Consider the following 55,476-nt stretch of genomic DNA (forward strand, 5'->3'; position numbering starts at 1 on the left):
TGGGTTCGCCGAAATGATTTTTGTGTGCGCCGAAATGATTTTTGTGTGCGCTGAAATGATTTTTGTGTGCGCCGAAATGATTTTTGGGTACGCCGAAATAGACAGTTGCATTACACTTCATTAACTTACCCAACTTTTTGCTTGACAAAACCGTCCTCAAACCCCAACACTCATAACTCAAATCTGATTTTTCAGACGCGTCGCGGTGCGTCTTTCCCAAACCTATGACTGTTGTAAAAACTCAACTGCCAAGATTTTTAAATTTTGCTAAAAATCCTAACCTGTCCCAAAAATTAATGATTGTAGGGTTAGTGATTAGCATTTTATTTATATTTCTAGCGTTATTTGCTCCTGTATTTCAGGCTTGGGGATGGCTACAAGATCCCACAGATTTCTTGAGTAACCCTATTCATAGTCCACCTTCAGCCAAGCATTGGTTTGGTACTAGTCGTCTTGGTTACGATGTTTTCTCACGCACCATATTTGGTATTCAAGCAGCGTTGCAAGTAGTTTTGCTCGCAACAGCACTGAGTATGGTTGTGGGTGTACCTTTGGGGATGGTGAGTGGCTATGTTGGCGGTAGATTGGACAAAACTTTGCTGTTCTTAATGGATAGCATCTACACTCTACCAGGGTTGTTGCTTTCAGTAACACTAGCGTTTGTAGTAGGACGGGGAATATTAAATGCTGCGATCGCCATTAGTATAGCTTACATCCCCCAATATTACCGTGTTGTTCGTAATCATACCGTCAGTGTCAAAACAGAAGTATATATAGAAGCAGCCCAAGCGATCGGTGCTAATACTTGGCAAGTACTTTCTCGCTATCTGTTTTTTAATGTTATTCAAAGCGTACCCGTACTCTTTACCCTCAACGCCGCCGATGCAATTCTAGTTTTGGGTGGTTTAGGCTTTTTAGGTTTAGGATTACCCGAAGAAGTACCAGAATGGGGACGTGACTTAAAACAAGCTTTAGAAGCATTACCTACAGGTATTTGGTGGACTACTCTCTTCCCCGGCTTAGGTTTAACATTCATGGTTGTAGGGTTATCACTACTAGGTGAGGGGTTAAACGAATTTGTCAATCCTCGTTTGAGGAAAGAAAATAGAATCCGGAAATAGTTATGGGATCGGGGAAAGGGGACAAGGGGGACAAGAAATTTTAGATTTTGGATTTTGGATTTTGGATTGAAATCCAAAATTCTTTCCGATCGCCGATCCCCAATCCCCGATCCCTGCTCCCCGCTCCCCAATCCCCGATCGCCGATCGCCGATCCCTTATATTTAGTGAGGAATTTGTATGAATGATAAACTTTCTTTAGTTGCTGCTACTGCTGGCGGTTTTATGCTTTCTGTTGCTTTGGCTGGTATTTTACGAGGTGCGCCAGTTACATCTTGGCAGGTACAAGCAAATTTGGGTTCAACTCCAGTGATGTATGTAACTCGAACTACACCATACGCGAGTGAAATAATTCAGAAAAATAGTAATTATAAATAGTTGGTTGTTGATTGTTGTTTGGACAACTAACCACTAACAACTAACTAATAACTACTAACAATAATTTATGAGATCAGTGTGGTGGGAGCAGAAGTAATTGGTATTGACTTGGGGGGAACAGCAATTAAACTGGGACGGTTTACAGTTGATGGTACTTGCCTAAAATCCTTGACTGTAGCAACTCCCCAACCAGCAACTCCAGAAGCGGTGATAGTAAAAATGGTAGATGCGATCGCCCAATTAGATCCACTCAACCAAGCTATTGCTATCGGTGTTGGTACTCCCGGCCCTGCGGATGCAACTAGGCGTATTGCCAAATTAGCTATTAACCTGCCAGGATGGGTTGATGTGCCTTTGGCGGAGGCTTTAGAAGCGAAAACAGGCAAACCAACTATCCTTGATAATGACGCCAATTGTGCAGGTTTAGGAGAAGCTTGGTTAGGAACTGGTCGCCATTTTCAAAATTTTATCTTGTTGACTTTGGGGACTGGTGTTGGTGGGGCAATTTTTATTGATGGTAAATTATTTACCGGTCATTATGGTGCTGCTGGGGAATTGGGTTTAATCACATTTAACCCAGATGGACACGTATGTAAAAGTGGTAACAAAGGTTCGTTAGAACAGCAGGTTTCAATTACAGCAATTCGTCGCCGCACCGGGAAAGAACCTTCCGAGTTAGGCGTTTTGGCACAAGCTGGAGACAACGACGCCTTAAATTTTTGGCAAGAATACGGTAGAAATTTAGGTATTGGTTTAACAAGTTTAATTTACGTACTGACACCACAAGCGATCGTCATTGGTGGTGGTGTCAGTGCTAGCGCTAACTTTTTTTTACCAGCAGCCAAAGCAGAAATCGAGAAACGAGTTTTATCTACATCTCGCCTAGATTTACAAATCTTACCAGCCGAATTAGGTAATGCTGCGGGAATGCTGGGTGCTGCGAAATTGGCGTGGGAGTGTGGGAAGTAATGTAGAGACGCGATTCATCGCGTCTGGGAGTGTGGGAATAAACCTAACCATGTTACGAAAAGTAAACATGACTAAAATCCTTACTAATAGCCAATGACAAGTGACAAATAACGACCCCAACGAGTAGAGACGAGCCATGGCACGTCTCTACATTTGTGCTGACTTACTTACTAACCAACTTATTCAAGTTTTTTCAAGTCTAGGAGAACTTCAGTTGCAGAGTGATAGCGATCGCTAAAATGATACCGCACCATTTTATCCAAAATTTCTGCTAACTTCTCACTAATTTTTACCCCATGGCGCCATTCTACAGTCCCAGTTTCAGGATGAGGGTGAAGTTCGTGTGGTGGGATTCCGGTAATTGCTTGAATCGCAATCATCCCCAAAGCATAAATATCACTGGATAATCGAGGATGACCAGCAAATTGTTCTGGTGGTGCATAACCGCGTGTACCAATGGCTACTGTAGCTAATTCGGTTTGTTCACTAGATTTTGGTTGCATCATTTTTACTGCACCAAAATCAATTAGCACTAAGCGATTATCTGTATCAGACCTAATAATATTACTCGGTTTAATATCCCGATGAATCACACGGTGTTCGTGAACAAATACCAAAACTTCTAATATCCCTTTTAACATCTCGATGAGATCAGATTCAGTTTTGATATTGTGATGTGGTGGTAATTCATCACTCAACGCATGTCCAGAAATATATTCTTGTACTAAATAAAATTCGTTGTTCTCTTCAAAATATGCTAATAATTCTGGAATTTGATGATGCTTCCCTAAGACTTCTAAAATATCTGCTTCTGCATCAAATAATCTTCTCGCAACTTGCATAAATCTAGTATCTCGTCGAGCCGGCATTAATTGTTTGACAACACAAATTGGATTTCCCGGACGCTGGGTATCTTTTGCTAAATAAGTACAACCAAATCCACCCGAACCAAGTACTTTATGAATCTGATAACGTCCACCTAAAAGAAAATCACCAGTGACTTTTTCTGGGTTATTACTTGTGCTGTCAGAATGAACGTGTTTGTCATAAATGCGTGTCGTTTCTTTTAAAAGTGTATTTAATTGTTCTATTGCTTCTTTTTGTTTTTCAACTTGTAAAATAATTACTTTAGTTTGTTGTTGAGTTTGGTAAGTACTGTAAGCCATAACACTTACACCACTCAACACTAAAGCTACAGCAGGTGGTATTATTGGCAACCATGCCCCTTGCAAAAATAGCAAATAGCAAACACCCACTAAACCACCTAAAGACACACTACCAGCTAAACCCAAACGTACAGGATATCGCAGTCGCCATGCTAAAACACCGCCTACCATCGACCATCCCCACACCCAAACAGCTTCAGCCCAGTTTGGTAAGTACCAAATTAGATGGCGATCGCTCAATACTGTACTGATAATCTGACTTGCAACCTGTGCATGAATAAACACAGGAGCTATCCTCGGCGGATACTTAGCTGAACTACTGTAAGGTGTATAAAAACCTGGGTGAACACTACGGGCAGTAGTACCAATAATCACGAGACGGTCTTTAATCCAATTGGGGTCTACCTGGTTCTGTAAAATTTGTGTGACAGTAACTTGTTTAGCAAATTGAGATGGATCACGGTAATTTAATAGAATCTGATAACCTGCTGCGTCTATATTTTCATAGCCACCTGCATCTTTTGATAAACGCGGAAATAGAGTTTTACCTAAATAAAAATGGTTCTGATCAGGGAAACTATATTTAATGCCTTGTTTTTCTAGGTAATTAATAGCTAATAGGGCTGCAAAAGAAAATCGTGTTTGACATTTTTTGTCATTGGAACCAGCGAATAACAAACTGCGACGCACAATCACATCTTCAGTGTCAGAAATTACATCACTAAAGCCGACTTGGTCTTTGGGAAAATTTGGTGGTGGAGGAATTTCTGGACTGCCCATACTGCTGAATGTGCAGTAAGTGATAACATTATCTAGATTGGCAAGACCAGCCCCTAAATTTTTCTGTTTGGAACGATCAATACTTAACCCAATCACACGTGGTCGATAAGACTGGATTTTAACTAATAGCTGATTGATAATTTGATCTGGCAGAGAAAAATCTTGTGATCCCAAATCCTCTTCAGTGACACTAACTATTAACAGGTGAGGATCTGGTGCTTCAGCAGGGCGTAGCCGTATTATTTGGTCATAAGCACTTAATTCCCAAGTTTGCAACCATTTTAGATGGCGAACTCCCAGCACCAAAACAGTAACTCCCACACTAGTGATAAAAATAGTTTGCAGCCAACTTCTAGTAGTGGTGTCCTGAGAACCCCTATCTTTTATCGTTAAAGCAGTGCGGAGTTTCCTGAATAGTGTAATCACGGTTTGATGGCTATAGCCAGAATATGGTAGATGGTGCAGACGGGTAATTTTAAATTATCCCAAGTATTTATCAATGTAGCAATTGGTTGCTCTTTGGCGTGACATCCCTAACGAGGTGATAATTAACGCTGTTGGTTTTGGTAAACGAGAGTAAGAAATTTATGGAGTATGATCTCAAAGCCTTAGCAGAACTTTACAAAAACACACTGTTTAACGATGTACTTCCTTTTTGGGAAAAACATTCCTTGGACTGGGAGTACGGCGGCTATTTTACCTGCCTAGATCGCCAAGGTAAAGTTTACGATACAGATAAATTTATCTGGTTGCAAAATCGCCAAGTGTGGACTTTTTCGATGCTTTGCAATCAGCTAGAAAAACGCGAAAATTGGTTAAATATTGCTCGCAACGGTGCTAATTTTCTCGCCCATCACGGTAGAGATGTTGATGGTAACTGGTACTTTGCCCTAACTCGTGCAGGTGAACCACTAGTACAACCTTACAATATTTTTTCTGATTGTTTTGCAGCAATGGCATTTAGTCAATATGCGCTTGCTTCTGGGGAAGATTGGGCAAAAGATGTAGCAATGCAAGCTTATAATAACGTTTTGCGGCGTCAAGATAACCCGAAGGGTAAATATACCAAAACCTATCCCGGCACACGTCCGATGAAATCTTTAGCTGTGCCAATGATTTTAGCTAATCTAACTTTAGAAATGGAATGGTTGCTATCTAGTGAAATTTTGGAAAATGTTCTAGCTGCAACTGTTCAGGAAGTGATGACTGATTTTTTAGATCAACAAAAGGGTCTAATGTATGAAAGTGTTGGTTCCGATGGTTCCCATATTGATTGTTTTGAAGGAAGATTAATTAACCCTGGTCATGGTATTGAAGCAATGTGGTTTATTATGGACATTGCCCGTCGTAAAAACGATACCAAAACTATTAATCAAGCCGTTGATGTGATGCTAAATATTCTCAATTTTGCTTGGGATAATAAATATGGCGGCTTATATTATTTTATGGATGCAGATGGTCATCCACCACAACAATTAGAATGGGATCAAAAGCTGTGGTGGGTGCATTTAGAATCCTTAGTTGCCCTAGCGATGGGTTATCGTTTGACGGGACGGGAAATATGTTGGCAATGGTATCAAAAAGTACATGATTACGCTTGGTCACACTTTGCCGATCCAGAATACGGTGAGTGGTTTGGTTATCTCAATCGTCGTGGCGAAGTGCTTTTGGATCTTAAAGGCGGGAAATGGAAAGGTTGTTTTCATGTACCGCGTGCCATGTATCTTTGTTGGCAGCAATTTGAGCTTTTGTTGAGAAGCTAGATTGAACTAGGATTTTTAAAAGAGCGATCGCGTTGGTGAAAAATAATGTAGAGACGTTGCATTGCAACGTCTCTATAAGGATTTTGAGCGTTGCTGAATTTGGTCATGAATTATGTTTGTGTACATATTTGTCTTCGATACGAAATCCTTGTAGAGACGCGAAATTTCGCGTCTCTACATTCTGAAATTTCGCGTCTCTACATTCTGAAATTTCGCGTCTCTACATTCTGAAATTTCGCGTCTCTACATTCTGAAATTTCGCGTTTCTAATTCTGAAATTTCGCGTCTCTACTTACTTCAAACCATAAGCAAGTGCAACCCACTCATCTAATCTTTCACAATCGATTACCTCGAATCCTTCTTCTTTTAAAGATGTTGTGACTGCATCTTCGTAATCGTTGGTGAAACCGGATGTAATCAATATACCTGTCTGCTGATCAGTGTGACGCAGCGCCCGCCGAAAGTCAGGGGCGAGGGCAATATGTATCCGCGCTAAAATATTCGCAATTATCAGATCAAAGCTGGCTGTTGGTTCAATGGTTGCCACGTTATTGATTGTATCTCTGCCTAGCCAATGTCCTAAACTGCTTCCCTGTCCCAAACTCCCTTCCATGACTGTTACCTGCTGCTCGACCCCATTGCGATGTACAGCGTCATGAGTTGATTGTACAGCAATTGGATCGTTGTCTAGGGCTAATACTTGCGCTCCTAGCTTCGCGATCGCCACACTCAGAATACCTGAACCCGATCCTAAATCAAGAACATTCATTTGGGGAACAACATGACGTTCAAGTAGCTGGAGGCTGAGGATAGTTGCTGGATGTAAACCACTGCCAAAAGCAAGACTTGTCTTCAGTCTCAACGTAACTTCATCTACTGCTTGAGAATGATAGGGCGTATCAGAAGAAAGCACAACAAACCGTTCGCCGATACGACGAATAATGGGGTTAAGTTCTTCAGAATTTGCTGGTTTTTCATCAAATAGATTTGTGTGAATAGTAGTAGCGAGTTCTACCCGTTCCAAGGGTGAAAGCAAATCAACAATTTCTGATCTACGTACATTTGTATGAACGTCACACGGTAGATAGAAACAGACAGTAAATGCCCAGCAGGATTGTGTAATATCTTGATCTGTGGGTTTGTTTAAGTTAGATTCATTATATTTTGCAATCCGAATATCACTGGTATAGTTGGTTGAGGCAAGTAAGCTACAGACCCAATCGACAGCTTCTTCTGTTGTGTTGAGACTTAACTGCATCCATGACATAATTTTCTTCCTTTGAATTTAGCCGTATTGGTACAAAGAAATCTCACCGAACGGCTTTGCTGATCGGCGGAAGATATCTGTTTTATCTTATATTATGTCTGCTTCAATAATTGCTGATATTGGTGATCTGAAAGCAACAGCGATCGCTGTTGTTATATTCAACATGACATTTTTGACGAAGCTGGCTGATTTGGTTTATAATTTACTATAAGCCGATAGATTTATAGTATTTTTATTATTAAGCAATAAAAATGACATTAGTCCAAACTATTCATCAAACTAAAAAAGTTAATGATCATGACTTGTGGAAGTTACCAAAACAAGGTGCAGCATTGCTCACGCGGCTATGGTGGCACACTAAAGCATATACGACGGTTTTTGGAATTATACTCCTGGCTTTTGCTAGCTTGGGCTTTTTATACATTCATTGGTCAGGGCGAAAGTTAATACAAATTCTTAAACACAGTACTGTTGTAGAACCAGAATGACTATCTTACCAAAGCTGCGTGCTGTATCCTATTTAGCTCCTAATCAGTTCGGATTATACCAGGAAATAACAGCTTATTTAGGGCGGGTTTTAGGATTGGAAATACAGCTGTATCAAGGAGAATGCGATCCCTTGGAAGATCCACTACTTTTGCAAGACCAAATAGACCTGGTATTTATTTGTGGACTACCACTGATTCGCTTCTGTCAAGTGGTATCAGACCAATTGCAGACATTGGTTGCTCCTGTGATGCAGTTATCTCGATATTACAACCGTCCCATTTATTTTGCAGATGTAATTGTCAATGCTGATAGTGATATCAAAGTATTTGCAGATTTGGCAGGAGGAATCTTTTGCTACAATGATCCTGGTTCTAACAGTGGTTACAATCTGCTCCGCAATCAATTAGCTCAACAAAGATATCCCTTAAATTTTTTTGGCAAAACGATACAATCAGGTTCTCATCATTGTTCAATTCGTTGGGTAGTTGAGGGAATAGCAGACTGTGCAGCGATTGACAGTGTAGTTTTGGAACAAGAATTACGCGACTTTCCTGAGTTGTCACAACATTTGCGTGTGGTAGAAGTACTTGGACCATCTCCCATGCCACCATTGGTAGTAGCACAGCGTTTGGGTGTATCTTTGATTCGGAAGATGCAATCAGCACTACTTCAACCAGATGTAGAATTGCAAAGGGCAATGGAACAAGTAGGAGTTAAGCGTTTTGCCACAGTTGAATTAGAAGATTATACGGTACTAGGACACATATACAACTTGGGATTAAAAGTGACGATCTGAAATATCGCGATCGCGAAAAAACCTATCTAGTAGTCTATCGCATTAATTATGAGGTTTATAGATCCCCGATGACTCTTGCGAAGTCGGGGAGCTGAATACCCGATCGCATGATCGTCAGAAAATTGACACATTTGTGTCATAGCGATCGCACAAAATAAAATTATAGGAATATTAATAATTTTTGAGTTTCCTTTCTAGGAGATGTTTCACACTTTTTCTGTTCACAAATCTGTAGATGTTTTGAAAGTTTTAGGGACTGGGATTGTATCCAGTCTTTTAATATTTCAGTTCGCACCCACAATTACACAGCGAATTGAACAACCATTGACACAGCTTGCAGATTCTAGTTCCACAACTCCCACACTCGTGACACCACAAGATAACCAATCTAAACTTTGGTTAGTAGCAGCAGTTGTAGGTGGCGTGGCTATTGGTGTAGGTTTAAAAAACAGAGGAAATCGCCAAGCAAGTACTACGGATAGTGCCTCATTTGCAGGTTCAAAGACTGGTATCATTAGCTTTGAGCAAGCTAGCGGTAAACTTAGAAACAGACTGATGACTTTGTTGCATGATGATAGGGAAGCAGCAAAGCGCCTTTTCACCCAAGCACAACTAAAATTTCCCAACAAAACCGCTGATTGGTATATTGATAAGGTTATTTACGACCTAGAACGCGATCGCGGTGGATTATAAGTCATTAGATTTGGGATTTTGGAATTATGCCAAAAAGATCAATGTCCTTTTCCTGCTCCTAAATATAATTCTCCGACTTTAGGGTCATTTAATAATTCTTGACCGGGGCCTGTGATTGCATCGCGTCCAGATTCGAGTACACAACCGCGATGAGCCATTTCTAAGGCTTTGCGAGCGTTTTGTTCGACTAAGACAATAGCTGTACCTCCCCGGTTAATTTCTTGGATTTGTTCAAATACTTGTGTTACCAAAATCGGAGATAAGGCAGCAGAAGGTTCATCTAAAAGCAGTAGACTGGGTTCTAACATTAATGCTTTACCCATGGCTAACATCTGACGTTCACCACCGGAAAGTGTACCAGCACGTTGACGACGGCGATCGCGCAGTCGAGGAAACATGGCAAATATTTTATCTTTGAGTGGTTGAAGAGGAACATCGCGGACAAAAGCACCCATTTCCAAATTTTCTTCTACAGATAGGGAGGGAAAAACATTGGCAATTTGCGGTACATAACACATCCCTCGCTGCACAATTTGGTTCGATTTTAAGCCAGTGATATTTTCTCCTTTAAAAGTGATTGTCCCTGTATGAGGTGTCAACAACCCAAAAATGGCTTTTGCTAAAGTTGACTTTCCTGCACCATTCGGGCCAATCACGGTGACTAATTCTCCAGGAGAAACACGGAAATTTACACCTTGCAGAATATCAACATCTTTAATGTATCCAGCGTGGACATTATTAACTTCTAGTAAGTAGTCATTGGTCATTGGTCATTGGTTATTGGTTATTGGTTATTAGAGACGCGATGAATCGCGTCTGTACAATAGTTATTGGTTAATAGTCATTAATTATGAATCATTCGTCAAGAATCATGTAAGCTTACGGAGATTCAAGGTGATTTACAAATGACTAATGACTAATCACCAATGACCAATGACAAAGGACAAATAACTATAATGGCGTTTTTTGCAGTTCGGATCTTTCTTCTGGGACGATCGCACCTTCTACTGGGCAAACTTGAAGACATATACCGCAGTCAATACATGTAGCGAAGTCAATCCAATACCAATCAGTTCCTTTGACATTTTTGCCCGGTCCATCATGAATGCAAGCAACTGGACAAGCATCTACGCAATCCGCGACGCCTTCACAGACATCTGTAACAATTGTATGTGGCATGGTTCCCCTCTTTCGGATCAAAATTACTGTAATTTAATACAGGTTTTTCTAGACTAACAACAATCAGTTGGTCATTCTATTTTAGATTTTGGATTTTGGATCATTTCAAAACCTGGCTGCGATTGAAATCGCAGTCTCATAGCGAAAGTCTGCTTAAAGCAGACTACTTGATTTGTTTGAGCCGTCTTCAGGCGACTTGTGCTGTTAGCTAAGGATTTAAATCCTTAGCGGTATATTGAAAAAATTGGGATGCTCCCCAAACGTCAACCTTCGACCTTCCAACCTCAACGTTCAAGCTTTAAGGCTTAATGTTCAAGCTTTAAGGCTTAATGTTCAAGCTGTAAGTCTTAATGTTCAAGCTTTAAGACTTAATGTTCCAGCTGTAAGACTTAATGTTCCAACTGTAAGTCTTAATGTTCCAACTGTAAGTCTTAATGTTCCAACTGTAAGTCTTAATGTTCCAACTGTAAGTCTTAATGTTCCAACTTCAAGGCTTAATGTTCTCGATATGTCTTAGGTGTAACTCCCGTTATTTTACGAAATTGCTGTGTAAAGTGACTCTGACTGTTGAAACCGCACTGTAATGCTATCTCTGAAATTGATTGATTACGCTGTTTTAACAACTTCTTTGCCCGTTCAACTCGCTGCTGCACTACATACTGCCAAGGAGCTATCCCCATTGATTGCTTAAAGAGACTAGCAAAGTAGCATTGGCTAAAGTCTGCGACTTCAGCGAGATTGGCTAACTCAATATCTTGTTCAAGATGGGCATTGATATATTCTAATACCCTTTTTAGTCTAAATTCACCTAACCCTACCTGGTATTCTCGCAGTTTAAGAGGGCTGGAAGTATAGTTTCTCAGTAGATGAATTGTTAACAAATTTGCTAAAGAATCTAAATACAATCTGCTTCCCCATCTGTTTTGCTGGATTTCATTGTGAATAGACTGCACAATAGATTCAATTTGCAAATCACGTCTGCTTATAACACTGAGAAGTTCAACTTGCTCAGAATGGGGACAATTTGCTTCCAAGGACATTTGATGTAGAAAAGTTGGATCGATGAACAATGCTAAAATTTCATCCGTCGTTTCACAAGCTCCAAAAAAAGGAGCTTTAGCCGGAATCAGAAGTAGTTCGCCTTGCAGTAGAGATCCGTCATACTCTTGCTTCTCGATACGGAAAATTTGGCGTGTCACATTCCCCAGTTCAAAAACCAAAAAATGATGAGTTAGCCCGGACGATACTTCACACTCCCCGGATGGCTGAAGCTGATGTTCCACAATTAGCCCACCCGCTTGAAGGATGTGTCTGGACAGTACCCATTCCTCTTTGATGACGTCTGCTGGACACATAGCGGTTGCTTGAGAAGACATCAATTTGACCTCACTGGCGAAATAACAAAGCGTAAAATCAAAAGATTTTTATAAATTGCACAGAAATTTGAAAGACAAGCCCTAGACAACTTATTAATAATAGATTTCTCAGATTGAACGGTTTAGGTAAGTTTTTCAAAGCAGTTTATGCCAAAAACTAAACACTTAACAAGGTTCTTATTGATCATTACACTTGTGAGCGTGACAAGCTGCCAATTGTCCAATAAACCCCAACTTGATCATCAATCGAATCAAGGAAGTATCAGCAAGGTTACTCAAGCTCAGAAACAAGATGTTTCGCTAGATTGGTTCACATCCTCCACTTTGAAAGGTACAGATACTATCTCTTCAGAAGAAGCGAAGCTATTTATCCGTGACGTTTATCAAACACTTGAGAGTAACATTTTTGACCCTAAATTCAAAAAAGATGAACGAGAACAGCATTTAAGAGAAATTTTAGCCAAAGTTGAGACAAAACCTAATTGGTCAAGATCAGAATTAACAACACATATCAGCAATCAATTGAAGAAACTCTCAGTTTCTCACTTGCGACTGTTAGACCCTGTTGAGGGTCAAAAATTATTTCGCATGATTGAACAGAAACCTTTACCAAATGCTACCCCTGACCCAGCCGTTTCAGCGGAAATGAGAGGTAAAATTGGGATTCTCCGAGTCAAAAGCTTCATCATTCCTCTGATTACCAAAGCAGAACTTGATCAGAAAAAAGCTCAACTCTCTCAAGCCAAGGTAATTCTGATTGATTTGCGTGGAAATGGGGGAGGGTATGGATCAAGCATTAGCTATCTGGTTGAAGACATCGTCGGTTCTAATAAAGTGCTTTGGAGAGACAGAACTCGTGAAGGGTTGCAAAAACAAGAACCATATATCTTTCGAGGGTATTTTGATGATGCAATTAATATAAAAGCAAAACCAGAAATAGAGCTTGGAAAGGAACATTCTTATATTGAGTGGCGCACGCGGTTAGAAGCTCAAAAAGATTCAAGACCCCATTTTATTCTGGTTGATGGTCAGTGCGGCTCATCGTGTGACCTATTCACAGGAATCATCAAAGACTACCGTGCTGCCAAAATACTGGGAACCCGCACGATGGGCGCACTGTTTGGGGGCGATGCTTTTAGACTGAGATGGCAAGGCTTTGCTCTAATTGTCCCGACTGTTCAAGTAGTTTCACCCAAAGGTAATACCATTGAAGGTGTAGGAGTTCAACCAGATATTGAAATTCCCGAATGTGCAAACAGTAGTACTCAGTGTATTGAAAAAGCAATGAAAGTTGTTGTAAACGCTGACCCATAAATACTTCCCCAACAGTGTATAGATTTTTTCTCCCTTCTCCTCCTTGTCTGTTTTGTCCTTTTTGTCCTCCTTGTCCCCGCTCCCCGATCCCTCTAGGCTCGCAAACCAAAGTAGGTGAGAACTAATTCCGTTGTACCATTATTGACAATTTCGTGTGTTTCTGATTTTTCTACAGCTACACAAGTTCCTGGTAATAAAGGATATTCCTGATCATTAATACGAATAATCCCCGAACCAGCTTCGACAAAAAATACTTCACACATATCCTCATGTGCGTGTGTTGAAGCTATTTGTCCGGGAGCAAAACGTGCTTGAGAAAAGTTGGTCAAACCAGGTAATTCACCAAGCCGCAACATTACTTGTTTCTTGATTTCAGGATTATGAGAAACAGGCTCTTGTGGTATTTCGCTTAGGGATATCAGTTTCATTCTGGTCTTATATCATTGGATATTTCCACAATACCCCTAGTACCATCTATCCGTACTTGCTGACCATCCTGGAAAATCCAGGTAGCATTATGCACATCCATAATTGCTGGAATGCCATACTCGCGAGCTAGGATTGCTCCATGAGATAGTCTACCACCAGCTTCAGAAATTAATCCTCCGGCTCTCACTAGTAAGGGCGCCCAACCAGAGTCTGTATAAGGAACTACTAAAATTATTTCCTTGTCAATCTCCGTAATTGATTGTAAATTTCGCAACACCTTCACCCGTCCGACTGCTTGTCCGGGACTAGCGGGGATACCTTGTAATACCTGATCAGGAGACAGAGGTGCAATTTGCAAAGGTAGAGCCGGGGGAGTATTGCCGTAAACTAACAAGGAGACTGGATTAATTTGCCCATGTTCTACAAGTTGCGATCGCCTCAATTTCACGATCTCAGATAATTGCTTAACTAAATCTGTGTCATTCCCCTCAATCAAACGCTTGATTTCTGCAAATTCCAGAAAAAAGATATCTCCAGGTTCACCCAACAAACTTGAATTTAACCAAATTTGTTCAAGTGCAACAAACGACCAACGCAAATGGGCTAATAACTGAGAATATATTTCTGTGACTCGTCCTTTCAAATCCACACGTCGTTGGACAACACCTTTATTTCTTTTCCCTTGGCGTTCTTGGCCCCTACCCTTCGGGAAGTCGCTATCGCGTCTATGGCTTTTATTTCCCTGCATAAACTGCACAAATAACTGCTTTACCGCTTGAGGTTCTTCCTTCCAAGTGGGAACCGCAATATCAGTTCCGACTTCGCTCAAATAACCATAGCGTTGTAGCAATTCGTCAAACTCAGCTAGAATCTCTTGTCCTGACTCAGACTGAGCCATGTTGTCAAACACAGTATCAGGTTTGAACTGAGAAAATTCCTGCTTGGCTTTAGCGGCTAAATTTTGGAGCGATCGCAATGCTGCTACTTCTGGTGTCAGACTATTATCAAGCTTGCTATCTTTAACTTTAAATATGGCTTGACGTATGGCTGCACTCAAGGGAGCCATAATACTGTAGAAAGTGGCACGGTTTAGCAAATCTAAAATATAGTTAATTCTAGCTAATAACTCTGACGAGTCTAGTTTTTCGAGTGGTTCTGAAGATAACCGCAATAAACCAGGTGCAAAATGCTGACGATAATCCCGCCGAAATTCGCTTCCTAACCATAACTCCCGCATTAACAACCGCAGCAGTCCAGGCAAATTTTCTAATGTAGAATTTAACGGCGGTTTGCTTAACTTTTCTCCCCTCGTTAAAAACTCCAAACTTTCCGGGGGTAATCCCATGCGTCGGAATATCTGTCCTAAGAGAGTAGCATTAAAATAAGCATGAGAATAGTGCAGTGTTGCTGTTTCATTGAAATCCAATCCCGCAGCTTTTTTGCCTAAGACAAGAGCAAAAATTTTTCCCCATACACCACACGTCAAAGGACGATTAATTGACCAAGTTAAGGGGCGAATTAACCCAGGAATAACTTCCGCAGCGATTTTGCGTGTCCAGATTGGTAACAAAGTACTAATTGGACGGGTTTGCAGTACCCAAAGAGTTTGACCGTCATAACTCCATTCAATATCTTGGGGAACGCCATGATAACGATCTTCCAGACGGCGGGCTAAATATGCTACTTGTTTAATTAACGCTGCTGGTACTCGTCCTTGTCCTTCTAATTGAATCAGCGCTAAATTTTCTGTATCCACAACAAAAGCCCGATATTGTTCTGGTGTCACCCGTCCGGATACGATTTGAACTGCACTTCCGGGTAAAGCTTCAATTACGACTGCATCTTGTTCTTGGGTCATCGGGTCGCGGCTAAACGCCACACCGGAAAATACTGATTGAACTTGTAGCTGAACTAATACTGCGATCGCTGTATCTGTGACGTTGCGATCGCGCCGATATTGGACTGCTAGAGGTTCGTTGTAGGATGCTTGGACTTTGGCGATCGCATTTTCTAACCCTTCTCTAGTAGTAACATTTAAAACAGTTTCATACTGTCCTGCACCAGAGGCTTGTTCTGAGTCTTCGCCAATCGCGGAAGAACGCACTACCAAAGGAGATAATTCTGATGGTTGTAAAAAGTCAATCAATCGTTGCGGATCTTCATAGGGCATTAGTACCCATCCTTTAGGTACAGGATAACCCCAGCGTTTCATCTGAGATAACTTTGCGGCTTTATTTCCCACAATCGCCGGATCTAATTCGTCATCTAGAGACAGAATACCTTGATCTCCGCGCAAAAATTGTAACACTGCTTGGGAATCGGGTTTGGCATTCTGCACTGGCAGATCCAAGTCATCAGGTATTTGTTTGTAAATCCAGCTTAGTAAAGCAGCAAGCCCAATCGCAGCGAAGATTCTCAATGGATCTTCCATATGCAATATTGCCACAATGATTGGAACTGTGACCAGAACCACGTATTTTGCTGACTGGCGATCGCGTAAAATTGTAAAACTAGCACCTGTGACTAATAATATAAATCCTGCTGCCAATGGGTCATGTACTATAAATCCCCAAACTACGTTTGTAGTTCCAGCACCTCTACCTATTAAGTATCTGCCCATCACTAGAGCAATTAAAGCTACCAATTCCCAAGCCGAACCATCGGGAAAATAAGCACGAGCAATCAAAACGGCGACAATTCCTTTGGCTGCTTCTGACAAGACTGCCAAAATTCCCACCAATGTACCACCGTGATAAAAAGCCGCCGATACTCCTACATTACCAGTACCGACTTCCGCTAATTGTCGCCCCGTCAGAGCTTGCGTGATCCAAGCAATTAACGGTAATGCCCCTAATAATGGGCAGATTATTACAATAACTAAGACACCCCAGAGTTCAAGCATGTTGGATGTTGGATTTTAGATTCCTATTTAAATCTAAAATCTCAAATACCTAATTGTTAGTATATGTCAGGACTTTTTCTTAATACTTCACGAATGGGGATCGGGGATCGGGGATTGGGGATCGGGGATTGGGGATCGGGGAAAGGGGATCGGGGAAAGGGGATTTGGGGACAAAGGAGGACAAGGAGGAATCATTTAACAACTCTCTTAACCACGCCCCCTGATCCCTACTCCCTGATCCCTACTCCCTGATCCCCAATCCCCGATCCCCGTACTCTATGAGAAGCCGCTGACGCGTCTACGCGTAGCGTCTCCTCTGGAGAATCCCCGATCCCTATTAAAAATAAGTTGATTTATCTTAGATAGACTTTGTTGTTGCTATGGAAATTAATTTACTGCATAGGCTGCTTGCAGCGACCAAATTATGAGAGCTGCGATCGCTCCTAAAATTACCACGGTGGAAATAGTGACTATTTTAGGGGAGTCTGCTCCCTGAAATTTCATGATTCCTCGATTTAAATCAGACATAGCTTTGTAATCTTCCTTTGTGAGAGTGACGGCTTAACACGTCTCGATTGTAATCTTCAGTTCGCAACTGGTAGGTAATTCTTAACTAATATTTTGTTTAAGCTTTGTTAATGAAACATCCTCAATTTTACTTATACCAAAATGTATACTATCTATTTTTATACAATTTATTACTTAGCTAATTTATAAATTTGTATAAGTTATTACAATACTTTAAGGTCTTGCTAGTTGGTAATTGATGGTTAATGGTGGCAAAAACCAAGTAGAGATAAAGTATGAGGTATTTATCAGTGAAAGAAATATTAGTTTTAATTTTTACATTTACCTTTTGTTTAATTTTGGTAATAGAAATAGGAATGCGATCGCTTTTTGGTTTTGGTAATCCTTTGATTTATATTGCGGATGAGAAAATAGGCTATTTACTGGCTCCCAATCAGCGTACCCGTCGTTACGGTAATCGAATTGAAATTAATCAATACTCTATGCGAAGTGAAGCTATAGAACAAATACCTTCGTCTTCTACGTTGCGTGTGTTGCTGTTAGGAGATTCAATTACCAATGGTGGTTGGTGGACAGACCAGGATAATACTATTTCCAGCCTGATTCAACGCTCTTTGATATCAGACAATTTTAGTAATTACCCGCATATTCAAGTATTAAATGCTTCGGCGAATTCTTGGGGACCCAGAAATGAACTAGCATATTTAGAAAAATTTGGTAGTTTTCAGGCTCAAATAGTGGTGTTATTAATTAACACAGATGACTTATTTGCTACTGCTCCGACATCTTTACCTGTAGGACGCGATCGCAATTATCCAGATCGCAAACCAGCTTTCGCGCTGGTGGAAGTATTTCGCAATTATATTTTTAAACCTAAGCCGATAGCAGAACTAAAAACAATATATAAAGAAGATGGCGATCGCGTGGCGATAAATCTGGAAGCTATTGGTAAAATTCAAGCACTGACGCGTCAAAATAATAGTCAATTTTTACTGGTTATGACTCCCTTACTCCGCGAAATTGGTTCGCCAGGTTCCCGCGATTATGAAATTAAAGCACGTCAACGCCTGAATGAATTTGCTAAAACCCAGAAAATCGCTTATATAGATTTTTTGACTGAATTTAATACTACTAAAAATCCAAAAGCTCTATATCACGACCACATTCATCTCAACTTACAAGGAAATCAATTAGTGAGTGAGGTAATTACACAAAAGCTAGCTGAAATTTTAAGAATTATGAATTAGGATTTTATTCCTAACATAACCCGCCCAGAAAAAACGCCTGCGATTGAAATCGCAGTCTTATAGCAAAAGTCTGCTTTAAGCAGACTATTTGATTTTATGAAGTCGTATAAAGACGACTTGTGCCAATACTGCAAGTTATTCAAAGATAATTGCTTACTGTTAACTGTTCAGTGTCAACTGTTAACTGATTAGTGGAAGTGTATCTATATGCATATTTCCGTTAAGCAAGTGTGTCATTTCCGAAAAATTCTAGCAAAATAAGAGAACAAGATATAGCTAAAACATTTTCAGTTGCTGGCAACTTAATACTTGCGTGGTTTGAACGGAGTGAAACTCATAACTAAACTTGCTCACTAGTAAACATTGCGAGGCAAAGAATATGGATATTAATATACTCCTGAGTCGCTATAAAACAGGAGAGCGGGATTTCGTTGGTGTAAATCTCCATAAAGCAAATCTTCGTGAAATAGATTTGAGTGGAGCAAATTTTTGTGGAGCAGATTTAAGTGGAGCAGATCTCAGCCAAGCTAACTTTAGCGGATGTAATTTTAGCCGAGCAAATCTGACTGATGCAGATTTAACTGGAGCAGATTTGAGCTGTTCAAACATGAGTGAGATCAACTTGATTGGAGCTGACTTAATTAATGTTAACCTCAAGCAAACTAACTTAAGTCGTGCAGATTTGCGGAGTGCAAATTTAATCAGAGCCAACTTGACAAAATCAAATTTAAGTGAAGCAGAATTGAGTGGTGCGGATTTGAGTGGTTCTAATCTCAATCAAGCAAATTTGACTGATACAAACTTAAATGAAGCTGAACTTAATGGTGTGAATATAACTGGAGCAACCATCAGTGAAAGAGAAATGAGTGGGGTTGTTATACACACTGGTTTATCACATAAATGGGTAACTTGGGCTGGTGGTTGCTGATAAGTTTGAGAAGCTAAAGCAGGGGAAATTTTTTCCTCTGCTATTTAATTACATAACAAGTTCGATTCTTATTACACCCTATTGGCGTGGCAAGGCTAAAATAGTGTAATAAATCTCTGATTCTTTCTCTGCGTTCTCTCTCTTGAAAAGCTTTGAAGTTCCCTCCGGGACGCTGCGCGAACGGAGGAAACCTCCGCTCAAACTTTTCGCTGCTTCCTCTGCGGTTTATTAATGCAACATTTTAGCCTAGACACGCTACTACACTCCTTTTTCAAACCACTTAGCTAATCAAAATTTTTAATGTGCTGCGCTTTTGTGATATATATTAAATACACAAACCCCATCAAACAACCGTGGATTAGTTGTAGAGGTTCCTAGCAGTGGGCATAGTAGTTGAAAACGTATCCAAACAGTTTGGCAGTTTCCAAGCGGTTGATCAGGTGAGCCTAGAAATTAAAAGTGGCTCCCTGGTCGCTTTGTTGGGACCATCAGGATCAGGGAAGTCAACTTTGCTACGGCTCATCGCTGGTTTGGAAATGCCAGATAGTGGCAGAATAATTTTGACTGGCAAGGATGCTACTAATCAAAGTGTGCAGGAACGCAATATCGGGTTTGTATTTCAGCACTATGCTTTATTTAAGCACATGACAGTGCGGCAAAACGTTGCTTTTGGTATGGAGATTCGTAAGTTGCCAAAAGCAAAAGTGAAAGCGCGAGTAGAACAGTTATTAGAATTGGTACAACTGAGTGGACTGGGCGATCGCTATCCATCACAATTATCCGGTGGACAACGCCAAAGAGTCGCCTTAGCTAGAGCTTTAGCAGCAGAACCAAATGTGTTGTTATTAGATGAACCTTTTGGGGCGCTAGATGCTAAAGTTCGTAAAGATCTACGTGCTTGGTTACGGCGTTTGCATGATGAGGTGCATGTGACGACTGTTTTTGTTACCCACGACCAAGAAGAAGCGATGGAAGTTTCTGATGAAATCGTGGTGATGAATAAAGGACGTGTAGAACAAGTCGGAACACCAGCAGATATTTACGATCATCCCGCGACAGCATTTGTGATGAGTTTTATCGGGCCTGTAAACGTATTACCGAGTACTTCAAATATTTTCCAAAATAATGGGTTCGATTCGGCAAATCCAGAAATGTTCCTGCGTCCCCAAGACGTGATTATCGAAACATCTCCTAACGGTAGTACCGTACCTGCAAGGGTAAGTCGATTGATACATTTGGGTTGGGAAATTCAAGCAGAATTGACTTTAGATGATGGACAAGTGGTGACAGCGCATTTGACACGCGATCGCTTTGATGAATTGAATTTGGAACCACAGCAAAAGGTGTATGTCAAGCCGAAGGATGCTAAGTCTTTTCCGCTTTATTATTCGATTTGAGAAACGCTTATAATCGTTTCACTTTTTGAACTTTTTTGATCAAACAAATACATGATTAGGCAATACGGTTCGGTTAAGAATTTTTCGTCATGATTTGGGCATGTACCAGACGTGCCATGGCACGTCTCTACAGGGTTTATACCATTTCACAAAAAATCTGATACAAATACAGATCCGTAGAGACGCGATATATCGCGTCTCTACATTATTTATGTGTATCGCGATTAACGTGAAATGGTATTAGATACCAATCGATTTGTCTTATCCGAACCGTATTGCATGATAAGGGGCGTACGGCTGGTGACTGTACGCCCCTAAACTTATTAGCAACCCCAATTTATTGCATAAGTGTTGAAGCAGACACAATATAACTGCTCCACTTCGTTAAACTAAGATCAATTTCATTATTATTACCTCAAGTTACGATTTTTCTGTAGAAAAGTTTGTCTAAGGCTAAATTATCAAGATTCCCAGAGGAGAGATTTTTATGACTTATGATTCGGAAGACATACAACAAATTCTCCAAATGGCACTTGCTCAAAAACAGGAAGGTGAATTTTCACGAGAACAACTTGTAGAAATGGCCTCTGAATTAAATATTTCTCCGAATATGCTGGAAAAAGCTGAACAACAATGGCTAATTCAGCGTTCAGAACAACACCAACAACGAACATTTAATAATTCTCGACGCAAAGGTTTCTCGGTACATCTGATTTCTTTTTTGGCAGTTAATTCCTTCCTAATTTTGTTAAATTTATTTACTACACCTAGTTATTTTTGGGCAATATTTCCATTATTGGGATGGGGTTTAGGTTTGTTTTTTCACGGTTTGAGCGTTTATCGAAATGAAGGAAAAGTCTATGATAAAGCCTTTCAAAAATGGCGTAGCCAACAACATCTTAAAGGGAAAGATTTTTGAGGATATAAATTGTTAGGTTTACAGTTGTTGTAATTGCCAATTCCCAAACGTAATACCATTTCACGTTAATCACGATACAATACAGTTCAGTTAAGCAATTTTTTCCTTCTCTCTCTTCTTTCTCTGTGTCCTCTGCGCCTCTGCGGTTCATTAGAAAAAATGACTTTGACAAAGAGTGCTAACCTTAACACCAAGCGTATTGAATCACGATACACATAAATTTTGTACCAGACGCGATATATCGCGTCTCTACAGGGTCTGTATTTGTATCAGGTTTTTTGTGAAATGGTATAACGCATGAATAGAACTGAGAAAGCGATGAATATTGATGAATATCCGTCCCTTTCTCTTTTTCCGCTTTAACCGAAAACTATTGTGTCAATTTAACTTTACTAGCGGCTGTTGTGGCTTTTTCTCGTGCTTGTTGAATATTGTTACCTTTTGCTAAAGCAACTCCCATGCGACGATAAGGATGAGCAGTAGGTTTACCAAATAGCTTAATATCTACATCTTTTTCTGACAATGCCTCAGCTACACCTGTGTAAGCGGGAGCATCTAATTTTTCGGAAGCTAAGATTACTGCACTTGCTGAAGCTCCCAACTGTTCTATGTGAGGAATTGGTAAGCCTAAAATTGCTCGCAGATGCAGTTCAAATTCATTCAAATTTTGCGAGATCAGAGTCACCATTCCCGTATCATGAGGTCTAGGTGAAAGTTCTGAAAAAATTACCTCGTCTTTAGTAATAAAAAATTCCACACCAAAAATTCCCGCACCACCTAAAGCATCAGTAACTTTTTTGGCGATTTCCTGAGCTTGTGCTATCATCGCTTCTGATATTCCCGCAGGTTGCCAAGATTCTTGATAATCTCCTCTTTCTTGACGATGACCAATTGGAGAACAGAAAATTGTCGGCGCATTCCATTGTTTAATAGTTAGCAAAGTAATCTCAATTTCAAAATCAATAAATTCTTCTACGATGACTTTTTGAGTGTCACCTCTAGAACCTGCGATCGCATAATTCCATGCTTTCTCAACTTCTCCTTGATCTTTGACAACTGACTGGCCTTTACCAGAAGAAGACATCACAGGTTTTACCACATTCGGAAAACCAATTTCATCAGAAATTGTCATTAATTCTTCTAAGGTAGAAGCATAGCCATATTTTGCAGTTCTAATCCCTAATTTTTGGTGTGCTAGTTCCCGGATGCGATCGCGATTCATTGTATAGTTAGTCGCTGCTGCGGTTGGAATAACTGTCATTCCCCTTTCTTCAAATTCCAGCAACTTTTCTGTTCTAATTGCTTCAATTTCCGGTATGATCAAATCCGGCTGATACTTACTAACAATTCTTTCCAAATCATCAGCACTCAACATGGAAATTACTTCTGCACAATCTGCTACTTGCATTGCTGGAGCATTTTCATAACGATCAACAGCAATTACAAAATTACCAAGGCGTTGAGCAGCAATCACAAATTCTTTTCCTAGTTCTCCCGAACCAAGTAACATTAATTTTCGTGGCAATTTAATATTACTATCCATAACACTCTTCATCTATTTCTAAAATATTTTTAAGAATTAAGAACTGCTCCACGCATTACTAAATCTTGACGTTGTTGATTGCTTAAACCAACTCCTTCACCAAAATTACATTTTTTCACTAAAGCTTTTAACCATATAGTCTCATTGAGAGTAGCTCCTCTTAAATCTGCATCTGTGACATCTGCATTTGTAAAGTTAGCAAAAATTAGATCAGCATCAACTAAAATACTTCCTTTCAAATTTGCTCCTGATAAATTTCCGCGAATCAAGTTTACTCCTTCTAATTCTAAACCAGATAAATCTGCTCCCATCAAATTAGGAAATTTTAGCTGAGTAGGATTAGCAAAAAAACGGCTAACGCAAACAATATTTGTTTCATTTAAGCGCATTTTCGCTAAAAAATCATAGCGTCCTATCCCTAATTGCTTGAGTATTTGCAAACGCTGTTCATAATTTTTTTCTAAAAAATAAATAGACCGCTCATGGAATTCTAGATTGGTAATATTTAGCATTTATATCAAAATCTGGAAAGTATTCAGATTTTCAAATCAATCAAAATATATCACGAAAATTACTAACTTTAGTTGGTATTTACATTATCATTTATGAGTTCAGTCATGTATCTTCGTATTTTTTATAGGACTTACGCACACTCTACCGATTCTTGGCTTACTTGGCGTCTATGGCGGTTTCATAAGTAAAGCTTTTTGGCGATTTTTGCGTAAGTCCTGTTTTAGATACAGCGCTAGTTTTATCGATGTGCATCGGTGTACCCTGAGCTTAAATACGCAGTGGCTACTTATACCACATTGCTACAGGAGTCTAAGTCTACTAAAAGTAGACCTAAATAAGCGATTTCACCCACTGAAAGTTAGTTTTAGCTATGAGCCGCGCAATTTCTTTGAGGGCGAAATATTGGATTAATGAGATCTATCAAACTCATGTTAAACCTCATTGCAAACCGCCATATTAACTATGAAAAGAAAAATTTTACCTATTTATTTTCAAGGTAGCTTTCTGCTACTAACTATATTATTATTGGGAGTTTCGCTCATATTGACAGCGTTCTTTTCACTCGATATTTTCAGAGCCAGAGTTATAGATATCGATAAAGCCAATCAGCTGATAGAAGCAAAAAAGCAAAAACAAAATAATTATTTAGGGACTACTAAAGTAATTTTTTCCCAAGGATTTAGTGACAAAGGAATAGATCCAAGATGTCTAACTTGGCCATCAAAATTGTCATATAGTGGTTGGAGTAATGATCCTAAAGACCATGACTTTTTCATCGATCATTACATACCTCCTGGGAAAAAAGCCATTATTTGTGCAACACCTGCATTATCAGCTGCACTCGCCATCCATCCTCGCAAAAGATTTTTATATGAAGTGTCAAAAATTGACTTAGATGATGGATTATATGTTCGGGTTGTAGTTGGACTATCAGAAGCAAGAGAACCTTGTAAATTATTCACAGGTAGCGTAGATTGTGTAAACTCAATTTTGGCGCGACAAGCTGTAGTTAAATATGAACCGTAGTGTTGGGGATTGGAGAATCCCCGATCCCCTATAACTAATGACTACCTTTTTGTATATGTTGCTTTGGTAGGGAAACTGTAACTTTAGTACCTTGATCGGGTTGACTATCTAAACTAATCCTACCACCATGTAATTCTACGCAAGCTTTTGTAATTGCTAACCCTAAACCTGTTCCAGGAAGTGTGTCAACATTACTTCCACGATAAAAAGGTTCAAACAGGTTGGTTTGATCTTCTATTGGTATACCTATACCTTGGTCTTGAATAAAAAATATTATTTCAGATTCTTTGCCAATCAAATAGAATTCTATATTGCCTCCTTTTGGAGAATATTTAATAGCATTGGAAATTAAATTACTAAATATCAACCGTAAAAGTCCTTGATCGCCCCAGAAGCCTTTATGATTTCCAGTACTCTGAAAAATGAATTCATGGTGTTCGCTAACTAATTGCTGTTGTTCAGTGATTAAGCTAGAGAAAAAATGCTCTAAATCAAGGGGAATTGTTTTAAATTTGGTCTTGTTGAGTTCAAATTGATTCATGACTAGCATGTCATCTATCAATTTGGACATGTGTCTTGCTTTCTGCTCGATAATATGCAAAAACTTGTGTTTTTTTAATTCCTCAAGATGGTCGCCATATTGCTTGAGTGTAGATGCAGCAGCTAAAATTGAAGCCAGTGGTGTACGATACTCGTGGGAAATAGTCGTGATAATTTGAGATTTAAAGGCATTGAGTTCTTTTTCTTTTTCTAGAGCAGCTTGAGTTTTTGTGAGTAATTCTGCTTGTTGAATTGCGATCGCTAGTTGTACAGACACTTCACAAAGTATCTCTAGTTCGTCAGATTGCCATTCTCGTTTTCCTGTACACTGATGAGCAATCAAAAAACCCCAAGGTTTTGATATTGATTGTTGCTCACTCAAAGTAATGGGAACTATTAGATTTGCTTTATTATTTAATAGCTCTAGGGGGTTGAGGTTGCAATCATGGGAGCCAGCCCAATAACATAATAAAGAATTATTTTGATCTGTTGTATTGTTTTGAGCAATTTGTTCTGAGTCTGTTTCTGGAGAAGACTGACATACTATCACGCGATCGCACTTGAGCATTTGTTGCACTTCTCTGACAGCCGTGTATAAAATTTCTTGTAAATCAAGAGACTGGCGAATTCGTAGCAACATCGTAGCAATCAACCGCTGTCGTTCCTGAGTCTTTTGTAACTGAGTTCGCAGATATAATTGCTTGATCACATTACGAACTGCTAGTTGCAAAATATCCGGTTTCAGGTGTTGCTTAACTAAATAATCTTGGACACCCTTTTTCATCGCTTCCACAGCAATCTCTTCGTCACCCCGTCCAGTCAGCATAATCACGGGTACGGAAGAACCAAAGGTTTTCTGTCTAAGCTTATCTAGAAATTCGATTCCGCTCATATCTGGCAAGCAAAAATCCAGCAGAATCAAATCACAAGGCATATTTTGGCACAAGCCAAGTGCAACTTCTGCTGAATCGGCTTCCAGAATTTGGTAATAATGATGAGGATCTTTCAAAAGAAAGCGGCGATAGATTTTCCGATCCGTTGCACAATCATCAATGATGAGCAGCTTCCAGGCATTCGGCATAAGAAAAAGGGGCAGGGGTGCAAAACTCCTTCCTTAACATTGCCATAAATTACGAAAACATTAAGAAAAACTAAAAAAAATGTAAAAAAAATATAAGTGTTGGGGATTGGGGATCACCCAGAAATTGGTGAAATATTGACTTGTAACCAATAATCGACAAACGCTTGAATGGTTTTTTGCAGTTCTTGGACATCCATTGGCTTGACAAGATAGCCATTTGCACCCTTTTGATAACAAAATTCAATATCCTTGGGGTTGGATGAAGTTGTGAAGATAACTATGGGAATTTCTCTAAAAGTTTTATCTTGCTTAAGTTGTTCTAGGATGTCACGACCATCAATTCCTGGTAGATTCAGATCTAGCAGAATCACCGAAGGTCGGGATAATCCATCGATTTTTTTCCCTTCTTGGTAAAGGTAGTCTAAAACTTCATCCCCACTACTACAACGATGGATGGGGTTTTGGACAGCCATTCGCCGCATCAAGCGTTGGAGAATTCGGAAATCCTCGTTGCTGTCCTCAACAACCAATAGTGGTTCGCTAAGTTTTGTTGCCATTAGTTCATCTATCTGAGCAAATTATGTTTATTAAAAAGTTTTGTAATATATCTTAACTTATCATAGTGTCAAATAAAATGTTGATCCTTCGCCTGGGGTAGATTCAACCCAAATTTGACCACCGTGACGTTCAATTATTTTTTTGGCGATCGCCAGTCCAGCACCTGTTCCACCACCATATTTTTCTTGAGTATGCAGTCGTTTGAACAGTCTGAATATGGTTTGGTGGTGATGGACTGGAATTCCAATACCGTTATCCCGTACGTAAAAAGTGATTGGAAACTGGGAATCAACAGAAGACACACTCAACTCTGGAGGACTAGACACAGAGATTTGTCGATCAGCATCCCCCTGTCCTCCAATTCCTCCCTCCAAATAACCAATCTCCACCCATTTTTCTGCTTTATCATTATATTTGAAAGCATTAGTGATTAGGTTACTAAAGACTTCGTTCACAAGAACTGGGTCACACTGAATTGTTGGTAGAGGTCTGGGAATACGAATTTCGAGATTATGTTGTTGATGACTAGCATCAAAGACGTTGATCACTTGCTCAAGCAATTCGTTTAAATTTACTGCTTGTAAATGTAGTGCTGCTTGCCCTAATTGCGATAGTCGTAGTAAACCATTAATTAGGGTTTCCATGCGTACCGACAAGGAAATAACTGTCTGTAAGTAATCTGTAGCATCTTCATCTAGGACGGATGCATAGTCTTCAAGGAGAATTATTGAGTAATTATATATACCCCGTAAGGGTTCCTTGAGATCATGAGAAGCTGCATAAGCAAAAGAAGCTAATTCGCGGTTACTGGTTTCTAACTCTTGATTGATTTTGGCTAATTCTTCTGCTTTTTTAAGAACAATTCCCACGATCGCATTTCGCAGACTCAAAGCACTATCAAGTTCGCATTTTTGCCAAGGTAGAGATGTTAATCTTACAAGTTCTTGCCATTTCTCAAAGGACTTTCGGGGACAAAGGGTGATAGTACCATCTGAGTTAACTTGAATCGAATCGTTGGGATTACCTGCCCAGTTTACCGTGCGGATTACTTCGGGGCGAAACCAGAGTATATAATAATGTCGCAATTTAGAAATCCGCAATAGCAACAAACCACTAGCGGTATCTTTAAATGTCTCAGCCTCTGGGTAAAGCTTGGGTAGAGAATCAGTATAAAATATATTATCTTTCACCTGAGCATCTGCCCAGGTAATTAGCGATCGCACATCTTCGGTATCTGGTGTTCTTCCCAGCAGATAAATTTTACCATCCAAACAAACCGCCGCCCCTGTTGCACCTACAAGACCTAGTAACCGGGGTTCAGGATGGATTAACGCATCTCTAAAATTATCTGCTTGAGAAATAGATTCGACAACACCAGACCGCAGAGATTCCAATCTAATTTTATAGTCTACTTCTTCTTGAATGACTTTATTCGCCAACTCGGATGATACGATTTGTCCTAAAAATTCACAACCAGCCCGGATTTCATAAGGGACATATCTAGGAGTTTGATGGTGACAGGAAATTAATCCCCACAGGTTTCCATTTTTAATTAGGGGAATGACCATCAAAGCTGCTACACCCATATTTTGATGATATTGCACACAACATGGATCAACACTCCGCAGCACAGACAGACTTAGATCGAGGAGAGTATCATCTGTTGTAGGAATTAATTCTACAGGTTGGGCGTTGATACATGGTACAATCCGCAATGGATTGCGTGTATATAAATCTTTAGCTCCTCGTGGTATATCTGTAGCTGGATAGTGGAGTCCCAAATAGGGCGATAACTCTTGTGTTTTGACTTCAGCAATCACTACCCCCGCGCCTTGATGGTCAAATTGGTAAACCATCACCCGATCAAATTCTGTAATATTGCGGATTTGTTGGGCTGCAATTTGTAAGAAATCTATCAAGTTATTTGTACGTTTGAGTTTGGCGATCGCTCCTTTGATTAAGGTGTGAATGTTCAAGAAATTGACTTGAACTTGCGATTGTTTTGGTTCTAGCTCTAAAATGATCGTGTTTTCTACTCGATGCACAAAACCATCAAAGTCTCGCTCACCTTCATTTGTGCGGACTGATAGCTTCAGGTAATTAATAGTGTCAATTTCGTCTGTTGGAAGTTGAGCGATCGCTTCTAAACACAAAGCATCGAGTAAATAACTGAGAGGTTGACCAAGCAACTCTTGTGGTCGTTTACCCAAATAGTCTTGGGTATTACTGCTAACTTGTAATATTTCCAATTGTGTACTTAGTGCTAAAAGTACACCATGGGGCTGGATCGAGCCAGGGTTAAAAATGAGATCGTCGTGACTAGTTAATAACAACTCCAAACAATGAGATTTTCAATAAGGTGCTAGTTAAACTGCATAATTAGGGCTAGTGTTTTTGCTTACCCCAAAATTTGCTTATTATTTGTTATTGTAACATTTTTTAAAGATTTTGGATAGATGGTAATCTAAATAGAATACATAGGTAAGCGCTACCCTAAGCGCTGTAGACGCGGAGCAGTGTCAATACGGTTCGGTTAAGGATTTTTCGTCATAATTTTGGTATGTAGAGACGCGATATATCGCGTCTCTACAGGGTTTAAATGTCAATTGATTTGTCTTATCCGAACCGTATTGGGAGCAGTGTAAGTCAGTGAATTTTGGTGAAAAGAAGAGATTTACACGATTGAAGTCAGATTTTTGAGTTAAAAATCTGTTTTATGGCTTGTGAAGCTAATCTATAACTCTAAAACCTAATTTAGAACTCCGAAACCTAATTTAGAACTCCAAAATCTAATTTAGAACTCCGAAACTTGATTTAGGAGTCCTAAACCTAATTTAGAACTCCGAAACTTGATTTAGGAGTTTAAAACCTAATTTAGAACTCCGAAACTTGATTTAGGAGTTCTAAATGGGTTAAAACCTCAACCAGTCGGTTTTGAACCGACTTTAGCTTTCAGCCCAAATTTTAATTTAGGGCTATGTACAAAATATAAGATGGGTGCGGCTCTTTTTTAGCCTAAAGTCCCTAAATACCTTTTCAAATCAAAAAACTTGATCAACTGTTCCAAAGTCGCATCCTCAGAGGTAGGAGTGTTTGCTTCAATTTTTTCGATAGTTTCTGGATTCAAAAATTTAAATACTTCCTGAATCACAACTGGAATACTATCAACTGGCAAACCTTCTATTTCATAAGTATAGCGAGCGAGTCTATCTTTAGCAAAATTGACTTGAAATCTAGCTCGTTTCAGTAAACGCTGTCTAATATGATCATGAAGTTCTTGATTAACTAAATTAAAGTCGGTTTGCAAAATAATTGGAATCAAATCAATATTTTCTTCCAAAAATAGAAGACTTCCTTCTGCGTTGAAAGCTTCAATTCCTTCGATTCCCAGTGTCCCAATATCAGCAAGAGCAGTAATTCGACTGACAATGGATAAATTTTTCTCAGAATTGTAAAGGTCAGCTTGATAAATTGAACCCCTGATAGGATCGTATAAGCAAATTGTTGCTTCAATTGCTTCTTTAATAATTCCTAAATCAGAATTTGTAAAAATTCCCAGACTGTTAGGATCAGATTTGGATAAATCTTCATTCAAATTATGAATGTAATTCATCAGTTTGTGAATTGTTGCTGCTTCACTCACACCAATTTCTCTTTTGCGAGCAGTATGAGGTTCGCTCTGGGGAACAAACTCTTGTACTAAATCGTGAGACAAAGTACAAATTTCTAATAAAAGTTCCATCCGGTTGATATATTCTAGATTGTTTTGCCAATAAGGTTTAATTACTTGAAAAATTTGATTTGCTCGGCGTTCTACTCCTTGAACATGCTGACAATTATGATAATAAAGCTGTTTTTGTTCAGCTTCTTGTTTCATTTCTTGGAGTGCAAAATCTCTGACTCTCGCAACTGTTTTGGAAAATTTTTGGAAAGAATGATTGTGATGATTCGTCTGTTTCATGGTCAAGATTGATTTTAAATGCCAAAAATAGCTTGAATGCGTTTACGGATTTGGGTAAATGGAGTTTCGTTCGGAGCATTAGCAGCAATTTTGATTCCCAAACGTTCTAATGTTTCTTGACGTTTAGATAATTCAACAGAGATTTTATCTGCTAAATCTGGTTGTTTTTCCAAAAGACTTTGTAAATTCTCCCTATCTACCACAAACAAAACAGTTGGTTCTAAAGTACGTAGGGTAGCAGTGCGGGGTGTCCCCATCAGCAAAGACATTTCTCCAATAAATTCCCCAGGATGTCGAGTAGCAACTTGTTTATTAATAGATTCAACAAAAACTTCCACTGCACCAGACAAAATAATATAGAAACAATCTCCTGGCTCATTTTCTCGACAGATAATTTCATCAGCTTCTAAGACTCGTTTATAACCACGTAAAATTATATGACGTAATTCTGTATCACTACACTTTTCAAAATAACTGACTTGCCGTAATAAATTTCTTAGTAGTGGAATATTAGTAGTTTTTTGAGAAGCTAGCTGAGATTTTTCGTGATTTAAGACTGTGCTGACAGAAGAATCATTAGCTAATTCTTCACCTGTGAATTTTTGTGACCAAGAACCCATTTGTTTGAAGTTATCAATATAAATCCTTCTTTGAGCAATGGGACGATCAACTCCGCGATCGCGCAATTCTTCTTCAATAAAAAAGTATAATGAACTTGTAATTTCATCCTTCTTTTGATGGTCATTTATCCAGACTAACAATTCAAAATCCATTCCTTCTCGAAAGCCTTTAAAGTGAACTTCAGGACAAGGTGATGGTAGTACATCAAGTTCCCGACGAGCAGCAGCCAAAAGTGACTCAGCAACTACGAGGGGATCGCTTTCATCAGGAACATCAATAGGAACATGAATTCTAACTTTTGGATCTTTATAAGTCCAATTAATTACCTTGTTTTCCAAGAAAGTCTTATTAGGAACAATCACAAACACACCATCAATAGTTTTAATGATTGTCGAACGGATTGAAATATTTTCCACAACTCCCGAAAGATCATCAATTTGAATAAAGTCTCCCACTTTAATTGATTGCTCAAACAAAAGAGTGATACCGCTAATAAAGTTACTAGCAAGATCCTGAAGTCCAATACCAAAACCAATACCAATGGCTCCTGCAAAAATAGTTAAAGAACTGAGGCTGATACCAACAGTTTGCAGAACAACTAAAAATGCCAAAATTGTGAGAGTATAGCTCAAAAGAGCAGATAGAGCTTCGAGACTACCGCGCTCTTGGACAAAGCGAGCTAAAAATAAACGTTTGATTAGCTCTTTAATTAAACGAGCAATCAAAAAAGCGATGATAAGTGAAAAAATCAGTTCGAGAATAAACTTTAAAGAAACCTCTTTGTTTCCTAAAATAAATAGCTTGGTTGTCCACAAGCTAGATAACTCAATCCATAGTTTTTGTATTTGTGAAGTCAGCCAATTTATTGTTCCTATCATGAGTGATTAAATATTTCCACTAGCCATCAAACACCTAAGTAATCAATTTAGTTTTTTGACTTAATTTTTAATAATTTTAATAAAAAATACTTTTTCAAACGATTTTCATTACTGATTTTATCTTTACTAAGTTTAAAAATATGATAACATCAACATAATTTTGACATACAGTTTATAGTAAAATATCAAGCAATATAGGACTCATATTTGATTTCTGAAATACACGTAGGGTGCGTTACGCCAAAGGCTAACGCACCAGTTAAGAATTTAGGTGCGTTAGGCTACGCCATAACACACCCTACAGATACTTAGATTTTTTCATAAATCAAATCGGACTCCTATATAAGATTGATATTTATTTTTGAACCGAACTCAGTACACTTCCTGTTAAGAGTTCCCTGAAGAAAGATAACACCAGTTACGAAACGAAAATATACCTCAAACCCTTATCAATGACAAATGAGAGCCGAATCTTCTAATTTTTCTTCGAGTTTAAATCTAGAACAACTTGTATTAGAAATTTCCGATCTCAATCAGGAGTTAGAACAAGTCAAGCAAGAGAAAGCAGAACTAGAAGCTCTAGTACAGACAATTACAGAACACTCTGATGTCGTAGCGAAAGAACTACAACAGAAAGCAGAACAAGCAAAGCGTGAAAGCGAAGATCGATTTCAAGTCATTGCGGAAGCAACTCCCGCGACAGTTATCATTTCGCAGCTAGCTAGTGGGAAAATTTTGTATGCAAATACCGCAGCTAGCTCAATGTTAGATTTACCGAAGGAAGAATTGCTGAATCGTCAAACATTAGACTTTTACTATCAAGCTGGCGATCGCGAAAAATTACTAAATATTTTCCGCAAACATGGTAGTCTGAGAAACTACGAAGTCCAGTGGAAAAAAGCTAATGGTACAAGCTTTTGGGCAGCCATATCTCTGCAATCGTTTGTTTTTAATGGCTCAGAAGCTTTGCTGGGTACAGTTCTAGATATAACTAAACGCAAACAAGCAGAAGTCGATCGCATTCGTTTCACCCAACAACTAAAGGAAAAAAATGCCCAATTACAGCGTCTCAACAAACTCAAAGATGAATTTTTGATCAACACCTCCAATCAATTGTCTACTCCCCTGGAAGGGTTGGTGAATACCGCTAAGTCAATGTTAGAGGGAGGGATGGGTGAGGTATCTCCATCACAACGAAAAAGTCTGCAAAATCTTACCCAGAGTGGGTATCAACTTCTCAACCGTATCAACAATATTCGTGAATTTTCCAAACTCAGACACGGTGATATTAAGTTACAACTGCAATCAGTGGATTTACACCAAATTGCTGAGACAGTGTTGGAATCGATGCGACCTCTGATTGATCAGAAAAATTTGGAATTGCTGAATAGTATTCCCGTCAAAAGCACAAGCGCTTATGCTGATCCGGTTCGCCTGCAACAAATTTTACAAATTCTTGTTGATAATGCCATTGAATTTACCCCAACAGGTCAAATAGAAATCTCTATATCTGCACTTGAAGTTGAAGATCCTCAGAATACATCACACATTGCTATAAGTGTTTATGATACAGGTAAAGGAATTGCTGAAGATGAATTAACAGAAATTTCTGAATTATTTCAGCAAGCAGAGCATTTAGCAACTCGCCAAGCCGGAAGTAAGGGTTTGGGATTGAGTATTATCAAAGCTTTGGTGGAGTTGCATGGAGGCAAAATTACTATAGAATCTACGGTAGGGGTAGGTACTCGTTTAACCTTTACTTTGCCTAAGAACATATCGCTTATTCCCAGTGGAGCGATCGCCCCATCTAATCATATTCCAGGCTCAACTCCCAGCCTCCCAACTAGAAACGCCGTATCTTTTCAAACTGCCAAAAAAACACGTCCTGTGAAAACCGCTGTTGCAACCGTCAACAAAACACAGCAACAGAATCAGCGTACCCGAAATAAGTTTATACGAGGACTGAGTAAAATTCCACTGCGAGTGATTCTGATTGTTCCTTTTGTGGTGCAAGTGGTGGGAGCAGTTGGTTTAGTGGGTTATATTTCATTTAAAAATGGACAAGAGGCTGTTGACGATCTAGCTACTCAGTTGATGAGTGAAATTACTGCTCGCATTGAACAGAATTTACGAACTTATTTGGAAACTCCACATCAAATTAATCAAAGCAATGAGAATGCGATTAAATTAGGGTTAATAAATACACAAAATTTGCAACCTTGGGAGAAATATCTTTGGCAGCAAGTACAGTCATATCCCTACATTAATTTTATTAAATTTACAAATAAAAATGGACAAGAGCGAACAGGGGAAAAGCTGGAAAATGGTACTTTATTAATTAATGCCATAGACAAATTTACGAACTTTGATTTTTATTCTTACAATACGAATACGACAGGCGATCGCACAACAGTAGCAGCCATATTCAAAGGTTTTGATACTAGAAAAGGAGCCTGGTACATAGATGCTGGTAAGGCAGGTAAACCAACTTGGAGTTCAGTTTATATCTCACTTTTAGAACCAGTATTACTAATTAGCGCTTCCCAACCTGTGTATGATTCAACAGGAAAACAATTACAAGGAGTATTGAATACTTCCCTACGACTTAATAGTATTGGTCGATTCTTAAATAGTCTCAAAATCGGGAAATCTGGACAAGCCTTTATTGTCGAACATGATGGAACACTACTAGCAACTTCTACCAAAGAAAAACCATTTCGTACTCAAGGAAATGTCAGAAAACGATTTAAAGCCGTAGATAGTAACGACTCAGTCACTAAAACTACAGCTAGATATTTAGCTACCCATTTTCGAGACTTTAATCAAATTAAAAATTCACAAAAACTCAATATTGAAATAGAGAACAAACAGCAATATATAAAAGTAATGCCTTTTCAAGATAATAAAGGATTACATTGGCTGATTGTGGTTGTTGTTCCTGAAACCGACTTCATGGCACAAATTAATACCAACAACCAGACTACAATTGTGTTATGTATTGCAACTTTAATAGTGGCAATTATTATTGGTATTTTCACATCTCGCTGGGTGACAGAGCCACTTGTCCGGCTTAATTTTGCAGCCAAAGATATTGCTAAAGGAGAATGGGATAAAACCGTTGATATTGAACGTGCTGATGAAGTTGGAGAACTTGCCAAGACGTTTAATTATATGGCTGGACAACTGAAAAAATCCTTTGAAACCCTAGAAAATCAAAATAATGCCATTGTCCGTTTCTTTCCCCATGAATATCTCAAATTTTTGCAAAAGAAAAGCGTGGTGAATGTCCAGTTAGGGGATCACGTGAGCAAAGAAATGGCGGTGATGTTCTCCGATATTCGCTCCTTTACAACTATTTCGGAGAGTATGACACCCCAAGAGAATTTTGATTTTGTTAACGCCTATCTCAGGCGGGTTTCTCCAGAAATTCGCAATCATAACGGTATGATTGTGAAATATTTGGGTGATGGGATGATGGCAATTTTCCCTAACAGTGCAGATGATGCAGTCCAAGCAGGAATCACCAAACTGCGACGAGTTCATGAGTATAACCAAGAGCGAGCAAACAAAGGTTATGCACCCCTGCAAATCGGTATTGGTATCCATGTTGGTCATATGATGGTGGGAATGGTGGGAGAAGAAAACCGGATGCAAGGCGATGCTTTTTCAGATAATGTCAACCTTACGGCACGTTTAGAAGGTTTAACCAAGTTTTACGGCGTGTCTATGTTGATTTCTGAACAAGTCTTGGAAAAATTGAGCGATCCCAGTCAATATCAAATTCGATTTTTAGACCGAGCAATAGTTAAAGGTAGAAAAGAAGCGATCGCAGTCTATGAAGTCATGGACGGTGAAACAGAAGAAATTAAAGCCTTGAAGTTTCAAACACAATCAGATTTTGAACAAGGACTAGAATATTACCGTCGTCGCCAATTTCCCGAAGCTCAAAGATACTTTGAACAAGTTTTAGCAGTCAATCTTTCAGATAAAACAGCAGCACTTTACCTAGAGCGAGTTAATCAATTAATGGAACAAGGTGCGCCGGAAAACTGGAATGGTGTTTGGACATTCAGCGAGAAATAATCCAATGTTATAAAAACACAGGTTTTATAAAGCACCATTAAAAATCTGATTAGCAGTCAGTTTCAAATCTGGAAAACTAGGAGATATAATACGTTCTGAATTTCTAAATTGAGTGACTTGATATTCTTCATCAACTAGATAATAAATAGAAATGGTTGGTTGTTTAGGATTACCAATAAATTTTCTTGCTCCTAAAGCTGCATAATCAACAATCCAATATTCGCGAATCTTCATTGCTTCATAATTTCCCAATTTCGTGTAATAATCATCTTCCCAATTTGTACTCACAACTTCGACAATCAAAGGAATGGATTCACTTTGAGTCACAGTAGATTCTTTTTCCCACAATTCCTCGTTGTGTAAATTAGCATCGTTGATTAATACGATATCCGGTGAATAACCTGATGATTTTCTTGGAGGTTTTACTAATGCTGTTTTGGGGATAAAATATGGCAATTTCAAACGTTTATATTCAACAGTAATTTCCCCTGCTAAAAATCCCGTAACTTTTTCATGCTTTCCACTCGGCTGAGGCATTTCTACAATTATTCCATCGTGTAATTCGTAACGCTTCCCGGCATTTTCTGGCAGCCATTCGATAAATTCTTCAAAGGTAAATAGTTTAGGTAAAGCTTGAGCCATATAAAAACCTCCGCTTGTTTTGACATTACCATTTCTAGCGTCGGAATTGATTAGTTTAACCAATCATTCTTTCATGGTACAAGAAAGCGGATAAATCCTGGGATGATCCGCCATCCAAAATCTAAAATCTAAAATTGTTTTGTCTTTCAGAGAATGAGCTTAATCTTGCATTCCCGCATACAGCAGCCGTACAAATAAACGCACACCATCATCATTCTTTAAAGTTGAATAAGATGGAGCTTCGCTATTACCGATCGCTCGCAAATCAGATAATAGTTCTGGGTGGAATTGGCAAGTAAAGGAACGACGAATTTTTTTAGTTTCAAAGTCTTTGTAGTTAATACAGGTTGCTGAACATTCTGTGACTATTTCACCATCAACTGCTGTTGAGCAGAGAATTTCTACAGAATCGGGAAGTTGTATTAGCCATGATAAAGGACTTCCAGCAATGATTTGCCGATAAGGAACGATCGCGTCATGAATACTGCGGTAAGCCCAATTAGCAAACAGTATTGCTTCCTCGTTGACTTCATCAGAGTGGAACATCGAAATCGAAACTTCTCGCTCATACTGAATTGTCGTGTCAATCACACCTTCGTGAGTGTCAGATGTCACATCATGAGCATAAATAACTTCCCAAGGAATACTTAAAGCATCGCCATCAGGAGACTGATAAGGTAACAAAACACGAGCGCCAACTTCCTTCGTTTCGTTGAGTGCAACCGCAAAATGGGCATCATTCCAACCGGAAGCAACTAAACGACCATCACGTTTTTTTACTTGCAGTGTCTTGCCTAGATCTTTGATCCGCAGGCATACTGCTTGCAATGATTTTAAAGCTTTACCATCGCGATCGCGCTCTAAAGTTTTCAAGCTTAGTACTTGTTCGACTGCTTTGCGAATCAGTCGGATATGACATTCAGCAGCTAATTGATGACCCAAACAGATAAATATTGCTGGCGCGCTGGTAGGCGATCGCGAAATGAGTAATTTTTCTACCAATGCAAACATATCTTCTCGTGGACATGCTGGATATGTCCATCCCGATGGATCGTACACCGATGGGTCGCCTCCTTCCACTACTACCGCATAGCCAGAAGTAATTGCTGGAACCACTAAATCCACATCTATCACTCCTGTTGACCAAGCAGGGAGCAATACAGAGTCCATATCAGCAACTTTCTGAGCAATGTAAGCAACATTTCTAGAAGCCCGCACTTCTTCGCCAAGAGCATTAATCCCTACTTGATGCCAGGGTTCAATAATAGTTATAGAATTGCGGAACAAATTGGGATGCAACAACAGAAATTCAAAATCTTCCCTTGAATTTATGACTTTTTCTAAAGGTTGGGCGTGTCCCCATTCAAAAATGCCATCAGCAGCAAATAATGGTTTTTCCGCAAGTGGATCAACAGAAGTTCTATCTGCCAAAAAACGACCTAACAAAATATGTACAGACTCAAAATCTGACCTACCTTCATGTAAAAAGCCAGAAGTTAATCTCCAGTCGGTTGTTGTAATTTGATGATCCTGAAATTTACTAGCTATATTCATCTATCTAAAATCAAGCTATTAGTATACTTTTTAGAAAAATACTATTATTTGCTTGCTAATTTGGAAAATTTTTCATTTCCTTAATTACCCCTACAGCGTGTATATTTGTGGTGTTTATATTAAGCTTTGTATATTAAGTTATAAGTATATTGTTTTTTAAAAGTTAAATTTAAGCTAAAAAAGATTAACTAAAGTTTAAGATACATATAGTAGTAAATAAAATTACTTTTATAATTTCATGTTTCAATTTCAAAATTATCGTGGTAGTAAAATTGACATTGTCTGTTTCTCCTAAAAAGGTTGCCTTAGTCTTGACTATCGTAGTTATATGCTTAAGCCTTGTCAGCATCGCTGGGCAATTTTCTAGATATATTATCGGTCGTGGTAGTCTTTTTGGATTAGTAAGGTTGTTCAATGTGGCTGAGGATTCTAACATTCCTACATGGTACTCATCCATTACACTATTATTTTGTTCGCTCCTGTTAGCATCCATTGCTACATCTCAAAAGCTCGCTCATGCTCGCTACATCCTCCATTGGAAAGTTTTATCAGCGATTTTTTTGTATCTATCTATAGACGAAGTCGCAATGATTCATGAGAATGCAGACGCAATACTAGGTTCAAGCATCAACAGAACAGGTTTTCTTTACTACGGTTGGGTTGCCGTTGGCATTCCCCTTACAATTATCTTTGTGCTGTCGTATCTAAAATTTTTGGCTCATCTTCCAAGAAAGATAAGGCTTTTATTTTTTGTTGCTGGTACTATCTTCGTTAGCGGTGCAATCGGCACGGAAATGTTTGCCGGACGCTATGACGAACTCTACAGTTCTGCCAATATGAACTATGCAATGATTACAGCGGTTGAAGAGTTCTGCGAAATGTTTGGTATCGTTGTTTTCATATATGCCTTGCTCTCATATATGAATTTACATTTAACAGAAGTTAAGTTATGTATCCAAAAAACAGCAATGCAACCAAAACGGAGAGTCATTGATGGTGCAGATTTAAAATGGTAATACTCTACACCTATTGAAAGACAATCAAATTGCTAAAGAACTCTTAACATAAAAACAATGTGTGTAATAGACATCTGGTGAAATTAAATATGCGTTATCCAGAACCCTGGTAGAGACGTAGCACTGCTACGTCTCTACATTCTTTTTCACGCCTATGTCTAATTAATTCTGTCTAAGTAGTTATATCTAGTTCGGATAATTAGTTATACTTCCCACAGTCATTGCACCCCTCCCCGCGTGCGGCTACCGTGTACACACAAATCCTCTGATCCCCCTAAATCCCCCTTAAAAAGCAATACAGTTCAGTTAAGCAATTTTTTCCTTCTCTCTCTTCTTTCTCTGTGTCCTCTGCGCCTCTGCGGTTCATTAGAAAAAATGACTTAACCTTAACACCAAGCGTATTGCCTTAAAAAGAGGGACTTTGATTCTAGTTCCCCCTTTTCAAGGGGGGTTAGGGGGGATCAAAACGCCACTAGGCAACTTTATAAGACTTGTGTGTACACCATAGCCGCACGCGCTTAGGGGCGGTTTTGGCGTTAGACAAAACCGGGGTGGGGTTCTCTGGGAATTATAAGTAATCAAGCGAACCTGATATAACCAGTAACTGTCAACTAACCCCTATTACCATTCCTACACTTTCATTTGCTAATCTATCTACTGCACATATGGCATAAGTTCCCGGTTCGACGGTTGCAAAGGTGGTGTTAGCAGGTAAAACTCGCTGGAGTGTCCAAGTATCGCCACTTTGTCTATAAACTGTCCAAGAACGAATCTGGCTGTTATCACCTGGCTTCCAAGTTAATTTACGGTTACTAACTTGTAGGGCTGTAGGCGGTGCGGGTGGTGTGGTGTTCTGCCAAGATAAAGTCGGAGGTAAGGCAGGTTTGTTGTAGAGTAACCCTAATTTATCAGCGATATCCTGACTATTGTCCATCAAAACACCGACGTTAAAGAAAATATTTCCTAGTGACAACTGTCCAGCTTGGCTACGACTAATTTTCACCTGCTTTTCAATTTCGCCACTTTCTCGACTCTTGTTACTTGGTTCTGTAAGATTATTACCTGCATAAACGTGTCTTTGTTTGGTGTTAACCTCTGTCCACCACTTCAACAATGCAGAATAACTTTGTTGTGTTTGGTCGGTACGCCAGTAAAGCTGGGGAGCAATATAATCAATCCAACCTTGTTCTAACCATTTCTTGGCATCGGCATACAGCACATTATAAGCGTCTAACCCAGTAATACCAGCGGGTTGCCCAGGGCGATAGATACCAAAGGGACTAATGCCAAATTTAACGTAGGGTTTGGTTGCTTTAATTCCTTGCCACAGACGCTGTACCATTTTGTTCACATTGTCTCGACGCCAATCACTTAGGCTGAGTGTACCACCACTGGCTTTGTAGGCAGCGTAAGTTTTATCATCGGGGAAAGATTGATTCTCTATGGGATAGGGATAAAAATAATCATCTAAGTGAATAGCATCAACATCGTAGCGCTTCACTACATCTAGGATCACATTGTAAGCTCGATCCTGAACGATTTTCAGTCCTGGGTCCATCCAACGCTGAGTTTTCCACGGGTAAACGCATTCTGGATTGGTAGCTGCGATGTGGGGACGAACAGTTTTAGCTGGATTTGTGGAAGTGCTAGCCCGGTAAGGGTTAAACCAAGCATGAAGTTCGATATTGCGTTTGTGGCATTCAGCGATCGCAAACTCTAAAGGATCATAAAATGGATCTGGTGCTTTTCCCTGAGTTCCTGTTAACCAAGCACTCCATGGTTCCAATTGGGAAGCATACATAGCATCGCCCTCTGGTCGCACCTGAAATATCAAGGCATTAAAATTGAGAGCGTCTAATTTTTCAATTATTTTGATTAACTCGGCTTTTTGCTGTGCAACAGAAAGTCCTGTTTGAGAAGGCCAATCACTATTCCACACACAAGCTACCCAAACTCCCCGAAACTCCCGGTTATGACTGACGATTGCAGCAGGTGTTGACGATAGATTTCCTGATTGATTTGCTGGTTCAGGAGCAACCACTATATAGTTCGAGGAAATTTTCTCTGCCTTACCTTGATATACCAATGCTTGATAAACTATGGCTGCGACGTCAGCGCGGGTTGCTGCGACCTTGGGATTGAGTATTTTCACGTTAGGAAAATTAGCTACTATCCCAGCACGAGTAGCGATCGCCACTGCATTTTTAGCATATTCTGGTATACTATTTGCATCGTTATAGATTAGGGGAAGTGTTAGTAATAAATCAGGCTTAATATTAGCACTTAGACCTAAGCCACTGACTAAAGATACCAAAACATCACCTTTAGCAATTCTATTATTGGGGCCGAAACTGCGATTAGGATAGCCAGATAGAAATCCGATTTCGTAAGCTTTTTGAATTGCATTTGCTGCCCAGTGGTTAGCAGGAACATCAGTAAACGGCACATATTCCCGCTTACCAGGTAGGTTAAAAACTGTGGTAATGATGGCAGCAAACTCTGCACGAGTGACTGAGTTATCAGGACGAAACGTGCCATTGGGATACCCATTTAAAATTTGGCGCTGGGCTAAAGCTTCAATAAAAGCACGGGCCCAATGATTTTGAATATCTGAAAAGCGAGTAGAAGTAGATACCATATTAATCCCAGCTAGCTAGATTGATTTTAGTCAGCTTTGTGATTTTTTCGATGGTTTTGTTATGACTTTTTAGGTTTATCCAAAATCGTGCGATTCTGTTCCCTGTTCCCTGCTGTATTTCATTTACAAAATTTTTTGACATCATAGTTATGTACAATACAATTTCTTTAGAAATGCGATCGCGTTGATATTTTTGACTTATGACCAATCATTCCTTGGTGGTACAAGAAAGCGGATAAATCCGTGGAACCAATCGGAAATCCACCCGTGCCTCGTCAATCCAAAATCCAAAATCCAAAATCGGATGACTCATCACTCTCCCTTGACTATTTTGCTCATTGATGATTGCGTCGATGATCGCAGAGCATGTTGTCGCTTTTTGAAACGCGACAGCCTATATACCTATCGCATTGTAGAGTTTGAGACGGGAACCCAGGGAATAAAATGGTGTCAGCAAGAAATACCAGATGTGATTTTACTGGATTTTTTGTTACCGGATGGCGATGGGCTAGAGTTCCTTCAGCAAATTCGTAAATTACTGAAAAATACTCAATGTGCTGTCATAATGTTGACAGGACAAGGTGATGAGATGACCGCTGTCAAAGCAATGAAAAGCGATGCTCAGGATTATCTCCTCAAAGACGACCTCACGGCTCAAATTCTGCAACGTGCAATTCATCATGCAGTTGAACAAATGCATCTGACCCGACAGCTAGAAAAGAGTCGAGAACAACAACAACTGATTGGTGCGATCGCTTTAAGAATTCGTCAGACACTGAAGCTAGAAGTGATTCTGCGTACAACCGCCACAGAAGTACGCCACTTTCTCAAGGCTGACCGGGTTATAGTGTATAAATTTAACCCAGACATGAGTGGTACTATTGTTGCAGAGTCAGTTCTTCCCGGTTGGACAGTTGCTCTGGGGATGGAAATTGCAGATACCTGCTTTCAACAGGGAGGTGGAACCGACTATCTGCAAGGAAAAAAACGGGCAATCAACGATATTTACCAAGCAAACTTAACTGAGTGCCATTTACAGTTGCTTGAAAAATTTCAAGTCAAAGCTAATTTAGTAGTGCCTATTTTGGTTACAGATCAATTATGGGGATTTTTAATTGTCCATCAATGTTCAGCATCTCGTCAGTGGCAATCTGTGGAATTGGAGTTGTTAGATCAACTGGGGGTGCAAATAGCGATCGCAATTCAGCAGGCTAGTGCCTATGAGCAGCTAGAGATAGAACTAGCAGAACGCAAGCAAGCAGAGGAAAAGCTACGGCAAGCACAGAAGTTACAAATTGAACTACAACTACTTGAAGATATCCTGGAAACAGCACACGCCGGTTACTGGAACTGGAACATCCCAGACAATCAAGTATACTTAAGCCCAACCTTTAAGCAGATGTTTGGCTATGAGAATCACGAGTTGCCTAATACACCAGAGACTTGGCACACTCTAATTTTTAGGGAAGATTTACCTGGGGTTTTCAAAAGCTTTGAGCAACACATCCAAAGTCGTGGTCAAATAGCCTGTTACAACGAGGTGAGATATCGGCACAAGAATGGTTCTACAGTTTGGGTCATCTGTTCACGTCGCGTCATTAAATGGGATCAAAATGGCAATCCACTCCGTATGATTGGTTGTCATATTGACATTACAAAACTTAAGCAAACTGAACAAGAATTAATCCAAAATAGAGACTTGCTGGAGGCAATTTTCAACGAATCTGCCGATGCTCTGTTTTTAGTCGATTCCCAAACCCTGCTTACTCTTGATTGTAATCGGCGAGCAGTAGAAATGTTTGGTGTGGCTGACAAAGCAGAACTAATCGGTATTGAAGGACATACACTCCAGCGCTATCAATTTTCTCCCGATGAGATGGCTGCTATTGTCGCAGAACTTCATTTGAAAGGGGTTTGGAGCCGAGAAATAGAATATGTGACTCGGCAAGGTAACCTCTTTTGGGGCAACATTGCAGCCACGCCAATTACTGTAGCCGGACGTACCTTGAATTTAGTGCGCGTCAGTGATACTACTGTTCGCAGACAAGCTGAGGAGCAACTAAAGCAGACAAATGAACAGCTTGCCAACATCAACGCCGAACTTGCTCGTGCGACTCGCCTCAAAGATGAATTTTTAGCAAACATGAGCCACGAACTACGAACACCTCTGAATGCGATTCTGGGCATGTCTGAAGGTTTTTTAGAAGGTGTGTTTGGTTCGAGCAATGAACGACAGACTAAAGCGATCGCTACAATCGAACGCAGTGGTAAACATTTGCTAGAACTAATTAACGACATTCTAGATTTGTCTAAAATCGAGTCTGGCAAACTGGAACTACAATTGAGTGAAGTTTCAGTAAAAACTTTGTGTAATAGCAGTCTCGCCTTTATCAAACAGATGGCGTTGAAAAAGAATATCCGTACTAGCACAAGTATTTCTCAAAACATCGGCACTATTCAGGTGGACGAACGCCGTCTGCGTCAGGTACTGATCAATTTACTCAGCAATGCCATCAAATTTACACCGGAAAAGGGATCTGTAAAGCTAGAAGTTTGGGTGGAAGAAGTGGGGGGGATCGGGGATCGGGGATTCTCCAGAGGAGACGCTTCGCGTAGACGCGTCAGCGGCTTCTCACAGAGTACGGGGATTGGGGATTCTCCAGAGGAGACGCTTCGCGTAGACGCGTCAGCGGCTTCTCATAGAGTACGGGGATCGGGGGGACAGGGGGGAGATTATGTTTCTGGGTCTGTTTCGTCGTCCCCTCATCTCTGCTTTAGTGTCACAGATACTGGTATCGGAATTGCTCCTGAAGATATTGGTAAGCTGTTTCAGCCCTTTATCCAGCTTGACAGCAGCTTCAATCGCCAGTATAATGGCACGGGTTTAGGGCTGGCACTGGTAAAGCGAATTGCCAAACTGCATGGAGGAACAGTATTAGTTAGTAGTAAAGTTGGGCAAGGGAGTTGTTTCACCGTCCGTATTCCCTACTCTACAAGCAATCATGTTTCAATTTGCTTACCTGGCAAAAATGCTCAAGTTTTGAGCAGCGAAGATTCAGTTTCTGCTACAGACCAGATTAGTCCCTATTTCAAGGAGATGGGAATGCAAGTCGTCCTCGATCCACGAGGCGAACCTCCTTTAATATTACTAGCAGAAGACAATCAGGCAAACATTGATACAATGTCTGGCTATCTGGAGAGTCGAGGATATCGTTTGATGCTGGCGAACAATGGGCAACAAGCTATAGAGCTTTCCCTCGCTCATCGCCCTGATTTAATTGTGATGGACATTCAAATGCCGATCATGGATGGACTGGAAGCAATGCGTCACATCCGTGGCGATCAACAATTGATGCATATTCCAATTATTGTCCTAACAGCGCTAGCCATGCCAGGCGATCGCGAAACTTGTTTAGCTGCTGGAGCCAAAGAATATTTCACCAAACCTGTAAAACTTAAAGAACTTGCAACAAAAATTCAACAAATTTTAGAGAAATAACGAAGATTTTTGATGGACACTCAACCCTCTGTTTTAGTAATTGATGATGAACCGGATAATTTTGATGTTATAGAAACATTGCTGGATGGTGAAAACTATCAACTACACTACGCCCCTAGCGGTAAAGGCGCCCTTGATCGCCTCCATAGTTTTCAGCCTGATGTCATTTTACTAGATGTGATGATGCCCGATTTAGATGGGATAGAAGTTTGTCGGCGCATCAAAGCTGATCCACAATGGCAAACAGTTCCAATTATTATGGTAACGGCATTAACTGCTAAAGAAGATCTCGCTCAATGTTTAGCTATGGGTGCAGACGACTTTATTAGTAAACCCGTCAACGGTGTAGAGTTACGAGCCAGAGTTCATTCCATGTTGCGGATTAAGCAGCAGTACGATAGCCTGCAAGATTTGCTCAAACTGCGAGAAGACATGGTTAATATGATTGTCCATGACTTGCGAAATCCCCTTGCGAGTATTGTCCTATCAACTGAAATTCTCCGGCTTCCTGGTATATCACCCGAAAAGCAACAACAAAAGGTCGAGGAAATTGTCAGCGCTGGACAACAACTACAATCACTGATTAATAGCTTACTGCTCATGGCAAAGTTAGAATCTGGTAAAATATCTCTCAACTACACAGAACTAGACCTGAGCGCGCTTTGTATTTCCGCTGTTGCAGATATTGAAGCGATCGCTGCTCAAAAAAATCTCACCCTTGTCAGTGAACTACCCAAACCTGGTGGAGTTGTGAAAGTAGATGCAGCAATCTTTCGGCGAGTCCTGGATAATTTGCTTTCTAATGCGATTAAGTTCTCCCCGTCAAACTCTCAAGTAATTTTACGGGCTGAGTATTTGGAACCAGGTGCGAAAGTGCAAGTTGTTGATTCAGGTCCCGGAGTCAGTAAAGACTTACAACAACGAATTTTTGAGAAATATGAGATTGGAACTCTGCTTCCAGAAGTTTCGCAAATTGGTCTAGGATTAGCTTTCTGCAAAATGGCGATTGAAGCACATCACGGTATTATCAAAGTCGAAGATCATCATCCACAGGGTAGTGTCTTTACAGTATTGCTTAAACATTAGTGGTCTACCACATAAGTTCGGATTATAGATCCCCGACTTCTTTAAGGATGCAGCTGGCGAATAGGGGGTCAAACCCCTCGTGCGCCCACAAATTGGTTGTAGAGACGCGCCATGGCGCGTCTCTACATCTGGTGGAATGACGAAAAATCGTCGGTGAGGGGTGTCACCCCTGATTCGCCAGCTGTATCCTTTAAGAAGTCGGGGATCTCGCAGAATTTTGTAGTCAGTTTATCTTCTGGTTTTTTAAGCCTCTGTTAGCCTTCGGATATAAACCGGATAGAGGAAAATCGATATTGCCAGTGCAAAAACGTAATCTAATCTATCTATTATTGACGCTGCTCTTTGTGGGTATTGTTGGCTTTTCTTATGTTTCACAGCGATCGCCTATAATCAGTTGTCAGCAATCAGAATTTATTTCCACATCAACAAGTAATAAATTTTACATCCATCCCGAAAAAATCGTTGTTGAGCCTTGGCGCGGTCGGCATCATGTGTATGCTATCTTCATGATTCCCAGTGAACACATCAACGATCATTTTCTGAAAGTGACAATAGAAGGAATGGATAGCATCTGCGGAGTGATGACATATCTCGGTCAAAACTCCACAGATGGCATTAATGCCAAACCAGGATATTATCTGAGCAAGGGATGGTTGCAAACTCGCATGGCTTTGTGGCTAATTTTTCAAGGCAAGTATAAACAGTTAAAACACTCAGGCAATTGGATACTGGGATACAGAAAAAAGCAATATCAGGCTGATTTAATTTAACAGGAGCAACAAACTAAGCTAAAGCAGCTATTGGTTGATGGCTCCAACGATGTGCAGCTTCAGCAATACGTTTTCCATAGTTCTCAGCAGTGATGCGATCGCCTGAATCTAAAACAGCTTCTCCCCCACTTAAATCCATTGGGCTTTGTCCCATCACTCCTAAAAAGGAACCCAATCTATTCACGCCGTCGGTTTTACCTTGATAACTACTCGGTAACTCTCCTACACCAACCCAAATCATACTATGTTGCGCTGCATTAATAGATAAATAAATTAGTGTTCCTTGTTTATCTCCACTTAGAGAACTCGAATGAGTAAAACCACCTGCGATTTTATCTTTCCATTGTTGGGTAAACCAAGCAGTACTAGCAGCATCTAGGAAAGCTTTGAACTGAGCCGCAACCCCACCCATATAAGTAGGAGTTCCAAACACAATCGCATCCGCTTGACTAAGCTTGTTTAAGATTTCATGATCTTGCCAACGCCCATTAACGATTTGCTCACCTGTAATTCTGAGTAATTCAGCTTTGGTTCCTGCAACCTGATTTGCTCCTGCTGCTACAGCTTCCGCCATGAGATGGGTGTGACCAGAGCCAGAAAAATATACAACTGCAACTGTCGTCATGTTTACCTCAATTAGTAGCGATATTTACCTTATAAGTTAGATACTAAAAGTAAGTACTAAGAAAAGTAAAGTAGGCACTTTTTGGTAACTACCCATCTATTTAGCCCAACATCCCGCCCTCAAATAAATAGCTGGCTCATAGCACAAACCCACTTAAAGTGGGTTAAAGGGTTTATTCAATTAGTCTACTTTTAGTAGACTTAAGTTATGAGCCAGCTATTTATTTGCGGGCGATGCAATTAGTGAAGTCCTATTCCATTTTGAGCAAACTCTTCTACTGTTTTGTGTGATAACTCATGAGTTGCCATTGCTTGCAACATTGCCAATGGTAAAGTCAGATGGTGCGCCCCAGCTTGTAAAGATGCTGCTGCTTCTTGGGGTGATTTGATGCTAGCAGCTAAAATCTCAACGTTACTATCACCAAGGATACTTGCCATATCTCGGACTAAAGCAATACCATCACCCAACAAACGAGTCGCACGGTTGACGTAAGCGATCGCAATTTTTGCACCGGCTTCTTTTGCTACTGCTGCTTGGGAAGCACTGTAAATTGCTGTAACTGAACAAGTAATCTGGGGTGATAATTGGGCTACTACCTCAAATCCTAATGGTGTGGCTGGTATTTTCAGTATTGTTTGTTCACCAATAATCTCAAAAGCCTTTTTTCCCTCTTGCACCATTCCATCCAAAGTAGAGGTTGTTAATTGATAGTAAAGTGGCCCGTTTGTCAAGGTAACTAATTTTTTCAGCGTTTCTTCTGGTGGGGTATCACATTGAGCTAAAAGTGTGGGATTTGTGGTGATCCCCTTCACCCAACCCATGTGTTTAGCAATTTCCGCTTCTGATGCGATCGCCGAGTCTAAATATAGTGCCATACATTATACACCTGCGCCCTTTTTCTGTAATTGCAATTCAATGCGATCGCCTGACTTAGGTTCTATCACCTGGGTAGAAAGATTATTTTTCGCCAATAACGCCCGAAATTCCTCAATACTTCCCTTGGTTTGCAAGAAATTTGCCAAAAATCCCACAAACGTGACATCACCTCCTGCTGCTGTGGGTAGCATAACTTGAGGTTGCAACCATTGAGCTAATTCAAGAGCATTTTTTCCACCCCTGATAAATGATCCAAATATGGGCAAAGTCAAGTCAACAAGTGGAGTAATGACAACATCAATAGGAGCTGCTGCTTGTAGCGACGGAGAATGATATCCGTGTGGTTCGTAGTAAATACTCAAGTTGCTTGGCAACTCTTTGAGGATGTAACCATTTTCTACCAAAGTGGGGCCGATGGGTGAACCAGGAACTGCCTTGATTTCTACACTTGCATCTAAAGTAAAGGTTTCACCATGAGCAAGTACCGTTATTTGGGTGTAACCTAGCTGCTGTACAACTTTAGCAGCATTAGGAGAAGCTACCACGGGAATATTGTGATTAAGTTGTTTGAGTGTTGGTGTATGAGCATGATCTTCTAGCCCCTGAGACAGCAAGATCAAGTCAATATTTTCTGGAATAGGACGATCTTGAATTCGATAACCTTTAAAAAACCAATCTTGATTGCCAAAACTCAACTTATCTACTAGCCAAGGATCAATGAGTATCCGTTTGTCTGCAATTTCAACTAGCCAACTGTTGCTGTCTAAATATGTTAATAGCATGGTAACTACGTGACTATAATTAAGTAATAGCTATATTTATTCTGAACTACCCCATGCATGAATGCAGGGGATTCCAACTCACTGGGCGAGTGTTAGGTTCCGACTCCTCACGAGCTATTGGCTTAATTGACAAAATTAACCCACTCTGGACTTGTATCAAATGGGGTTTTGGCGAACATAAGCCAGTAAAAGCGAGAAAATTTACTTAAATATATAAATTTTTGGTTTTCCTACTTAATTTTTGCCGCGATCTATAATACTATTCAAAAAGTACCAGGGTAGTACTACTTTGAAAATAAAGCTACCAAAATTCAAAAAAGCTTTTAAAAGATTTTCTGTGTCTGTGTATTTAGTTACACTGCAACCGAATCGTTTTCAGTAATTATCTGGTGAATATATTGCATATGAAACTTAGTATTGCAATGGTATTTCAGTGAGATTGAAAAACTTCTTGATTATTCAGCACTAAATATTTGCAAACTGCTGTTTGCACAATTCGACGGTATCTGAAAAACTTGAATTTCTACCGAGTAAATGTATGCTGAAACATGCTGATGAGTTAAAGTTGAAGCTAGACTCAACTTTGCAAGAATTGCCTTTGTGGGAAGTAGAAGTTGAACTGGATTTTTTCGGCAGTGACTTAGTGAAACCATTTAAAGATGAGCCTTTACTACCAGGAATAGTGATCACTAATAATCGTCAATATGTTGGGATGATTTCACGGCGCAGGTTTTTTGAACATATGAGCCGTCCTTTTAGCTTAGAACTATTTTTAAATCGCCCCATTGCAACCTTCCTCAACATTTTTAAAATCGAAGAGGAATTTGTCATATCTGAGATAACTTCTGTGATGGAAGCAACTTATTTAGCATTGCAGCGATCGCCTGAATTTGTCTACGAACCGATTATAGTCAAAACTGCATCAGAAAAATATTGCTTACTCGATTTCCACCAGTTACTTTTAGCTTATTCCCAAATTCATGCCTTGACACTTTTTCATTTACAACAAGCACAGGAACAAACGAAAATACCAAACACAGATTTTCGTGAACTTCAGCAAATCGATATTAAATTATTACATCAGGAAAAAATCACTACCTTAAGGCAAATAGTTTCTAGCATCGCCAATGAAATCAATAATCCAGCCAACTTTCTCGCCGGAAAATTAATTCATGCTAGTCGATATATTCAACAACTACTCCAGCTAATTAATTTATACCAACAACACTATCCCGAACCAACAGTAGAAATTCAAAGAGTAATTAATCAAGTCGAACTGGATAATATTACTACCGACCTTTCTAAACTCACAGATTCAATGAAAGCAGGAATTGACCGGATTAGGCAATTTATCCATGCTTTACGCAATTTTTCTACAGAAGAATCTGAAAAAAAATCAGTTGATCTTCATGAAAGTATTGATAGCACTTTGATAATTTTACAAAGTCGTCTCAAATCTAAGACTCATGGTCAAAATATTACTGTCATTAAGGAATATGCCAAATTACCCTTGGTAGAATGTTATCCAGGACAAATGAACCTTGTTTTCATGAATATTCTTAATTATGTAATTGATGCTTTTCCAGCCAGTAATGAGTCTTGGCTAATAGATGAACAGAAAGACAACAACAATTATTCATCACCAACTATTCGTATTTGCACAGAATTATTAAATTCAAAAACAGTAGTAATTCGTATCGCAAATAACGCTGTGAAAATTCCCGAAAGAGTTGGGAAAGGAATTTTTGCCCCCCTTTTTAATCCGAAATCAAATGGCAAATTAACGGAATTGGAATTATCTATTAGCCATGAAATTATAGTTGAAAAACATGGTGGACAACTGGAATGTATACCTGCTTTGGAACAAGGTACTGAATTTATAATAAAAATTCCAGTGATGTCTAATTGACCAAGGCAGCAATTTAGTTAATATCCCAATTACCTGATAATATAAGTGTTCAAGCGAACATGATATAACTATGTATTCTGGCATCTACGCGATCGCACATATTGGTGATTTTAAGCTTTTTGTTGGTGAAGCTAGCCAACTTAGCCAAAAGTGGCCGCCGATACTGACTCAGCTCAATAGCGGTACATTTCCTGATCCTGTGTTACAGCAGGTATGGAATGCAGAAGGTGGTAAGCGCTATTTTTCATTTCACACAAAAACAGAGATAATTAGCGATCGCGATATTTTAGGTATAGAAGAACTTTTGGCATTGGGATGATATCTCATATCATTTCACAAAAATCCTGATACACAGTCAAGATCCCCGACTTCTCAACAGAAGTCGGGGATCTTATCTCTCAATGCTATACAAACTCTAACCAAAAATACTACCAATAGAACGAACTAAATTCTGTGGTTGCATAGCATCGGTAGCAGCGGTGGGTTCATAACCGCAGTGAACCATACAATCTGCACACTTAGGATTACCACTCGCACGCCCGTATTTGTTCCACTCGGTCTTTTCCATCAGTTCATTAAAAGTGGTATAATGTCCCTCATTCAACAAATAACAAGGTTTTTGCCAACCTAGAACACTGTAACTAGGACTACCCCAAGGAGAACATTCATATTCTTTCTCACCAGTGAGAAAATCTAAAAAGAGTGGATTGTGGTTGAAGTTCCAGTTTTTCTCACCTGCTTTGTAAGGAGCTAAAATTTCCCTAAATAAGGCGCGTGTTTGTTCTCGCTTGAGAAAATGTTCTTGATCTGGCGCCCACTCATAGCTATAACCAGGAGAAATCATCATTCCATCAATATTGAGTGTATTGAGGAAATCAAAAAACTCCTGCATTTGTTTGCGATCGACACCCTCAAACACAGTAGTATTGGTAGTGACACGAAATCCCTTGGCTTTAGCAGCACGTATCGCTTGCACAGCTGTGTCAAAAACACCCTTGCGATTCACACATTGATCATGCCAATCTCGCATTCCATCGAGATGTACACTGAATGTTAAGTAAGGTGAAGGTTTAAATTTATCTAGGCTCTTTTCTAGTAACAAGCCATTGGTACACAGGTAAACAAACTTTTTGCGCTCAATTAATCCCTGGACAATTTCGTCAATCTGAGGATGTAGCAGTGGTTCACCACCAGGAATAGAAACTATGGGTGCGCCACATTCTTCCGCTGCTGCAAAACACTCCTGTGGAGTTAGGTTACCCTTGAGTATCTCTGCGGGATGCTGAATTTTGCCACAACCAGGACAGGCGAGGTTGCAACGAAATAAAGGTTCCAACATTAAAACCAAGGGGTAACGTTTACGACCTTTTACACGTTGGGTAACTATATATTTACCGACTTCTAATGCTTGCTGTAGATTAATAGCCATTAAAGCTCACTCCCCACACTTGGATTTAAATAATATTGTGCCGCAAGTCTGTGGTTGTAGTGGGAAATACTGAGTAGAGACGCGAAATTTCGCGTCTCTACATATTGAAATTTCGCGTCTCTACATATTGAAATTTCGCGTCTCTACATATTTTTCACGCCTATGTCTATTAAAATCCCATCGCCGCCGCTACAGACTCAACTTCCGCCTCAATACCTTGTTTAAATTGACTGTTGCTGTGTTTGATGGCTGTATCTGGGTCTTTTAAACCATTACCAGTGAGGACGCAAACCACTGTTGCACCTGTGGGAACTTGGTCTTTAACCTGTAGCAAACCTGCGACAGAAGCTGCGCTGGCTGGTTCGCAGAAAATTCCTTCTTCTGATGCTAATAGGCGGTAGGCGTCGAGGATTTCGTCATCGGTGACAGAATGGAAATTCCCCATACTGGCTGATTTGACAGCGACGGCTTTTTCCCAACTAGCAGGATTGCCAATTCTAATGGCTGTGGCGAGTGTTTCTGGATGAGATATTGGTTCTCCTTTCACTAAGGGCGCTGCACCAGCTGCTTGGAAACCCATCATCCGGGGTAAGCGATCGCATTTACCAATTTGATGGTATTGACAAAAGCCCATCCAATATGCTGTGATATTTCCTGCATTCCCTACGGGAATGCACAGCCAATCGGGAGTGTTACCTAAGACATCAACAATTTCAAACGCTGCGGTTTTTTGTCCCTCTAAACGGTAAGGATTGACTGAATTCACCAAAGTGACTGGATAGGTTTCGGCCATTTCCCGTACTATTTCTAAAGCACGGTCAAAGTTACCTTTAATTGCTAGTACCTCTGCACCATACAATAGTGCCTGTGCCAATTTACCCAAGGCTACATAACCATCGGGGATCAATACAAAAGCACGCATTCCTCCACGTCGAGCATAGGCTGCTGCTGCTGCTGAGGTGTTACCTGTACTAGCACAAATCACCGCCTTCGCCCCTGCTTCTTTGGCTTTGGAAATTGCCATTGTCATACCCCGGTCTTTGAAGCTACCAGTGGGGTTTAGACCATCGTATTTCACAAAAACACGTACTTGTCTGCCAATCCGTTGTGCGATCGCAGGCGCTGGAATCAAGGGAGTGTTACCCTCCAGCAGAGTCACAACTGGTGTTGTTTCGCTGACAGGCAAGTAGTCGCGATACTGCTCTATAAGTCCGGGCCAGGGTTGGCGATGAGATGTAATTGCAGACAGGCTCAAGGTCACGAGTTTTCAGGGCTTGTTATTGTTAAATATTTTTGGGTGTTGGATGCTGGTTGTTGGGTATTGGGTATTGGGTATTGGGTGTTGGTTGTTTAGAAATCACTAACAAACAACACATGTCAAACCTAAACACAAATAACCACACAACAAACAACTTATTCGTAGAATGTCAGTTTATCGTTTTAGATGTACCTCTGGGAAGGTTGACGCCACAATTTTTGACACTTCCCATACACCCCATACACCCCAAGCATCCTCATAGCCGCAATTCCAGAGGAACAAAGTCATGTTTGTCTAGTCGAATGACTGCACATGAAAGATCGAATTACAAGGGAAAGAAAAAATTATATTATTTTTTAATAATTCTTTAAACTTTCCTATTATAATATCTTTGATGGTGTGAGTTGAGTTACGGATAACTTAGTAAGCAATGTCTACATCTAGTATTTCTGAACGCCAATCCCATGCAGCTTGGGCAACAAAGCTAGAAAAGTGTTTCAACCAAGTAGATCAGCAAGTTAAATTCATGCACTTGCAAGCAGAGGTGGATTGTCTGCTACAGCAGTTGCAGCACTTGAAAATGCAAAAATTGGCAGCTACTGACACTGAAGAATAACAGCACAGAGAAAAGCTCTCCTCTAACAAGTACTACAGCAGGGAACTCTTAACAGGGAACAGAGTTGAAAGTTTCTTAGTATATGGCTTTGTTTTGAAAATTTGTACCTGATTTACCTGAAATCTGCTGTAATTACATTCTTTGAGCTATTAATTATATCAGCAAGCTGCTTTGTAAAAAATAAAGACTATCGGGACTGTGATTGAAATCGCAGTCTCATAGTGAAAGTCTGCTGAAGCAGACTACATTTTTTTCGGCGAGCGCAAAAATGATTTCGGCGAGCGCAAAAATGATTTCGGCGAGCGCAAAAATGATTTCGGCGAGCGCAAAAAT

General features: G+C 39.8%; 44 protein-coding genes. 21 read left to right on the plus strand and 23 right to left on the minus strand.

The window, feature by feature from the left end; all coding sequences use genetic code 11:
• The first annotated feature begins 224 nt into the window (after positions 1 to 224).
• From B4U84_RS05165 to B4U84_RS05175, 3 genes are all read left to right on the plus strand, one after another.
• On the plus strand, positions 225 to 1,121 hold the full coding sequence (locus B4U84_RS05165; RefSeq protein ID WP_017309433.1) for an ABC transporter permease: 897 nt from the start codon (positions 225 to 227) through the stop codon (positions 1,119 to 1,121).
• A 178-nt stretch (positions 1,122 to 1,299) separates the two neighbouring features.
• Positions 1,300 to 1,497 (plus strand): hypothetical protein, encoded by a 198-nt coding sequence (locus B4U84_RS05170; protein WP_131115911.1) that lies wholly within the window; start codon positions 1,300 to 1,302, stop codon positions 1,495 to 1,497.
• An 81-nt stretch (positions 1,498 to 1,578) separates the two neighbouring features.
• On the plus strand, positions 1,579 to 2,466 hold the full coding sequence (locus tag B4U84_RS05175; RefSeq protein WP_207390898.1) for an ROK family protein: 888 nt from the start codon (positions 1,579 to 1,581) through the stop codon (positions 2,464 to 2,466).
• Between the two features lie 179 nt (positions 2,467 to 2,645).
• Here the strand turns inward: B4U84_RS05175 and B4U84_RS05180 are convergent, their stop codons facing one another.
• Positions 2,646 to 4,838 carry a CHASE2 domain-containing protein gene (locus tag B4U84_RS05180; RefSeq protein ID WP_131115915.1) on the minus strand — a complete coding sequence of 731 codons (2,193 nt, stop codon included), beginning with the start codon at positions 4,836 to 4,838 and terminating at the stop codon, positions 2,646 to 2,648.
• 161 nt (positions 4,839 to 4,999) lie between these two features.
• On the opposite strand from B4U84_RS05180, the gene B4U84_RS05185 reads away from it, so the two are divergent.
• Positions 5,000 to 6,175 carry a n-acyl-d-glucosamine 2-epimerase gene (locus B4U84_RS05185; RefSeq protein ID WP_131115917.1) on the plus strand — a complete coding sequence of 392 codons (1,176 nt, stop codon included), beginning with the start codon at positions 5,000 to 5,002 and terminating at the stop codon, positions 6,173 to 6,175.
• A 292-nt stretch (positions 6,176 to 6,467) separates the two neighbouring features.
• Here B4U84_RS05185 and B4U84_RS05190 read toward each other — a convergent pair whose 3' ends face one another.
• On the minus strand, positions 6,468 to 7,442 hold the full coding sequence (locus B4U84_RS05190) for a 50S ribosomal protein L11 methyltransferase (RefSeq protein ID WP_131115919.1): 975 nt from the start codon (positions 7,440 to 7,442) through the stop codon (positions 6,468 to 6,470).
• Between the two features lie 251 nt (positions 7,443 to 7,693).
• Here B4U84_RS05190 and B4U84_RS05195 point away from each other — a divergent pair, with 251 nt between their 5' ends.
• The 3 genes from B4U84_RS05195 to B4U84_RS05205 all read left to right on the plus strand — a co-directional run bounded on the left by B4U84_RS05195 (position 7,694) and on the right by B4U84_RS05205 (position 9,420).
• Positions 7,694 to 7,930: a hypothetical protein gene (locus B4U84_RS05195; protein WP_017309425.1), complete on the plus strand. Its 237-nt coding sequence runs from the start codon at positions 7,694 to 7,696 to the stop codon at positions 7,928 to 7,930.
• Entirely contained in the window at positions 7,927 to 8,727 is an 801-nt protein-coding gene (locus B4U84_RS05200; RefSeq protein ID WP_131115921.1) for a phosphate/phosphite/phosphonate ABC transporter substrate-binding protein, read from the plus strand. The genes B4U84_RS05195 and B4U84_RS05200 overlap by 4 nt, the downstream gene beginning before the upstream one ends.
• Before the next feature lie 201 nt (positions 8,728 to 8,928).
• Positions 8,929 to 9,420, plus strand: coding sequence for a hypothetical protein (locus B4U84_RS05205; protein ID WP_131115923.1), 492 nt, complete (start codon positions 8,929 to 8,931; stop codon positions 9,418 to 9,420).
• Between the two features lie 38 nt (positions 9,421 to 9,458).
• Here the strand turns inward: B4U84_RS05205 and B4U84_RS05210 are convergent, their stop codons facing one another.
• From B4U84_RS05210 to B4U84_RS05225, 3 genes are all read right to left on the minus strand, one after another.
• Entirely contained in the window at positions 9,459 to 10,187 is a 729-nt protein-coding gene (locus tag B4U84_RS05210; protein ID WP_131115925.1) for an ABC transporter ATP-binding protein, read from the minus strand.
• A 184-nt stretch (positions 10,188 to 10,371) separates the two neighbouring features.
• Positions 10,372 to 10,599, minus strand: coding sequence for a ferredoxin family protein (locus B4U84_RS05215; protein WP_017309421.1), 228 nt, complete (start codon positions 10,597 to 10,599; stop codon positions 10,372 to 10,374).
• 494 nt (positions 10,600 to 11,093) lie between these two features.
• Positions 11,094 to 11,975: a helix-turn-helix domain-containing protein gene (locus B4U84_RS05225; RefSeq protein ID WP_017309418.1), complete on the minus strand. Its 882-nt coding sequence runs from the start codon at positions 11,973 to 11,975 to the stop codon at positions 11,094 to 11,096.
• Between the two features lie 216 nt (positions 11,976 to 12,191).
• On the opposite strand from B4U84_RS05225, the gene B4U84_RS05230 reads away from it, so the two are divergent.
• A complete protein-coding gene (locus tag B4U84_RS05230; protein ID WP_242677540.1) occupies positions 12,192 to 13,289 on the plus strand; it encodes a S41 family peptidase in 1,098 nt (365 codons plus the stop codon).
• A 92-nt stretch (positions 13,290 to 13,381) separates the two neighbouring features.
• Here the strand turns inward: B4U84_RS05230 and B4U84_RS05235 are convergent, their stop codons facing one another.
• From B4U84_RS05235 to B4U84_RS30365, 3 genes are all read right to left on the minus strand, one after another.
• Positions 13,382 to 13,717: a cupin domain-containing protein gene (locus B4U84_RS05235; RefSeq protein WP_131115931.1), complete on the minus strand. Its 336-nt coding sequence runs from the start codon at positions 13,715 to 13,717 to the stop codon at positions 13,382 to 13,384.
• Positions 13,714 to 16,620, minus strand: coding sequence for a glycerol-3-phosphate acyltransferase (locus B4U84_RS05240; RefSeq protein ID WP_131115933.1), 2,907 nt, complete (start codon positions 16,618 to 16,620; stop codon positions 13,714 to 13,716). The genes B4U84_RS05235 and B4U84_RS05240 overlap by 4 nt, the downstream gene beginning before the upstream one ends.
• A gap of 387 nt (positions 16,621 to 17,007) precedes the next feature.
• Positions 17,008 to 17,148, minus strand: a complete 141-nt coding sequence (locus B4U84_RS30365; RefSeq protein ID WP_017309412.1) for a hypothetical protein — start codon at positions 17,146 to 17,148, stop codon at positions 17,008 to 17,010.
• A 290-nt stretch (positions 17,149 to 17,438) separates the two neighbouring features.
• On the opposite strand from B4U84_RS30365, the gene B4U84_RS05245 reads away from it, so the two are divergent.
• From B4U84_RS05245 to B4U84_RS05260, 4 genes are all read left to right on the plus strand, one after another.
• Positions 17,439 to 18,395, plus strand: coding sequence for an SGNH/GDSL hydrolase family protein (locus tag B4U84_RS05245; RefSeq protein WP_131118732.1), 957 nt, complete (start codon positions 17,439 to 17,441; stop codon positions 18,393 to 18,395).
• Positions 18,396 to 18,774: 379 nt separating this feature from the next.
• On the plus strand, positions 18,775 to 19,323 hold the full coding sequence (locus B4U84_RS05250; RefSeq protein WP_131115935.1) for a pentapeptide repeat-containing protein: 549 nt from the start codon (positions 18,775 to 18,777) through the stop codon (positions 19,321 to 19,323).
• A 380-nt stretch (positions 19,324 to 19,703) separates the two neighbouring features.
• Positions 19,704 to 20,720 (plus strand): sulfate/molybdate ABC transporter ATP-binding protein, encoded by a 1,017-nt coding sequence (locus B4U84_RS05255; RefSeq protein WP_017309409.1) that lies wholly within the window; start codon positions 19,704 to 19,706, stop codon positions 20,718 to 20,720.
• A gap of 487 nt (positions 20,721 to 21,207) precedes the next feature.
• Positions 21,208 to 21,639: a 2TM domain-containing protein gene (locus tag B4U84_RS05260; RefSeq protein ID WP_131115937.1), complete on the plus strand. Its 432-nt coding sequence runs from the start codon at positions 21,208 to 21,210 to the stop codon at positions 21,637 to 21,639.
• Positions 21,640 to 22,009: 370 nt separating this feature from the next.
• Here B4U84_RS05260 and purT read toward each other — a convergent pair whose 3' ends face one another.
• Positions 22,010 to 23,182, minus strand: a complete 1,173-nt coding sequence (gene purT, locus B4U84_RS05265) for a formate-dependent phosphoribosylglycinamide formyltransferase (protein ID WP_131115939.1) — start codon at positions 23,180 to 23,182, stop codon at positions 22,010 to 22,012.
• A gap of 29 nt (positions 23,183 to 23,211) precedes the next feature.
• On the minus strand, positions 23,212 to 23,694 hold the full coding sequence (locus tag B4U84_RS05270; protein ID WP_131115941.1) for a pentapeptide repeat-containing protein: 483 nt from the start codon (positions 23,692 to 23,694) through the stop codon (positions 23,212 to 23,214).
• A gap of 463 nt (positions 23,695 to 24,157) precedes the next feature.
• On the opposite strand from B4U84_RS05270, the gene B4U84_RS05275 reads away from it, so the two are divergent.
• Complete coding sequence (locus B4U84_RS05275) at positions 24,158 to 24,721, plus strand: hypothetical protein (RefSeq protein ID WP_131115943.1); 564 nt, start codon at positions 24,158 to 24,160, stop codon at positions 24,719 to 24,721.
• A gap of 34 nt (positions 24,722 to 24,755) precedes the next feature.
• On the opposite strand, the gene B4U84_RS05280 is transcribed toward B4U84_RS05275, so the two are convergent.
• The 5 genes from B4U84_RS05280 to B4U84_RS05300 form a co-directional block, all read right to left on the minus strand.
• A complete protein-coding gene (locus B4U84_RS05280) occupies positions 24,756 to 26,342 on the minus strand; it encodes a sensor histidine kinase (protein WP_131115945.1) in 1,587 nt (528 codons plus the stop codon).
• A gap of 113 nt (positions 26,343 to 26,455) precedes the next feature.
• A complete protein-coding gene (locus B4U84_RS05285; protein ID WP_131115947.1) occupies positions 26,456 to 26,899 on the minus strand; it encodes a response regulator in 444 nt (147 codons plus the stop codon).
• Between the two features lie 60 nt (positions 26,900 to 26,959).
• Positions 26,960 to 29,239, minus strand: coding sequence for an ATP-binding protein (locus B4U84_RS05290; protein WP_131115949.1), 2,280 nt, complete (start codon positions 29,237 to 29,239; stop codon positions 26,960 to 26,962).
• Between the two features lie 671 nt (positions 29,240 to 29,910).
• A complete protein-coding gene (locus tag B4U84_RS05295; protein WP_131115951.1) occupies positions 29,911 to 30,861 on the minus strand; it encodes a hypothetical protein in 951 nt (316 codons plus the stop codon).
• Positions 30,862 to 30,875: 14 nt separating this feature from the next.
• Positions 30,876 to 32,360: a cyclic nucleotide-binding domain-containing protein gene (locus B4U84_RS05300; protein WP_131115953.1), complete on the minus strand. Its 1,485-nt coding sequence runs from the start codon at positions 32,358 to 32,360 to the stop codon at positions 30,876 to 30,878.
• 459 nt (positions 32,361 to 32,819) lie between these two features.
• On the opposite strand from B4U84_RS05300, the gene B4U84_RS05305 reads away from it, so the two are divergent.
• Entirely contained in the window at positions 32,820 to 36,443 is a 3,624-nt protein-coding gene (locus tag B4U84_RS05305) for an ATP-binding protein (protein WP_131115955.1), read from the plus strand.
• Between the two features lie 24 nt (positions 36,444 to 36,467).
• On the opposite strand, the gene B4U84_RS05310 is transcribed toward B4U84_RS05305, so the two are convergent.
• Positions 36,468 to 37,085 carry a Uma2 family endonuclease gene (locus tag B4U84_RS05310; RefSeq protein ID WP_044451501.1) on the minus strand — a complete coding sequence of 206 codons (618 nt, stop codon included), beginning with the start codon at positions 37,083 to 37,085 and terminating at the stop codon, positions 36,468 to 36,470.
• Between the two features lie 159 nt (positions 37,086 to 37,244).
• The gene (locus B4U84_RS05315; protein ID WP_044451500.1) at positions 37,245 to 38,639 is read right to left on the minus strand and encodes a hypothetical protein; all 1,395 of its coding nucleotides are present in this window, start codon (positions 38,637 to 38,639) and stop codon (positions 37,245 to 37,247) included.
• 278 nt (positions 38,640 to 38,917) lie between these two features.
• Here B4U84_RS05315 and B4U84_RS05320 point away from each other — a divergent pair, with 278 nt between their 5' ends.
• Positions 38,918 to 39,655 carry a DUF8692 domain-containing protein gene (locus B4U84_RS05320; protein ID WP_242677541.1) on the plus strand — a complete coding sequence of 246 codons (738 nt, stop codon included), beginning with the start codon at positions 38,918 to 38,920 and terminating at the stop codon, positions 39,653 to 39,655.
• A 607-nt stretch (positions 39,656 to 40,262) separates the two neighbouring features.
• Here B4U84_RS05320 and B4U84_RS05325 read toward each other — a convergent pair.
• Positions 40,263 to 42,293, minus strand: a complete 2,031-nt coding sequence (locus B4U84_RS05325; RefSeq protein WP_131115957.1) for a glycoside hydrolase family 10-like protein — start codon at positions 42,291 to 42,293, stop codon at positions 40,263 to 40,265.
• A gap of 304 nt (positions 42,294 to 42,597) precedes the next feature.
• Here B4U84_RS05325 and B4U84_RS05330 point away from each other — a divergent pair, with 304 nt between their 5' ends.
• From B4U84_RS05330 to B4U84_RS05340, 3 genes are all read left to right on the plus strand, one after another.
• The gene (locus B4U84_RS05330) at positions 42,598 to 45,792 is read left to right on the plus strand and encodes a response regulator (RefSeq protein ID WP_131115959.1); all 3,195 of its coding nucleotides are present in this window, start codon (positions 42,598 to 42,600) and stop codon (positions 45,790 to 45,792) included.
• 12 nt (positions 45,793 to 45,804) lie between these two features.
• The gene (locus B4U84_RS05335; RefSeq protein WP_131115961.1) at positions 45,805 to 46,878 is read left to right on the plus strand and encodes a hybrid sensor histidine kinase/response regulator; all 1,074 of its coding nucleotides are present in this window, start codon (positions 45,805 to 45,807) and stop codon (positions 46,876 to 46,878) included.
• Between the two features lie 299 nt (positions 46,879 to 47,177).
• Entirely contained in the window at positions 47,178 to 47,648 is a 471-nt protein-coding gene (locus B4U84_RS05340; RefSeq protein WP_131115963.1) for a hypothetical protein, read from the plus strand.
• A 13-nt stretch (positions 47,649 to 47,661) separates the two neighbouring features.
• On the opposite strand, the gene B4U84_RS05345 is transcribed toward B4U84_RS05340, so the two are convergent.
• From B4U84_RS05345 to B4U84_RS05355, 3 genes are all read right to left on the minus strand, one after another.
• Positions 47,662 to 48,273, minus strand: coding sequence for a flavodoxin family protein (locus B4U84_RS05345; RefSeq protein ID WP_131115965.1), 612 nt, complete (start codon positions 48,271 to 48,273; stop codon positions 47,662 to 47,664).
• Positions 48,274 to 48,512: 239 nt separating this feature from the next.
• Positions 48,513 to 49,148 (minus strand): transaldolase family protein, encoded by a 636-nt coding sequence (locus B4U84_RS05350; protein WP_131115967.1) that lies wholly within the window; start codon positions 49,146 to 49,148, stop codon positions 48,513 to 48,515.
• Positions 49,149 to 49,151: 3 nt separating this feature from the next.
• Positions 49,152 to 49,931: an MBL fold metallo-hydrolase gene (locus B4U84_RS05355; RefSeq protein ID WP_131115969.1), complete on the minus strand. Its 780-nt coding sequence runs from the start codon at positions 49,929 to 49,931 to the stop codon at positions 49,152 to 49,154.
• A 538-nt stretch (positions 49,932 to 50,469) separates the two neighbouring features.
• Between B4U84_RS05355 and B4U84_RS05360 the strand changes: the two genes are divergently transcribed.
• Complete coding sequence (locus tag B4U84_RS05360; protein ID WP_131115971.1) at positions 50,470 to 51,840, plus strand: sensor histidine kinase; 1,371 nt, start codon at positions 50,470 to 50,472, stop codon at positions 51,838 to 51,840.
• A 70-nt stretch (positions 51,841 to 51,910) separates the two neighbouring features.
• Positions 51,911 to 52,159, plus strand: a complete 249-nt coding sequence (locus tag B4U84_RS05365) for a GIY-YIG nuclease family protein (protein ID WP_131115973.1) — start codon at positions 51,911 to 51,913, stop codon at positions 52,157 to 52,159.
• Positions 52,160 to 52,255: 96 nt separating this feature from the next.
• Here B4U84_RS05365 and hpnH read toward each other — a convergent pair whose 3' ends face one another.
• Both hpnH and thrC read right to left on the minus strand, forming a co-directional pair.
• Positions 52,256 to 53,269 carry an adenosyl-hopene transferase HpnH gene (hpnH, locus tag B4U84_RS05370; RefSeq protein ID WP_044451495.1) on the minus strand — a complete coding sequence of 338 codons (1,014 nt, stop codon included), beginning with the start codon at positions 53,267 to 53,269 and terminating at the stop codon, positions 52,256 to 52,258.
• A 169-nt stretch (positions 53,270 to 53,438) separates the two neighbouring features.
• Entirely contained in the window at positions 53,439 to 54,530 is a 1,092-nt protein-coding gene (thrC, locus tag B4U84_RS05375) for a threonine synthase (protein WP_017309385.1), read from the minus strand.
• Between the two features lie 427 nt (positions 54,531 to 54,957).
• On the opposite strand from thrC, the gene B4U84_RS05380 reads away from it, so the two are divergent.
• Entirely contained in the window at positions 54,958 to 55,143 is a 186-nt protein-coding gene (locus B4U84_RS05380; RefSeq protein WP_017309384.1) for a hypothetical protein, read from the plus strand.
• The last annotated feature ends 333 nt before the right edge of the window (positions 55,144 to 55,476 follow it).

It is taken from the genome of Westiellopsis prolifica IICB1 (genome assembly GCF_004323185.1).
In the GTDB taxonomy this organism is placed as follows: Bacteria; Cyanobacteriota; Cyanobacteriia; order Cyanobacteriales; family Nostocaceae; genus Pelatocladus; species Pelatocladus prolificus_A.

Bases quoted from the DNA above. Each gene is read 5' to 3' on its own strand.
- B4U84_RS05335 (WP_131115961.1), top strand. From the start codon at position 45,805: ATGGACACTCAACCCTCTGTTTTAGTAATTGATGATGAACCGGATAAT.
- B4U84_RS05305 (WP_131115955.1), top strand. From the start codon at position 32,820: ATGAGAGCCGAATCTTCTAATTTTTCTTCGAGTTTAAATCTAGAACAA.
- B4U84_RS05200 (WP_131115921.1), top strand. From the start codon at position 7,927: ATGACTATCTTACCAAAGCTGCGTGCTGTATCCTATTTAGCTCCTAAT.
- B4U84_RS05270 (WP_131115941.1), bottom strand. From the start codon at position 23,694: ATGCTAAATATTACCAATCTAGAATTCCATGAGCGGTCTATTTATTTT.
- B4U84_RS05170 (WP_131115911.1), top strand. From the start codon at position 1,300: ATGAATGATAAACTTTCTTTAGTTGCTGCTACTGCTGGCGGTTTTATG.
- B4U84_RS05355 (WP_131115969.1), bottom strand. From the start codon at position 49,931: ATGCTATTAACATATTTAGACAGCAACAGTTGGCTAGTTGAAATTGCA.
- B4U84_RS05330 (WP_131115959.1), top strand. From the start codon at position 42,598: ATGACTCATCACTCTCCCTTGACTATTTTGCTCATTGATGATTGCGTC.
- B4U84_RS05285 (WP_131115947.1), bottom strand. From the start codon at position 26,899: ATGGCAACAAAACTTAGCGAACCACTATTGGTTGTTGAGGACAGCAAC.
- B4U84_RS30365 (WP_017309412.1), bottom strand. From the start codon at position 17,148: ATGTCTGATTTAAATCGAGGAATCATGAAATTTCAGGGAGCAGACTCC.
- B4U84_RS05210 (WP_131115925.1), bottom strand. From the start codon at position 10,187: ATGACCAATGACTACTTACTAGAAGTTAATAATGTCCACGCTGGATAC.
- B4U84_RS05225 (WP_017309418.1), bottom strand. From the start codon at position 11,975: ATGTCTTCTCAAGCAACCGCTATGTGTCCAGCAGACGTCATCAAAGAG.
- B4U84_RS05300 (WP_131115953.1), bottom strand. From the start codon at position 32,360: ATGATAGGAACAATAAATTGGCTGACTTCACAAATACAAAAACTATGG.
- B4U84_RS05275 (WP_131115943.1), top strand. From the start codon at position 24,158: ATGAAAAGAAAAATTTTACCTATTTATTTTCAAGGTAGCTTTCTGCTA.
- B4U84_RS05295 (WP_131115951.1), bottom strand. From the start codon at position 30,861: ATGAAACAGACGAATCATCACAATCATTCTTTCCAAAAATTTTCCAAA.
- B4U84_RS05280 (WP_131115945.1), bottom strand. From the start codon at position 26,342: ATGCCGAATGCCTGGAAGCTGCTCATCATTGATGATTGTGCAACGGAT.
- B4U84_RS05185 (WP_131115917.1), top strand. From the start codon at position 5,000: ATGGAGTATGATCTCAAAGCCTTAGCAGAACTTTACAAAAACACACTG.
- B4U84_RS05360 (WP_131115971.1), top strand. From the start codon at position 50,470: ATGCTGAAACATGCTGATGAGTTAAAGTTGAAGCTAGACTCAACTTTG.
- B4U84_RS05190 (WP_131115919.1), bottom strand. From the start codon at position 7,442: ATGTCATGGATGCAGTTAAGTCTCAACACAACAGAAGAAGCTGTCGAT.
- B4U84_RS05205 (WP_131115923.1), top strand. From the start codon at position 8,929: ATGTTTCACACTTTTTCTGTTCACAAATCTGTAGATGTTTTGAAAGTT.
- B4U84_RS05325 (WP_131115957.1), bottom strand. From the start codon at position 42,293: ATGGTATCTACTTCTACTCGCTTTTCAGATATTCAAAATCATTGGGCC.
- B4U84_RS05215 (WP_017309421.1), bottom strand. From the start codon at position 10,599: ATGCCACATACAATTGTTACAGATGTCTGTGAAGGCGTCGCGGATTGC.
- B4U84_RS05380 (WP_017309384.1), top strand. From the start codon at position 54,958: ATGTCTACATCTAGTATTTCTGAACGCCAATCCCATGCAGCTTGGGCA.
- B4U84_RS05250 (WP_131115935.1), top strand. From the start codon at position 18,775: ATGGATATTAATATACTCCTGAGTCGCTATAAAACAGGAGAGCGGGAT.
- hpnH (WP_044451495.1), bottom strand. From the start codon at position 53,269: ATGGCTATTAATCTACAGCAAGCATTAGAAGTCGGTAAATATATAGTT.
- B4U84_RS05260 (WP_131115937.1), top strand. From the start codon at position 21,208: ATGACTTATGATTCGGAAGACATACAACAAATTCTCCAAATGGCACTT.
- B4U84_RS05365 (WP_131115973.1), top strand. From the start codon at position 51,911: ATGTATTCTGGCATCTACGCGATCGCACATATTGGTGATTTTAAGCTT.
- B4U84_RS05195 (WP_017309425.1), top strand. From the start codon at position 7,694: ATGACATTAGTCCAAACTATTCATCAAACTAAAAAAGTTAATGATCAT.
- B4U84_RS05310 (WP_044451501.1), bottom strand. From the start codon at position 37,085: ATGGCTCAAGCTTTACCTAAACTATTTACCTTTGAAGAATTTATCGAA.
- B4U84_RS05165 (WP_017309433.1), top strand. From the start codon at position 225: ATGACTGTTGTAAAAACTCAACTGCCAAGATTTTTAAATTTTGCTAAA.
- B4U84_RS05235 (WP_131115931.1), bottom strand. From the start codon at position 13,717: ATGAAACTGATATCCCTAAGCGAAATACCACAAGAGCCTGTTTCTCAT.
- B4U84_RS05350 (WP_131115967.1), bottom strand. From the start codon at position 49,148: ATGGCACTATATTTAGACTCGGCGATCGCATCAGAAGCGGAAATTGCT.
- B4U84_RS05345 (WP_131115965.1), bottom strand. From the start codon at position 48,273: ATGACGACAGTTGCAGTTGTATATTTTTCTGGCTCTGGTCACACCCAT.
- B4U84_RS05315 (WP_044451500.1), bottom strand. From the start codon at position 38,639: ATGAATATAGCTAGTAAATTTCAGGATCATCAAATTACAACAACCGAC.
- purT (WP_131115939.1), bottom strand. From the start codon at position 23,182: ATGGATAGTAATATTAAATTGCCACGAAAATTAATGTTACTTGGTTCG.
- B4U84_RS05240 (WP_131115933.1), bottom strand. From the start codon at position 16,620: ATGCTTGAACTCTGGGGTGTCTTAGTTATTGTAATAATCTGCCCATTA.